Source organism: Mycobacterium paraense (assembly GCF_002101815.1).
Lineage (GTDB): Bacteria > Actinomycetota > Actinomycetes > Mycobacteriales > Mycobacteriaceae > Mycobacterium > Mycobacterium paraense.
Genome location: NZ_LQPM01000002.1, coordinates 55,659 through 112,356, shown reverse-complemented (window position 1 = coordinate 112,356; position 56,698 = coordinate 55,659). Strand labels below are relative to the sequence as shown.

Sequence of the window (56,698 nt, the reverse complement as noted above, 5' to 3'; positions counted from 1 at the left end):
CCGACGCCGGCCGCGTGGTGCTGGTGGTCACCCACTCGCTGACCTATCTCGACGTCTGCGACCAGGTGCTGCTGATGGCGCCCGGCGGCAAGACCGCCTACCTGGGCCCGCCGGACCAGATCGGCGGCGCGATGGGCACCACCAACTGGGCCCAGATCTTCGCGAAGGTGGGCGCCGACCCGGACGAGGCCAACCGCCGCTTCCTGGCCCAGAACAAGCCCCCGCCACCGGTGGAGTCGGCCCCGGCCGACCTCGGCGCCCCGGCGCACACCAGCGTGCGCCACCAGTTCTCCACGATCGCGCGGCGGCAGGTCCGGCTGGTGGTTTCCGACCGCGCCTACTTCGTGTTCCTGGCGCTGTTGCCCTTCGTCCTGGGCGCGCTGTCGCTGACCGTCCCGGGCAACACCGGGTTCGGCATCGCCTCTCCGACCAGCGGCACACCCGACGAATCCGCGCAGATCCTGACCTTGACGTCGGTCGCCGCCGTCTTCATGGGCACCGCGCTGACGATCCGCGACCTGATCGGCGAGCGGGCCATCTTCCGGCGCGAACAGGCGGTGGGCCTGTCGACGGGCGCCTACCTGGCCGCGAAGCTGGCGGTGTTCTGCGTGTTCGCGGTCGTGCAGGCCGCCATCGTGACGGTCATCGTGCTGGTGGGCAAGGGCGCGCCGACGCAGCCGGCGGTGCTGCTCGGCAACCCGAGCTTCGAGCTGTTCGTGACGATCGCCGCGATGTGTGTGGCCTCCGCGGTGCTCGGGTTGGTGCTGTCGTCGCTCGCGCGCTCCAGCGAGCAGATCATGCCGCTGCTGGTGGTGTCGCTGATGCTGCAGCTGGTGCTCGCCGGCGGCATGGTCCCGGTGACCGGCCGGATCTTTCTCGACCAGCTGTCCTGGCTGCTGCCCTCCCGCTGGGGCTACGCGGCGTCGGCGTCCACGGTCAATGTGCGGCTGCTGGTGCCCGGTTCGCTGGTGCAGCAGGACAGCCACTGGGCGCACACGCCCGCCGCGTGGCTGCTCGACATGGGGATGCTCGTCGCGCTGTCGGTGCTCTATGCCGCGATCGTGCGGTGGCGCATCCGGCTCAGGCGCTAATCCTGCGCGTCCAGGCGCAACCCGTGCGCCAGCGCGAACGCCACCGCCTGGCCGACGTCGACGCGCGCGCCCGCCAGCGACGCGCTGCGCCACACCGACGGGTCCACGGTGGCGCCCCGCAGGTCGGCGTCGTCCATCCGGGTGCCCGTCGTCCGCACGCCGGACAGGTCGGCGCCGCGCAGCACGGCCTTGCGCAGGTCGGCCTCCACCAGGCTGGTCTCCCGCAGCCGGCACCCGCTCAGGTCGAGCCCGCGCAGGTCGTTGCCGCCGAGCACCGCCAGCGTGAAATCCACCTCGTCGAAGGTCATCGGGCGCATCCGGCATCCCACGAAGACCGAGCCCAGCATGCTGCACTGCGCAAACATGCTGTGCCACAGCAAAGTTCGTTCGAAGGTGCAGTTGCGAAAGGCCGACCCGCGGTGGTGCGACTCGGCCAGGTTGACGCCGCTGAAGTCGCAGTCGCTGAACACCGTCCGCTCGGTGCGCAGCCGGCTGAGGTCGTCGTCGCGAAAGTCCGTGCCGGTGAACTCGCGGTCGACCCAGTGCTGCAACGCGGGGTCAGCTCGCGGCCAGGGTTTGCAGGGCGTACTCGCTGACGGCGATGAGCGCGTCCCTCGCCGAGCGGCGGTCGCGGGCGTCGACCGTGATCACCGGGATGTGCCGGGGCAGCGTCAGCGCCTCGCGCACCGCCTCGACGGGATAGCGTGGGGCGCCGTCGAATTCGTTGACCGCGATCAGAAACGGCAGGTTGCGGTGCTCGAAGAAGTCGACCGCGGCGAAGCTGTCCTGCAGGCGCCGGCAGTCGACCAGGACGATCGCGCCGATCGCGCCGCGCACCAGGTCGTCCCACATGAACCAGAAGCGGCGCTGACCCGGGGTCCCGAACAGGTAGAGCACCAGCTCCTCGTCCAGGGTGATGCGGCCGAAGTCCATCGCGACCGTGGTGGTCTTCTTGTCCGGGGTGGCCTCGAGCGCGTCGACGCCGGTCGACGCGTCGGTCAGCATCGCCTCGGTGCGCAACGGCATGATCTCCGAGACGGCCCCGACGAACGTGGTCTTGCCGACACCGAACCCGCCCGCGACGACGATCTTCGTCGAAGCGTGTCCGCTGGCGGGGTGCGCGTCAGAGTGCTCGAAGACCACGCAGTGTCCTTCCTATGAGTTCATGGCGCTCATCGCGGCTGGAGCGCTCGGTCAGCGTTCTATGCACCCGAAGGTAGCCGGACAGCACGAGATCGCCGACCAGGACGCGCGCGACACCGACCGGTAAATCCAGCCGGGCCGAAATTTCCGCGACAGACGGGCTTTCCACGCACAGTTGGATGATTTTGCCTCTCGCATCGTTGGGCGGCCACCGGTGGGCCAGGCCGGCCTGCAGCGTCTGCACCGGCGCTTCCAGCGGAAGGTCGACGTTGGTGTCGGTCCGGCCCGACGTCAGCGTGTACGGACGGACCAGGTTCGCCTCACGGGAGGCTGGCCAGGGTTCGCGTCTGTCCATCGCGACTCACGAGTGCGTGGCGGACCGGCGGCTGGACTGCACCACACCGCCCACCCGTTCGACGAGGATCGCCATCTCGTAGCCGATCTGGCCGATGTCGCAGGACGTCACGGCCAGCGTGGCCAGATGCGAGCCGTCGCCGACCCGCATCAGCAACAGGTAGCCGTTCTGCATCTCGACCACCGACTGCAGCACCTGGCCGCCCTCGAACAGCTGCGCGGCGCCGGTCGCCAGGCTGGCCAGCCCCGACGCGACCGCGGCCAGCTGATCGGCGCGTTCCCGCGGCAGGTGCTCGCTGGCGGCGACGGGCAGCCCGTCGACCGACACCAGCAGCGCGTGCGCCACCCCGGGGACCTCGCGGGCGAACTTCGTCACCAGCCAGTCCAGCGAGTTGCCAGCAGACGTCATTCCTGATCAGATCCTTCACTCGTCTCGCGGGCGTGCGACCGTCCCGTGCGCACGCCACCGAAATGGCTGCTGAACGAGGCCCGCACCGCCTCGGGATCCCGCGCCGCGGCGTGGGACCCGACCAGCGAGCCCTGGTCCGCGTCCTGCTCGTCGTCCTCGGTGCCGCCGGCCCCGTTGGCCGTGCCCGGCACCAGCCGGGCGCCCGGCTTGCGGACCGGCAGCCCGTGCTCGGTTTGCGCCTCGACGGGCTTGTCCTCGGCCGCGGCGGCCAGCGACCAGCCGCGGTCCCACACCGACTGCCAATCCAGGTCCGGGCTGTTCACCAGGTCGTGCGGGTCGCCCAGCATCTCCGCCAGCATCCGACGGTAGATGACATCGTCGTCGGCCGGGGCCTGGGGAGCGGTGGGGGCCTTGGGAATCGTCGGTATCGACGGGGCCGCCGGCGCGTCGCCGCCGCCCTGGTTGGTCTGGGAACGCGCGGCGAAGAACGCCGACGTGTCCGACGCCACCGCGGGTCTGGCCGGCGGCTGGTCCGGCCGCTCCGGCCGGTCCGGCCGCTCCGGCTGGTCCGGCTGCGGCTCGGCCTGTTGCCCGGCCTCCCACCACGGGGTGGGCAGCTCGCGGCGGTGTCGCCGGGGCAGCTGCGCGGCGGGCGCCTCGGGAGGTTCGGGAGGGGCCGCCGAGACGTCCGCGATGCCGCTGGAACCGGGGTTGCGCCGCGGCAGCAGCGTGACCGACGGGCCCGTCGCCTCGGCGCCGTTCTGGTTCGCCGGCTGGTGCGCGGGCTCGCCCCCGGGGTCGGTCGTGGCGATGGCATTGGCGAGTTGGGTGCTCGGCGACGCCACGGCGCCGGCCCGGCCCCGCGGCTCGGCCGGCTGGTCCGCCCCCGCGAGCACCGTCGGCGGGAGGTAGACCTCGGCGGTGGTGCCGGCGCCCGCCTCGTCGGCCGCCGGGCCGCGCAGCCCGACCCGGATGCCGTGCCGGGCGGCGATGCGGCCCACGACGAACAGGCCCATGTGGCGGGCGTTGTCGGGGGTGACGTCGCCGCCGGCGTGCAGCCGCATGTTGGCCATGCGCCGGTCGGCGTCGTTCATGCCCAGGCCGGAGTCGGAGATCCGCAGCATGACGCCGCCGTCGCCGCCGCGCGCAGCCGACACCCGGACGGTCGTGGTGGGCGGCGAATAACGCAGGGCGTTGTCGATCAGCTCGGCGAACAGGTGAATGGCGCCGCCGGCCGCCGCGCCGGCCAGCATGCAGTCGGGCAGGCCGGTCAGCTCGACCCGCCGGTAGTCCTCGACCTCGGACACTGCGGCGTTGATCACCGTCGTCAGCGGCACGGGCTCGCGCTGGTCGCGCGCCAGCTGCGCGCCCGCGAGCACCAGCAGGTTGGCGCTGTTGCGGCGCAGCCGCGCCGCCAGGTGGTCCAGCCGGAACAGGCTGTCGAGGCGCTCGGGATCCTCCTCGTTGCGCTCCAGCCGGTCGATCAGCGTGAGCTGCTGGTCGACCAGCGAGCGGTTGCGCCGCGACATCGTCTCGAACATGTCGTTGACCAGCAGCCGCAGCCGCGCCTCGTCGCCGGCCAGCAGCAGGGCCTGCGTGTGCAGCTCGTCGACCGCGTGGGCCACCTGGCCGATCTCCTCGGTGGTGTACACCGGCAGCGGCTGCGGGATGGGTTCGGCGCCGCCGGCCTTGACGCGGGCCACCTCGTCCTCGAGGTCGCGGTGGGCGACCCTGAGCGCGCCGTCGCGCAGGACGCGCAGCGGCCGCACCAGCGCGCGCGCCACCAGCAACACGACCAGCAGGGCGATCACGATGGCGGCCAGCACCAGCACGGTGTCCCGGATCGCGGAGGTGCGGCGATCGTTCGCCTCGGCCTGCACCGACTTGGTGACGGACGCCGTGGCGTCGCTGACGACCTGTTCGGCGATGCCGTCGGTGGTCTGGATCGAGCGCAGCAGCTCGGGGTTGTCGACGAGCACGCTGGCCGGGTCCGACATGATCGCCATCCGGGTGACCATTTGCTGCTGCAGCGTCTTGGCCTCGGGCGAGCCGGCGCGCAGCACCTCGCTCATGCCGAATAGCGTCGACGGCTCGGTGCCGGCCAGGGCCATCATCGAGGTCCGCAGCTGCGGCTCGGGCAGGTCGGACCCGCGGGTCACCAGGATCTCCTGCATCGTCATCTGCCCGCGGGCGCCGACGGCGCGGCTCAGGCCCTGCGCCTCGGCGCGGATCCGCTCGTTGCTCACGCGCACCGACGCGTTGATGACGTCCTCGGCGGTCAGCAGGAGCGGGGCGTAGGTGGTGACCCGGTCCCGCAAACCGATGCTGTTGTCGGCCACCTTGTCCAGCAGCCCCTGCCCGCCGTTCAGCAGGGTGCCCAACCCGGACCGGACGTCGGGGGTGACGTCGGTGTCCGCCAGCCGCTGTTGCAGCTCGTGCTTGCGCGCGTCGTAGTTTTTCCGGGCGCCGTCGACGTCGCGCCCGGTGGAGCTGGCCAGCAGCGCGACATCGAGCGCCGACATGTACTTGGTGATCGCCGGCAGCACGTCGGCGCGCGCGGCGGCGAGCTTGAGGCCGCCGGCGCTGGCCATCGCGTCCTTGATGCGCATCCCGCCGAACGCCGTCGCCAAAATCAGCGGGACCAGCACGATCGCCAGGACCTTGTAGCGGACGGGCCAGTTGCTCGGCGACCAGGCCGGCGGGCGTTTGGCCCGCGCCGCGCCGGGAGCCGGGGCGTCGTCGAACTCGGGTGTGGCCGCCTCGGCCGCGTGGGCCGGGCGGGTGAACATGGTCACGTGCGTGCGGCCGCGCGGCCGGCCGCTGCGCCGGTCGTGGGCGCTCCGTGAAACGAGAGACTCATGAGACTTCCTGCTTTTTCGCCTGCCACGCGCAGAGGGACGCGAGAAATAAACGCCTGGCAATTCGACGAGTATGACAGCCCGCCGCCGAGGTCTCCACAATTCCTACTGAGTAGGCAGAGCCCTCCAAGGTTGGCCGGTGCACGGGGATGCAAGTCTGGCAAACACATTGGCTTTGTCGGGATCCATCCGGACGGGTCGGCCCCGGCGCGTGGGACCTAAGCCGGCCGAAGCACCGCGACGAGGAAATCGGACTCATCGGTGAACGGTCGCAGATCCCAGGTGGACAACAGCAGATCTTGCGTGAACCCGGCATGGGCCGCGTCGTCGAGAAACTGGCCGAACTCGTACCCGCGGCCGGCGCCGAGGCCGATCACCGCTCGCCCGCCGTCTCCGAGGTGCGCACGCAGCCGCCTCAGCACCGGGACTCGGGTACTCGGGGCAAGGAACGCCATCACGTTGCCGGCCGACACGATGACGTCGAACGGCTCGGCGATGCCGCGCGCGGAAAGGTCGAGTTCGGCGAGGTCGCCGACGAGCCAGCGCGGCCCGGGATGGTCGTGCTCGGCTGCCTCGATGAGCACCGGGTCGACGTCGACACCGACCACCCGGTGACCGGCCGCGGCCAGATAACCGCCCAACCGGCCGGGACCGCAACCGGCGTCGAGGATGTGGGCGCCGCGCGGCACCATCGCGTCCACGAGGCGGGCCTCGCCGAGCAGGTCGTCGCCGGCGCGGGCCATGGCCCGGAAGCGCTCGACATACCAGTGCGAGTGTCCGGGATCCGCTGCCACCTTCTGCATCCAGATGCTCTGCTCGGCCATGCCAGCATTATCCAAGCGAAGACCGCGGGCAGGATGGCGTGTGTGTTCAAGGTGCTGTTCTATTCACCGCGCATCGCGCCCAACACCGGCAACGCCATTCGGACGGCGGCCGCGACCGGCGCCGAACTGCACCTGGTCGAGCCGCTGGGCTTCGACCTGTCCGAACCCAAGCTCCGGCGGGCCGGCCTGGACTATCACGACCTCGCGTCGGTCACCGTGCACCCGTCGCTGCCGGCCGCCTGGGAGGCGCTGGCGCCGGGGCGGGTTTTTGCGTTCACCGCGCACGCGACCACGCCGTTCGCCGACGTCGACTACGCGGCGGGCGACGTGTTGATGTTCGGGCCCGAACCCGACGGGCTGGACGCGGCGACCCTGGCCGACGCGCACATCACCCGCCAGGTGCGGATCCCGATGCTGGCGGGCCGGCGCTCGCTGAACCTGTCCAACGCGGCCGCGGTCGCCGTCTACGAGGCGTGGCGCCAGCACGGCTACGCCGGGGCGGTGTGACGCGATGAGTCCAGGACCGCCCACGAGTCAGCCTTGATATGGCTACCTTCATCACGATCGGTTACGGGGACGCGGCCGGGTACGACCGCGTGAGCGACGACTGCAAAGAGGCCGCCCACGCGCGCGACGACGCGTTGCGCGCGGCCGGGGCGCTCATCGGGATCGCCGGCCGCCCGGTTCAGGTGCGCAATCCGGACGGCTCCGGCGTGCGGACCGAGCCCGGGCCGTACCTGCGGTCAGGGCTGCCCGTCGCCGGGTTCGCCGTGCTGGAGGCCGAGGACCTGCCTTCGGCGATCGAGCGGGTGAGCCAGACGCCGTGTGCCGTCGCGCACGGGGTCGTCGAAGTCTGGCCGCTGAAGTGACTTACCAGGCGTTCCAGTGGGTGAGCTGCTCGGCCGGCAGCCGCTTGGCCGGGCGGAAGTCGGTGCCCTTGGTGTAGGCGATCGGGAACAGGCCGCCCTGGCTGTATTTGTCGTACGGGATGCCGAGGACCTCGGCGGCCTGCTTCTCCCCGTCGCGCAGCAGGTGCAGCGTCGTCCAGCACGAGCCCAGGCCCCGCGAGCGCAGCGCCAGGCAGAAGCTCCAGACCGCCGGGAACAGCGACGCCCAGAACGACACCCCTCCGAGCGGCGACTTGTCCTCGCGGCCTTCGATGCAGGGAATCATCAGCACGGGCGCCTCGTGCATGTGCTCGGCGAGGTAGGTGGCGGAGTCGCGCACCTTGCCCATCCGCTCGCCGCGGGTGTCGCCCTCGGCGTATTGGGCTCCGGGCGCGCTGAGGTAGCCGCGCGCGTTGGACAGGTAGATGTCGCCGAGCGCCTTCTTCTTGTCGGCGTCCTCGACGAACACCCACTGCCAGCCCTGCGAGTTGGAACCCGTCGGCGCCTGCAGGGCCAGGTCGAGGCATTCCATCAGGACGTCGCGCCCCACCGGCTTGTCGAAGTCGAGGCGCTTGCGGACCGAGCGGGTGGTGGTGAGGACTTCGTCGACGGACAAGTTGAGGGTCATGTGTGGAGACTACCTTTGGCTTCATGACAGTCGAACTGACACAAGAGGTTTCCAACAGGCTCATCGCCGACCACTACGGGTGGCTGACGACGGTGGCGAAGTCGGGGCAGCCGGTCCCGCGACTCGTCTGGTTCTACTTCGACGGGGCCACGCTGACGGTCTACTCGACGCCACAGGCCGCCAAGGTCGGCCACGTCAAGGCGCACCCCAAGGTCAGCCTGAACCTCGACTCGGACGGCAACGGCGGCGGCATCATCGTGGTGGGCGGTGTCGCCACGGTGGACGCCACCGACGTCGACTGCCGCGACGACGAGCCGTACTGGAACAAGTACCGCGACGACGCCGAGAGGTTCGGCCTGACCGAGGCGATGGGCTCTTACAGCACCCGGCTTTCCATCACGCCCACGCGGGTGTGGACCACGCCGACGGGCTAGCGAGCCGACCGCCTCGCCGAAAGTGAAGCCACTGCGAAAATTTCGCCGAAATCTCGCGGTAGTTTCACACTCGGCGAAGGCTTCCTAGCGGAAGTCGCGCGAGCGCGAGCCGACCGCCAGCGTGATGCGGCCCAGCCGCTCGGCCACGACGGTGACGGCGCCGCTGGCGTTTTGCACCTGGCCGCGCACCAGCAGCGCCGGCGCCGTGTTGGCCAGCTTGCGGTGCCGCGCCCACACCCCCGGCGTGCAGAGCACGTTGACCATGCCGGTCTCGTCCTCGAGGTTGAGAAACGTCACCCCCTGGGCCGTGCCGGGCCGCTGCCGGTGGGTCACCGCGCCGGCGATCAGCACGCGGTCGCCGTCGGGCACGTCAAGCAGCGCCTCGGCGGGCACCACACCCATCGCGTCGAGGTCCTCGCGCAGGAACTGCGTCGGGTAGCTGTCCGGGGAGATGCCGGTGGCCCACACGTCGGCGGCGGCCAGCTCCAGCTCGCTCATCCCCGGCAGCGACGGGATGTGTGACGACGAGCCCACCCCGGGCAGCCGGTCCGGGCGCTGGGTGGCGGCCGCCCCGGCCGCCCACAACCCCTCGCGCCGGGACATCCCGAAGCAGCCGAGCGCCCCGGCCGTGGCCAGCGCCTCGGTCTGCGGCACGGACAGCTGCAGCCGGGTGGTCAGGTCCAGCAGGGATGCGAAGGGGCCGTGGGTCTTTCGCTCGTCGACCAGCCGCTCGGCCAGGTCGTCGCCGATGTGGCGGACGGCACCCAGGCCGAGCCGGACCTCCGTCCCTTCGTTCTCGAGGGTGGCGTGCGCCAGGCTGGCGTTGACGTCCGGGCCGTGCACCGCCACGCCGTGCCGGCGCGCGTCGGCCACCAGCGACTGCGGCGAGTAGAAGCCCATCGGCTGCGCGCGCAGCAGCGCCGCGCAGAACGCCGCCGGGTGATGCAGCTTGAACCACGACGAGTAGAACACCAGCGACGCGAAGGACAGCGCGTGGCTTTCGGGGAAGCCGAAATTGGCGAAGGCCTCCAGCTTTTCGTAGGTCCGGTCGATCACCTCGTCGGTGGCGCCGTGCAGCGCGCGCATGCCCTCGTAGAACCGGCCGCGCAGCCGCCGCATCCGTTCGGTCGAACGCTTGGAGCCCATGGCGCGCCGCAGCTGGTCGGCCTCGGCGGCGGAAAAGCCGGCGCAGTCGACCGCGAGCTGCATCAGCTGCTCCTGAAACAGCGGCACCCCCAGCGTCTTTCGCAACGCCGGCTCCATGGACGGGTGGTCGTAGACCACCGGGTCGACGCCGTTGCGCCGCCGGATGTAGGGGTGCACCGATCCGCCCTGGATGGGCCCGGGGCGGATCAGCGCGACCTCCACCACCAGGTCGTAGAACACCCGCGGCTTCAATCTGGGCAAGGTGGCCATCTGCGCCCGCGACTCCACCTGGAACACGCCGACGGAATCGGCGCGGCACAGCATCTCGTAGACCGCCGGCTCGGAGAGGTCCAGGCGGGCCAGGTCCACCTCGATGCCCTTGTGCTCGGCCACCAGGTCGATGGCGTAGTGCAGCGCGCTGAGCATGCCCAGCCCGAGCAGGTCGAATTTCACCAAACCGATTGCGGCGCAGTCGTCCTTGTCCCATTGCAGCACGCTGCGGTTCTCCATGCGCGCCCACTCCACCGGGCAGACGTCGGCGATCGGCCGGTCGCAGATCACCATGCCGCCGGAATGGATGCCCATGTGCCGCGGCAGGTTCCGGATCTGGGTGGCCAGGTCGATCACCTGCTCCGGGATGTCCTCGATGTCCGGCGAGTCGGCCAGCCCGTTCCAGTGGCTGATCTGCTTGCTCCACGCGTCCTGCTGCCCCTGCGAAAAGCCCAGGGCGCGGGCCATGTCGCGCACCGCGATCCGGCCCCGGTAGGTGATGACGTTGGCGACCTGGGCGGCGTAGTCGCGGCCGTAGCGGTCGTAGACGTACTGGATGACCTTTTCGCGCTGGTCGGACTCGATGTCCATGTCGATGTCGGGCGGCCCGTCGCGGGCGGGCGACAGGAAGCGCTCGAACAACAGCTCGTTGGCCACCGGGTCCACCGCGGTGACGCCCAGGGCGTAGCAGACCGCGGAGTTGGCCGCCGATCCCCGGCCCTGGCACAGGATGTTGTTCTCGCGGCAGAACCGGGCGATGTCGTGCACCACCAGGAAATAGCCCGGAAACGTCAGGTGCGCAATGACTTCCAGCTCGTGCTCGATCTGGGCGTAGGCGCGCGGCGCGCTGTCGACGGGCCCGTAGCGGTCGCGCGCGCCGGCCATCGTGAGGTGCCGCAGCCAGCTGTCCTCGGTGTGCCCGTCGGGCACGTCGAACGGCGGCAGCTGCGGCGCGATGAGCGCCAGCCCGAACGCGCACTGCTCGCCGAGCTCCGCGGCGGCCGACACCGCGTCGGGCCGCTGCCCGAACAGCCGGGCCATCTCCTCCCCGGACCGCAGGTGCGCCCCGCCCAGCGGGGCCAGCCACCCGGCGGCGGCATCCAGGGACTGCCGGGCCCGGATGGCGCCCATCGCCATGGCCAGCCGGCCGCGCGACGGGTGGGCGAAATGCGCCCCGGTGGTGGCGACGACGCCGACGCCGAAGCGCGGCGCCAGCGCGGCCAGCGCCGCGTTGCGTTCGTCGTCGAGCGGGTGACCGTGCCGGGTCAGCTCGACGCTGACCCGGTCCGGCCCGAACCGGTCCACCAGGTCGGCCAGCGCCCGCTGCGCCGCGTCGGGGCCCCCGTCGACGAGCGCTTGGCGCACATGGCCTTTCCGGCACCCGGTCAGGATGTGCCAGTGCCCGCCGGCGGCCTCGGTCAGCGCGTCGAGGTCGTAGCGCGGCTTGCCCTTCTCCCCGCCGGCCAGGTGCGCGGCGGCCAGTTGCCGCGACAGCCGCCGGTAGCCCTCCGGCCCGCGGGCCAGCACCAGCAGGTGCGGGCCGGGCGGGTCCGGCGTCTCGGTGCGCGCTCCCGGCCCCAGCGACAACTCGGCGCCGAACACGGTGTTCAGCTCGAGTTCGGCGGCGGCCTCGGCGAACCGCACCGCCCCGTACAGGCCGTCGTGGTCGGTGAGCGCCAGGGCGCGCAGGCCCAGTCGGGAAGCCTCCTCCACCAACTCCTCGGGCGTGCTGGCGCCGTCGAGGAAGCTGAACGCCGAATGCGCATGCAACTCGGCATACGCGACGGACGAGCGGGCCGCCCGGGTGTCGTCGGGTGGCCGGTACGTCCCCCGCTTGCGCGACAGCGGGGCGTCCTCCGGGGGTTCCGCCGGCGCGCCGGCATGGCGCGGCTTGCCGTCGAGCACCCGCTCCATCTCCGCCCAGCTCGGCGGCCCGTTGAACCAGCCCACCTTCCCGAGTCTACTCGAATGTATGTTCGATTAAACCCCGGCTCATGACAACGGTTGTTAAACGGATCTTCAACTCCTAAACAAGGTCTTAACGCTGCGGAGCTACCGCACGGCGGGCGCCGCACAGATACTGGTACGAGGGAAGAAACGACGGCGGGACTGAGCATGGCGCAAGCGAAGGCACTGGACACGGCTTACCTCAAGGCTCAGGATCCCGAGCAGCACGCGAGCCTGGCTATCGGCGCGGTCGCCATCGTCGACGGCCCCGCTCCCGATGACACGCTGCTGAAAGAGCTTCTGGCCGAACGGTTTCGGTCGATACCTCGCTGCACGCAGGTGCTGCGGGCGCAGGACTTCGAGTGGATCGACGGTCCGGAATTCGACGTCGCCCGTCACCTGCGCCGGGTGGCGATCCCGCGCCCGGGCGACGACACCCAGCTGTCCCAGGCCATCGCCTTCGCCCTGGAGCGCCCCCTCGACCTGAACCGCCCGCCGTGGGAGTGCTGGGTCATCGAGGGCCTGACGGGCAACCGGTGGGCGATCCTGATGAAGGCCCACCACGACGTCGCCGACGGCAACTCGGCCGCCCGGCTGCTCACCAGGCTCTGCGACGACGCCGGCACCGAGGCCTTCGCCGACGACGTTGTCGCCCAACGGGTTTCGGCGGCGCCGCGACCCGGCTGGGCCGACGCCCTGGGCCGGGCCGCGGCGGTGGCCGGCACGCTGGTCGGGGCGATGTGGCCGGCGGAGCGGCTGCCGGCCCATCCGGTCATGCGGCGCTACGGCACGGTGCGAGTCCCCGCCGCCGACGTGGACCAGGTGTGCCGCAAGTTCGGCGTCACCGTCAACGACGTTGCGCTGGCGGCCATCACCGAGGGCTTCCGGCGGGTCCTGCTGCGCCGCGGCGAGGAGCCGCGCGCGGACTCGCTGCGGACCCTGGTGCCGCTGTGGGGCGAGCCCGCGCGTTCGGCCGTGCTGCCGTACCTACCGGTCGAGCACGAGGATCCGGTCCAGCAGCTGCGCACGGTGCACAGCCGGTGGAAGGTCCAGAAGCGCGAGCCCGGCCTCGTGGAAGCGGCGCTGAACTGCCTGCCGGCGCTGGTGCGCAGCAACGTGTTACAGCTGCTGGCCCGGCTGCCGCACGCCGGCCTGGTGACGCTGGGCACCCACACGCCCGGGCCGCGCCAGCAGCTGCGGCTGATGGGCCAGACGATGGAACGCCTGCTGCCCATCCCCCCGACCGCCGTGCGGCTGAGCACCGGGGTCGCGGTGCTCAGCTACGGCGACGACGTGGTGTTCGGGATCACCGCCGAATACGACGCCGCGGCCGACGTCAAGGAGCTGGCGGCCGGCATCGAGCTGGGCATGGCGCGGATGGTGGCGCTCAGCGGAGATTCGGTGTTGCTGTTCGGCAAGGACCACCGGCGCAGGCGCGCGGCCCGCAGGCATCCGAGCCAGGCGCGACCGGCGCACCCCTCGGCGCGCTATTGACCCGGGGCCGGCGGTGGCCGGCACCGTGAGAGGGTTGGTGCATGCCGGTCACCATCGACCCGCGCCGCCATGACGCGGCGCTGTTCGACCCCGCATTGCGCGACGCGCCGGGGCTGGCCGGGCGACTCCGCGACGCCGGCGTGGGCGTCTTCGAGTGGGGCGCCGACGACCCGGGCGTTCGGCCGGGCCGAGCCGCCGTCGTGACCGGCGACCCGGAAGTCGTTCGGGCGGCGCGCGACCACGGCTTCGCGTTGGTCATCGGCGTCGGCTCCCCGGACGCACTGCGGCGTTGCGGCGCCGACGCGGTGGTCGCCGACGCGAACCAGGTCGCGGTGCGGACCGGGGACCGCCGGATGTCCCAGCTGCCCGACGCGCGAGAGGCCCTGGGCCCCTTGGCCGACGGCCGCCCCGCGGTGTTCTACGACTTCGACGGCACCCTGTCGGACATCGTCGACGATCCCGACGCGGCCCGGCCCGTCGCCGGGGCGGTCGAGGCCCTGCAGAAGCTGGCCGCGCAGTGCCCGGTGGCGGTGCTGTCCGGCCGCGACCTCGCCGACGTGACGAAGCGTCTCGGCGTGCCCGGCATCTGGTACGCCGGCAGCCACGGCTTCGAGCTGACCGCGCCCGACGGCACCCACCACCAGAACGAGGACGCGGCGGCGGCCGTGCCGGTGCTGGAGCAGGCGGCCGCCGAACTACGCGATCGGCTGGGCTCGATTCCCGGTGTTGTGGTGGAGCACAAGCGTTTCGGGGTGGCGGTGCACTACCGCAACGCGGCCCGGGACCGCGTCGGCGAGGTGGCCGCCGCGGTGCGCGCGGCGGGTCGCCGCGACGCGCTCCGGGTGACCACCGGCCGCGAGGTCATCGAGCTGCGCCCGGACATGGACTGGGACAAGGGGAAGACCCTGCGCTGGGTGATCGAGCACCTGAGCGGGGCCAGCTCCGGCCCGCTGGTGCCGGTCTATGTCGGCGACGACATCACCGACGAGGACGCGTTCGACGCGATCAGCGACGACGGCGTCCCGATCCTGGTGCGGCACAACGAGGACGGTGACCGCGCCACCGCCGCGCGGTTCGCGCTGGACACCCCGGCGCAGGCGGCCGAGTTCACCGACCGGCTGGCCCGGCGGCTCGGGGAGGCCCGCGCGGATTAGTTTGGGACCGTTGGCCATTGAATCGCTGGCGTTCCCTGCCTGTGGGCTGTGAGCTCCGCGAAACCCTGCCATCCGGTACGAAGCCACGCTAAGCTGTCGCCGCCGACTTGGGAGGTCAGACATGTCTTTTGTGCTCGCGTCGCCCGACGTGGTGGCGTCAGCGGCTACGGATCTAGCCGGGATCAGGTCGGCGATCGCCGCCGCCAACGCGGCGGCGGCGGGGCCGACCGCTCAGCTCCAGGCGGCCGCCGCCGACGAGGTGTCGGCGGCGATCTCGGCGCTGTTCGGCGAGTACGGCCAGGCGTATCAGGTGCTGGGCGCGCAGGTGTCGGCCTTCCACGAGCAGTTCGTGCAGGCCCTCGGCGGCGCGGGCCTCGCGTACGCCGGCGCCGAGGCCGCCAACGCCTCGCCCCTGCAGACCGTCGAACAGGACGTGCTCAACCTGGTCAACGCGCCCACCGACCTCCTGCTTGGACGCCCGCTGATCGGCAACGGCGCCAACGGAACTGCGGCCAACCCGAACGGCGGCAACGGCGGCATCCTCTTCGGCAACGGCGGCAACGGCTACTCCCAGCCGGCCAACTCCGGCCTGGCCGGTGGTAACGGCGGCTCGGCGGGATTGTTCGGCAACGGCGGGTTCGGCGGCAACGGCGGCACGGGCGTGGCGGGCCGGCGGCGCCGGCGGCGCCGGCGCGGCGGATCGGGCGGCAACGGCGGGGCCGACGGCCAGCACGGGGACGCCGCCGGCGGCCTCGGTGGGGCCGGCGGCGCCGGCGGCAATAGCTACCTGTCCGGCGACGCCGGGCCCGGCGGCGCCGGCGGCAACGGCGGGGCGGGCAAGAACAGTTTCACCTCGTCGCTCGGCGGCGCGGGCGGCAGCGGCGGCCACGCCGGCCTGCTCGGGACCGGCGGGGCCGGCGGCACGGGCGGAATCGGCGGCGAGGACTCCGACACCGGCTCGGCCGCGAGCAACGGCGGCGCGGGCGGCGCCGGCGGGGCCGCCGGGCTGCTCCAGGGCGACGGCGGGGCCGGCGGCACCGGCGGGACGGGCGGCTTCAACAGCAGCAACGGCACCGGCGGCACCGGCGGCGCCGGCGGCAACGGCGGGGCCGCCGGGCTGGTGCACAGCGCCGGGGGCGCCGGCGGCACCGGCGGGGCCGGCGGGTCGATCAACGGCACCGGCACCGCGGGCGCCGGAGGCAGCGGAGGCGCGGGCGCGGCCGCGGCGCTGCTGTCCGGCAACGGCGGGGCCGCGGGTGCCGGCGGGGCCGGCGGGAACAACACCGGCTCCGGCAACGCCGGGGCCGGTGGCAACGCCGGGGCGAGCGGAAACGCCGGGCTGGTCGGCGGCGGCGGGGCGGGCGCGGCCGGCGGGGCCGGCGGATTTGTGCACGGCGGCAAGGGCATTGGCGGGGCCGGCGGCCAGGGCAGCGCCGGCGGGGCCGGCGGCTCCATCTACGGCGACGGCGGTGCGGGCGGCGCCGGCGGGGCCGGCGGGGCCAACACCACCGGCGGCATCTTCAACGGCGGCGTCGTCGGCGGCAACGGCGGCGACGGCGGCGCCGGCGGTGCCGCCCGCGGCATCGGCAATGCCGGGGCCGGTGGGGCCGGCGGCGCCGGCGGGGCCATCGGCACCGGCAGCAACGCGAACAACAGCACCCCGGGCAACGGCGGCAACGGCGGCGCCGGCGGCAGCGCCGCGCTGTGGGGCAACGGCGGCGCCGGCGGCCAGGGCGGGGCCGGCCCGTCGGCCCAGTCGGTGAGCAACGTGCGGGGCGTCGACGGCGGCAACGGCGGCGCCGGCGGCAACGGCGGCGCCGGCGGCAACGCCGGGCTGCTCGGCGGCACCGGCGGCAACGGCGGTAACGCCGGCGGGGGTGGCAACGCGGGCAACGGCGGCAACGGTCAACCGGGCGGCAACGGCAGCGGCGGCACCGGCGGCAACGCCGGGGCCGCGGGCTCCGGCGGTACCGGGGGCAACGGCGGTTCGGGGGGCGTCGCCGGCCATGGCGGGATGCTGATCGGCAACGGCGGCAACGGCGGCGCCAGCGGGGCCGGCGGCGCCGGCGGCAGCGGCGGCAACGGCGGCAACGGCAACGGCTTCAACCCGACCGACGGCGGCAACGCCGGAAGCGGCGGCAACGCCGGTGACGGTGGCGCCGGCGCGGCCGGCGGGGCGCTGCTCAGCCACGCCGGCACCAGTGCCGCCGGCGGCGTCGCCGGCAACGGCGGCACCGGCGGCAACGGCGGGACCGCCAGCGGCACCGCCGGCATAGGCGGCGGCAACGGCGGCACCGGCGGCGACGGCGGCAAGGCCGGTTTCGGCGGCACGGCCGGGAACGGCGGGGGCGGCGGCAAGGGCGGGGCAGGGGCCCAGGGCACCGCGGCCAACAGTCCGGCCCAGTTCGCCGGCCAGGGCGGCGACGGCGGGGCCGGCGGCCAGGGCGGCCAGGGCGGTGCCGGCAATGGCGGCGCCAACGGCTCCGGCGGCACCGGTGGCAGCGGCGGCCAGGGTGGCCAGGGCGGCAACGGCTATAACGGCAGCGCCGCCGGCGGCGCCTCCGCCGGGGGCACCGGCGGGACGGGCGGCGACGCCGGCGCCGGCGGGGCCGCGGGCACCGGCGGCACCGGTGGCAGCGCCGGCGTCTACGGCAACGGCGGTCAGGGCGGCACGGGCGGAACCGGCGGCAGCGGCGAGCACGGGGTCGCGTCCACCACCCCCGGCCAGGACGGCGGCATGGGGCTGTCGGGGGCCGCCGGCGGCCAGGGCGGCCAGGGCGGCAACTCCGGGGCCGGCGGGACGAACGGCTCCGGCGGCACGGGCGGCAACGGCGGCACCGGCGGCCAGGGCGGCGCCGGCTTCGACGACGACGGCCTCGGTGACCTCGCCACCGCCGGCGGGGTCGGCGGCACCGGCGGCAACGCCGGGCAGGGCGGCAGCGCCGGCAGCGGCGGCACCAACCCGGGCAGCACCGGCGCCTATGGCACCGGCGGGCAGGGCGGCACCGGCGGCACCGGCGGCACCGGCGCCCAGGGCGCGGCCGCCCCCGGCCCCGGCCAGGTCGGCGGCATGGGCCACGCCGGCGGCGCCGGAGGCCAGGGCGGCCAGGGCGGCAACTCCGGCACCGGGGGCACCAACGGCTCGGGCGGCACCGGCGGGAACGGTGGGACCGGCGGCCAGGGCGGCATCGGCCAGAACGGCGGTCCCGGCGGCGGCGCCACCGCGGGCGGCGTCGGCGGCACCGGCGGCGACGCCGGCCAGGGCGGCGGCACCGGCACCGGCGGCACCAACGCCGGCACGGTGGGCGCCTACGGCACCGGCGGGCAGGGCGGGACCGGCGGCACGGGTGGCGACGGCTCGCAGGGTCTGGCGTCGACCACCCCGGGCCAGGACGGCGGCATCGGCCACACCGGCGGGGCCGGCGGCCAGGGCGGCCAGGGCGGCAACTCCGGCGCCGGCGGCACCAACGGCTCCGGCGGTCAGGGCGGCAACGGCGGCACCGGCGGCCAGGGCGGCGACGGCTTCAGCGACGACGGCGTCGGTGACCTCGCCACCGCCGGCGGCGTCGGCGGCACCGGCGGTGATGCCGGACAGGGCGGCGACACCGGCACCGGCGGCACCAACCCCGGCACCACCGGCGCCTACGGCACCGGCGGGCAAGGCGGCACCGGCGGCACCGGCGGCAACGGCGCGCAGGGCCCCGCGGCCACCGGGCCCGGTGAGACCGGCGGCATGGGCGACGCCGGCGGCGCCGGCGGCCAGGGCGGCCAAGGCGGCAACTCCGGCACGGGCGGCACCAACGGTTCCGGCGGCACGGGCGGCACCGGCGGCATCGGCGGCCAGGGCGGCACCGGCTGGAACGACGACGGCAGCAACGACGCCACCACCGGCGGCGTCGGCGGCACCGGCGGTAGCGCCGGCCAGGGCGGCGGCTCCGGCAGCGGCGGTACCCACGCCGGCACCGTCGGCACCTACGGCACCGGCGGTCAGGGCGGGCAGGGCGGCGACGGCGGAAACGGTCTCCAGGGTTCCGCCGGAACCAATGGCAGCCCGGGCAACCCCGGCAGCTTCGGCGACACCGGCGGCAACGGCGCGACCGGCGGCACGGGCGGCCAGGGCGGCAACTCCGGCGCTGGCGGCATCGACGGCGCCGGCGGCACGGGCGGCACCGGCGGGACCGGCGGCCAGGGCGGCACCGGCGGCGACGGCAACGGCAACGACGGCGGCCAGGGCGGCCTGGGCGGCGATGGCGGCGGCGGCGGCATGGGTGGCTCGGCCGGCACCGGCGGGGACATCACTGCCAGCGCCGGCGGCGGCGGCCAGGGCGGCAACGCCGGCGCCGGTGGCACCGGTGGCGTCGGCGACACCGGCTTCACCGGCGGCACGGGCGGCCAGGGCGGTCACGGCGGCCTCGGCGGCGACGGCGGCGGCTCCGGGGGCGCCGGCGGGAACGGAGGCACCGGCGGCACGGGCGGCACCGGCGGCAACGGCACCGCGGGCGGCGGCGGCGGAAACGGCGGCGACGGCGGCGACGGCGGGGTCGGCGTCCTCGCGCCAAGCGGCCACGGCGGGCAGGGCGGCACCGGCGGTCAGGGCACCGCTCCCGGCGGCACCAACGGCAGCAACGGAAACAACGGCAATAACGGCTGATGCCGCGCGAGAGCCGTTGCGGCGCTTAGCCTTCCGTGTACTCCGCGGCGCCGTCGTCGAGCACCACCCGGGCGTCGGCCCCCTCGGCGCCCGACGCCTCGGTGCGGAACACGGCCTTGCCGGGCTCCGTCCGCCAGATCAGCGTGGTCAGCGTCTCGCCGGGGAACACCGGCGAGCTGAAACGCGCGTCGATCGACGTGACGTTGGCCGCCACACCCTTGCCCAGCTCGGCGACCAGCGCGCGCCCCGCCACGCCGTAGCTGCACAGCCCGTGCAGGATCGGCTTGGGGAAGCCGGCCAGCTCGCGGGCGAACCACGGGTCGCTGTGCAGCGGGTTGCGGTCGCCGGACAGCCGATAGATCAGCGCCTGGTCCTCGCGGGTGGGCAGCGGAATCCGGGCGTCCGGCTCGCGGTCCGGGATCTCCGGCGCGACGGGACGCTGACCCGGCGCTCCCCCGAACCCGCCGGCGCCCCGGACGACGAAGGTCGTCGACGTCTCGGCGACCAGCTTGCCCGAATCCGGGTCGGTGCCGCGGCCGCGCAGCATCACGACCGCGTTCTTGCCCTCACCCTTGTCCTGGATGTCGGTGACCTCGGAGACCACGGACAGCTTTCCGGCAGCGGGCAGCGGTGCATGCAACCGGACGCCCTGCGAGCCGTGTAAGAGCATGGCCCAGTTGAACGTTCCGATCTTGGCGGCCGCCCCGAAGGCCGGAGAGCAGATCACCGCGTAGGTGGGCAGCACCTGCTGGGCGATCTCGTGGCTGTTCTCGGTCGTGAAGGACAGATCGTCGATGCCGCAGCCCACGCCGAGCGCGTAGAGCATCGTGTCCTTGTCGGTCCATTCGAACAGCATCGGATCGCTCACCGCGCCGACGGCACTCGGGTCAATGGCCATACCGGTCTCCTTTCGACCGTGGAATCGCGCCTTTTCGCTACTGAAGCATTTCAGACCATCGCAAACCCTTCCCCCCGGCACCCTCGGCAGGGCAGGCTATCGACATGCGCAAGGGGAGCGTGATCGCAAAGGCCATAGCAGTGCTCGTCGCGGCGGTCGTCGTGGGTGCGTGCGGCGGCGCACCGCAGCCGCGCAGCATCACGCTGACGTTCATCCGGCACGCGCAGTCGGAGGCCAACGCCAGCGGGCTCATCGACACCTCGGTGCCGGGCCCGGGTCTCAGCCCGCAGGGCAAGGAGCAGGCCGAACAGATCGCCCACCAGCTCGCGCACAACAAGTACGACGCCGTCTACGCCTCGACGATGACGCGCGCGCAGCAGACCGCCGAGCCGCTGGCGGCCGAGTTGCACAAGCAGGTTCAGGTGCTGGAGGGCATCCAGGAGATCGGGGCCGGCTGGTTCGAGGGCAAGCCGATCTCGATGGATCCCACGACCTACCTGCTGGCGCCGGCCGACTGGCTCAACGGCGACGTGCAGAACAGCATCCCCGGGTCGATTTCCGGCAAGGAGTTCAACGACCGGTTCACCGCCGCCGTCCAGAAGGTCTACGACAGCGGCCACAACAACCCGGTGGTGTTCGCGCACCTGTACTCCATCGAGTACTGGGTGCTGATGAACGTGAAGAACGCCAAGGACAGCCTCCGCACCACCCATCCGTTGCCCAACACGGGCCGCGTGGTGATCACCGGCAACCCGATGACGGGCTGGACGCTGCAGGAATGGGACGGCATCCGCGACTTCAGCGGTTGAGGGCTAGCATGTCCGCATGCGGTATGTCGTTACCGGCGGTACCGGGTTTATCGGGCGTCGCGTCGTGTCCCGTCTGCTGGAAACGCGGCCGGACGCGCAGGTGTGGGTGGTGGTGCGGCGGGGATCGCTGGGGCGCTTCGAACGCCTCGCCGCCGACTGGGGTGACCGGGCGAAGCCCCTGGTCGGCGAGCTCCCCGAACTCGGGCTGACCGACGAGACCCTGGCCGAGCTGGGCCGGGTCGATCACCTCGTGCATTGCGCGGCGATCTACGACGTCACCGCCGGCGAGCCCGAGCAGTGGGCCGTCAACGTCGAGGGGACCGGGGCGGTCATCGGGCTGGCCCGCCGGCTCGATGCCACGCTGCACCACGTGTCGTCGATCGCGGTGGCCGGCGACTTTCCCGGCGAGTACACCGAGGACGACTTCGACGTCGGCCAGCGGCTGCCGACCCCGTATCACCAGACGAAGTTCGAGGCGGAGGCGCTGGTGCGCTCGACCCCCGGGCTGCGCTACCGCGTCTACCGGCCCGCGGTCGTGGTGGGCGATTCGGTCACCGGGGAGATGGACAAGGTCGACGGGCCGTACTACTTCTTCGGCGTGCTGGCCAAGCTGGCGGCGCTGCCGTCGCTCACGCCCATCCTGCTGCCCGACACCGGGCGCACCAACATCGTCCCGGTCGACTACGTCGTCGACGCGCTCGTCGAACTCATGCACGCCGACGGTTACGACGGGCGGACGTTCCACCTCACCTCCCCCAAAACCATCGGGCTGCGGGGCATTTACCGCGGCGTCGCCAAGGCGGCCGGCTTGCCGCCGCTGCGCGGGTCGCTGCCCCGCTCGGTGGCGGCGCCGGTGCTCAAGGTGCGCGGGCGCGCCCGGGTGGTGCGCAACATGGCGGCCACCCAGCTCGGGATTCCCGCCGAGATTTTCGAGGTCGTCGATTTCAAGCCCACGTTCATCAGCGATGAGACGCGAAAGGCGTTGCGCGGCACCGGCATCGAAGTACCTGACTTCGCGAGCTACGCGCCCGAGCTGTGGCGGTACTGGGCCGAGCACCTCGATCCCGACCGCGCGCGCCGCGACGACCCGAAGGGACCGCTACAGGGCCGGCACGTGATCATCACCGGGGCGTCCAGCGGGATCGGCCGGGCCTCGGCGATCGCCGTCGCGCAGCGGGGTGCGACGGTGTTCGCGCTGGCCCGCAACGCCGACGCGCTGGACGCGCTGGTCGCCGAGATCCGCGCGGGCGGCGGCCAGGCGCACGCGTTCACCTGCGACGTCACCGACTCGACGTCGGTGGAGCACACCGTCAAGGACATCCTGGGCCGCTTCGACCACGTCGACTACCTGGTGAACAACGCCGGCCGCTCGATCCGGCGCTCGGTGGTCAACTCGACCGACCGGCTGCACGACTACGAACGGGTGATGGCGGTCAACTACTTCGGCGCGGTCCGGATGGTGCTGGCGCTGCTGCCGCACTGGCGCGAGCGCCGGTTCGGCCACGTGGTCAACGTCTCCAGCGCCGGCGTGCAGGCCCGCAACCCAAAGTACAGCTCCTACCTGCCCACCAAGGCGGCCCTGGACGCGTTCGCCGACGTGGTCGGGTCGGAGACACTGTCGGACCACATCACGTTCACCAACATCCACATGCCGCTGGTCCGCACGCCGATGATCGCACCGTCGCACCGGCTCAACCCGGTGCCGGCCATCAGCCCCGAGCGCGCGGCGGCGATGGTGGTGCGCGGCCTCGTCGAGAAACCGGCGCGCATCGACACCCCGCTGGGCACGCTCGCCGAGGTCGGCAACTACTTCGCGCCGCGGACGTCGCGGCGCATCCTGCACCAGCTCTACCTGGGCTACCCCGATTCCGCCGCGGCGCGCGGGCTGCCCACCGAGACGACGCCGCCGCCGCAGCGCAAGCCCAAGCGCCCGGCCCCCGCCGTCGCGGGCGGAATCCGCACACCGCGACCGGTCAAGCGACTCGTCCGGCTGGTGCCCGGAGTGCACTGGTAAACCGGGTTTCGTCGGCGCCGGATTGCGGTATCCCGGCGCGATGGTCCTGCGCGAAAAGTGGACGGACGCCGACCCGGTGGCCGCCGCGGCCCGGCTCGTCACGACGACGGGGTTCGCGGTACTGCCCTCGCTCGACCTGACCCGCAGCCTCGGCGTGGGTCGCGAAGAATGGACCCGGTTCGCGCGCCATTGGCGACGCCTGGCGCCGGACCCCTATGCCGCGGAGCTGGGGGTGCAGCGGCTGCGCCGATACGGCCAGTACTCGTTTCGCGACGGGGTGCTGCGCCCGCTGCCCAGGCTGGCGTTCGTGCAACCGGAGGACTCCAACCCGCTCTACGTCGGCAAGGACCGCGACTTCGAGCCGCTCACCGACGCGTTCGCCGCGGACCCGTTGCTGCACAAGGTGATCGCGTTGCTGGCCCGCGTGGCCGTGGCCCTCGACGGCGACGTGGCCGACTGGAACGTCAAGGTGCACCCGTTCCGCATCCGATGCTGCGGGGACGACTACGGCCACCCCACGCCCGAGGGCCTGCACCGCGACGGTGTCACCCTGGTCAGCTCGCTGCTGATCGGGCGGCGCAACGCGATCGGCGGCGAGAGCACGGTGTGCGACCTGGCCGGCCGCCGACTGCTGGCGACGACGCTGGCGGAGCCGGGAACGCTGATGCTGGGCGACGACCGCCGCACCCTGCACGGGGTCTCGCCGATCCGGCCGATCGACGCGTCCGGGCCGGCGCAGCGCGACGTCCTGGTGATCACCTTCGCGTCGGCCTGGCCGTAAAATCACCGCGGTGAACCGCCTTTTCGTCGACGTCGACACCGGCATCGACGACGCGATGGCGTTGATCTACCTGCTGGCCAGCGCCGACGCCGAGGTGGTGGGCATCGCCTCGACCGGCGGGAACATCCACGTCGAGCGGGTCTGCGCCAACAACCTCGGCCTGCTCGAATTGTGCCGCGCCCCAGCCATTCCCGTGTCGAAGGGCGCCGACGAGCCGCTGTGCGGCCACTGGCCCCATCACTCGAAGTTCCACGGCCCCACGGGTATGGGCTACGCCGCGCTTCCCCGCACCGACCGCCGGCTCGCCGGCCACGACGCCACCGCGGCGTGGGTGGGCGCGGCGCGCGCCCATCCCGGCGAGCTGGTCGGGCTGGTCACCGGCCCGCTGACCAACCTGGCGCTGGCGTTGCGCGCCGAGCCCGCGCTGCCGAGGATGCTGCGGCGGCTGGTGATCATGGGCGGCGCCTTCGGCGGTGACGCGAACCCGATGGCCGAATGGAACATCCGGGTGGACCCCGAGGCCGCCGCCGAGGTCTTCGCCGGCTGGGCCGGGCAGCAACAACTTCCGATCGTCTGCGGCCTGGACCTGACCCGGCGCGTCGCGATGACACCGGACATCCTGGCCCGGCTGGCGGCGGAGGCCTCTGTGGCGGGCCCGTCGCCGCTGATCCCGGTGATCGAGGACGCGATGCGGTTCTACTTCGAGTCCCACGAGGCCCGCGGGCACGGCTACGTCGCGTTCATGCACGACCCGCTGGCCGCCGCGACGGCGCTGGACCCGCGCCTGATCACCACCCGGGCCGCGACCGTGGACATCGAGCTGGCCGACACCCCGGCCCGGGGTGTGACGACGCCCGATTGGTCGGGCGATCGAAAGGCCAACGCGCTGATCGGCGTTGACGTGAACCCCGCCGCGTTCTTCGAGGACTTCATCGCGCGGGTCGGGCCGTTCGCGCGCCGGCTCGCTTAACGACCGTTTCGCGGCCCGGCCGCCGGGTACGCGCAAGCCATGCCTTTCGCCGACTATCAGACCGAGCTGTACGACCAGGGGCAGGCCGGCCGGCAGCCGCCCTACCCCATCAAGTTCGCCGACCTGGAGGCCAAGGCCGCCGCGGCGATGCCGCCGAAGGTGTTGGGGTACGTCGCCGGCGGGGCCGGCGACGAGCACACCCAGCGGGCCAACTGCGACGCCTTCAAGCGGTGGGGCCTGTTCCCCCGCATGGGGATCGCGCCCGAGCAGCGTGACATGTCCGTCGAGCTGTTCGGGATTTCCCTTCCGTCGCCGATCTTCATGGCCCCCATCGGCGTCATCGGCGTGTGCGCCCAGGACGGCCACGGCGACCTGGCCGCGGCGCGGGCGTCCGCCCGCACGGGTGTGCCGTTCTTCGTGGGCACGCTCACGTCCGACCCGATGGAAGAGGTGGCCCCGGAGCTGGGCGACACCCCCGGCTTTTTCCAGCTGTACACGCCGCCGGACCGCGAGATGGCCGCCAGCCTGGTGCACCGCGCCGAGGCGTGCGGCTTCCGGGCCATCGCGGTCACCCTCGACACCTGGGTCACCGGCTGGCGGCCCCGCGACCTGAGCGCCGGGAACTACCCGCAGGTGCCCAGCGGATGCCTGAGCAACTACACCTCCGACCCGGTCTTCCGCGCGAGCCTGCAACCGGGCGAGGAAGCCACCGAGGCGGCGGTGCGCAAGCTGCCCATCTTCGGGGGCCCGTTCCGGTGGAGCGACCTGGAGTGGCTGCGGGCGGAGACCAGCCTGCCGCTGATGGTGAAGGGCATCTGCCACCCCGACGATGTGCGCCGCGCCAAAGACATTGGCGTGGACGCCATTTACTGTTCCAACCACGGCGGCCGGCAGGCCAACGGCGGGCTGCCCTGCCTGGACTGCCTCCCCGGGGTGCTGGAGGCCGCCGAGGGGATGCCGGTGCTGTTCGACTCCGGCATCCGCAGCGGCGCCGACATCATCAAGGCCCTGGCGATGGGCGCGACCGCGGTGGGGATCGGGCGCCCCTACGCCTACGGCCTGGCGCTCGGCGGGGTCGAGGGCATCGTGCACGTGCTGCGCTCGCTGCTGGCCGAGGCGGACCTGATCATGGCCGTCGACGGGTACCCGTCGCTCAAGGACCTGACGCCGGACGCGCTGCGGCCCACCGGATAGGGCCGTCACTCGTAGCTGCCCTCGAGGTACCAGCGCCGCTGGCGGTAGCACAGCAGGAACGCCCGCTCGTCCTCCAGCAGGACCTGCGCGCGGGCGGCGCGGCCTTTGGCTTCGGGATCCCACCACCGCTCGTCGACCGGCCAGGGCCCGGCCCACCAGCGCAGCGGCTCGTCCCGGCCGCGCACGGTCAGCCGGGCGGGGTCGGCCGAGAACATCCCCCGGCCGGTCACCCGTATCGAAACCCCCTCGGCGTCAAGCAATTCCACCGGGTCGTCGAGCAGCACGGCCGGCGACGGCTGCGGCAGCTGCCCGGGCCACGGCGGCTCCGGGTCGGCCCGCGGCACCGGCTCGTCGCCCAGCGGGATCAACGTGATGCGCTCGGCCGGCCCGCGGCCGCCGGAGAGCACCGGCACCCGCACCGCCTCCGGCCCGAGCAGGCCCTGGACCCGCACCAGCGCCCGGCGGGCCCGCAGCCTGTCCTCCTCGCCCAAGCCACCCCATAACGGCAACTGCAGCGCCTCGGCCGACACCACCTCCACCGCCTGCAGCCGCAACAGCGTCACCGCCGCCGTCGGGCGGGGGTTGCGGGCGGTGCGGCTGCTCAACCACCCGTCGAGCTGCCAGCGCACCCGGTCGGCGGTCGCGTCCTCGGTCAACGGCTCGGCGCACCGCCACACCCGTTGCAGTTCTTCGCCGTTGGCGGTGACGGCGTGGATGGCCAGCCGGGTGCAGCCGACCCCCGCGGCCATCAGCGCCTGGTGCAGCGCGCCGGCCAGCGAGCGCCCCGCGAAGGCCGCGGCATCGACCCGGTCGATCGGGGGGTCGCAGTCCAGCACGGCCTCGAGTTCCGGCGGCGGCTCGCGCCCGGACGGTGCCCGCTCGGGCTCGCCGCGGGCGAACCGGTGCGCGGTCACCCCGTCGGCGCCGAACCGGGAGGCCACGTCGGTGCGCGACAGGAGAGCGAACTGCCCGATGGTGCGAATTCCCATCCGCCACAACAGGTCCGTCAGCTCCTCCCGCCCCGGGCCGGACAGGCTCGGCTCGGTCGCCAGCTGCCGGATCGACAGCGTCGACAGGAACCTCGCGTCGCCACCCGGCTCGACGATCCGGCCCGCGCGCGCGGCAAAGACCGCGGTGGACAACTGGTCGGCGATCCCTACCTGACACTCGGCGCCGGCCGCCGCCACCGCGTCGATCAGCCGCTCGGCCGCCAGCTCCTCGGACCCGAAATAGCGGGCAGCCCCGCGCACCGGCAACACCAGCAGGCCCGGCCGCAACACCTCGGCGCGGGGCACCAGATCGTCCACCGCGGCGATCACCGGTTCGAAGAAGCGGGCGTCGCGGTCGGCGTCGGCGGTCGCGACGTGCAGCTGCGGGCACCGGGCCGCCGCCTCCCGTCGCCGCAGCCCCCGCCGCACCCCTGCCGCGCGGGCGGCCGACGAGCAGGCGATCACCCGGTTGGCCAACGTGATCGCGATCGGGGCCGTCACGGGCAGCTCCGCCGCGGCCGCCGCCGCGACCGCGGGCCAGTCCATGCACCAGATCGCCAGCGCGCGTGAGGAAGCCACCAGTTCACCCGGCTCGCGACCGGCCGATCACCCGCCTGCCCGCGCACACCCCGCCGACCCGCAGCCGCACTTTGCCGATGCGCCCGAAGCCCGGGCGGCCGTTCGCCGTGATCTCATAGCCGCAGACCCGCGCCTCCAACCGCGTCGGCGCCCCCTGCCAGTCGCCGTCGGTGACCAGCAGGGTGCAGCCCTTGTTGCGGGCCCGCGCCATCACCGCCCGCGCCCGGGTGTGCGGCACCTGGCGCCCGCCCAGGCCGAGCACCACCAGATCCATGCCGTCGACGAGCACCGCGGCCACCTCCACCGGATCGGTCCCGGCGTCCGGTATCACCGCGAGCCGGCTCAGGTCCGCCCCCATCTCCACGGCGGCCAGCAGCCCGATGTCGGGCTGGCCGACGATGGCGACGTTGCCCCCGGCCGCCGTCACCGAGGCCACCACGCCCACCACCAGCGACCGGGCCCCCGACAGCACCGCCACCGTTCCCCGCGGCAACGGCACCGGCAGCGAATCCGCGAGCCACCGCGGGAGCGCCAGCCAGGATTCCGAATCCGGCAGCAGGTCCTCGGGGGCGGCGCGCCCGGAGATCTCCGCCATCCGCCGGCGCAGTGATTTCAGCTGCTCAGCGCGGTGATCGGAGGCCAGAGCCGCGGTCATGACTGCCTCCCACCTGACGCTGTTTTCGAAAGTATGTTCGATACATTCGCGAGTAAACACCCACCCTCCGACAAGCGTCAAGAAACGTGAGAGGCTGCTTTATGCGGTCGGTGCTGGTGTGGCTGATGGTGCTTTTTTGCTGCACTTTTCCCGCCCCGGCCCGGGCCGAGCCCTGTCAGCGCGCCGAGCTGTTCGCCGCCGACACCGGTCCGCTCTTCGCGGCGCAGGCCACCGCGACGATCGCGCTCAGCGGCGCGGCGGTCACGGGCTCGACCCCGCTCGACGGGGTGTACTGGTCGAACGCGCTGCAGCGCGGCACCGGCGAGCGCTCGCTCGAAATTCACCTGTGCGGCGGTTCGTCGCACACCGCCGCCGAGGCGCTGCGCCACCAGTTCGACCAGGAAGCGGTGCTGGCCTTCGACTACCTTCCGCAGCATGCGCAGGACGAGGACGCGATGCTCGTCGCCGTGCCGGACGTCGACATCGCCCGCTTCTCCGACGCGCTGGCGGCCGACCCGGCCGCCCGCGACCGCATCCGGGGCGGGTCCGTCACCACCACCGACCACACCCTGATCCTGGTCGCCGGGGACGGCGACCAGGACGTCGCCCGCCGGCTCGTCGGCGAGGCCGGCGGGAACTGGGATGCGGCCACGATCGATTACGGCAGGCGCGAATTCGTCGAGTAACCGATCGCGAAAGTGCAACGGGCAACACGTTTCCCGAGAAGAGGCGTCGGCAGTTGCACTCTCGCGGCAAACGGCGCGAGGGGCCTACTCCCACTCGATGGTGCCGGGCGGCTTGCTGGTGACGTCCAGCACCACGCGGTTGACCTCGGGCACCTCGTTGGTGATCCGGGTCGAGATGCGCTCCAGCACCTCGTAGGGCACCCGGGTCCAGTCGGCGGTCATAGCGTCCTCGCTGGACACCGGCCGCAGCACGATCGGGTGCCCGTAGGTGCGGTTGTCGCCCTGCACCCCGACCGAGCGGACGTCGGCCAGCAGCACCACCGGACACTGCCAGATCTGGTTGTCCAGGCCGGCGGCGGTAAGCTCCTCGCGCGCGATCTCGTCGGCGCGCCGCAACGTGTCCAGCCGCTGCGCGGTGACCTCGCCGACGATCCGGATCCCCAGCCCCGGTCCCGGAAAGGGTTGGCGCGCAACGATTTCCTCTGGCAAACCCAGCTCGCGGCCGACCGCGCGCACCTCGTCCTTGAACAGCAGCCGCAGCGGCTCGACGAGCTTGAACTTCAGGTCGCCCGGCAGGCCCCCGACGTTGTGGTGGCTCTTGATGTTCGCGGTGCCGCTGCCGCCGCCGGACTCCACCACGTCCGGATACAGCGTGCCCTGCACCAAAAATTCGACCTGAGAATCCGTATCCGCCCCACCCTCTTGCAAGATGTCTCGCACCGCGCCCTCGAACGCCCGGATGAACTGGCGGCCGATGATCTTGCGCTTGCCCTCGGGGTTGGTCACCCCCGACAGCGCCTGCAGGAAGGTCTCTTCGGCGTCGACGGTGACCAGGTTGGCGCCGGTGGCGGCCACGAAGTCGCGCTGCACCTGGTCGCGCTCCCCGGCGCGCAACAGTCCATGGTCGACGAAGACACACGTCAGCCGGTCGCCGATGGCGCGCTGCACCAGCGCGGCGGCCACCGCCGAATCCACGCCGCCGGACAGCCCGCAGATCGCGTAGCCGTCGCCGATCTGGGCGCGCACCTGCTCGACGAGCGCGTCGGCGATGTTGGCGGGCGTCCACTGCGCGCCGAGCCCGGCGAAGTCGTGCAGGAACCGGCTGAGCACCTGCTGGCCGTGCGGGGTGTGCATCACCTCCGGGTGGTACTGCACGCCGGCCAGGCGCCGCTCCCGGTTCTCGAAGGCGGCCACGGCCGCTCCCGCGCTGGACGCGACCACGTCGAATCCGTCCGGTGCCGCGGTGACCGCGTCGCCGTGGCTCATCCACACCGGCTGGACGTCGGGCAGGCCCGAATGCAGCTCGCCGCCAAGCACTTTCAGCTCGGTGCGGCCGTACTCGCTGGTGCCGGTGTGGGCGACCGTGCCGCCCAGGGCCTGCGCCATGGCCTGAAACCCGTAGCAGATGCCGAACACCGGCACCTCGAGGTCGAACAGCGCCGGGTCGAGCTGGGGGGCGCCCTCGGTGTAGACGCTGGCCGGTCCGCCGGAGAGCACGACCGCCACCGGGTCACGCGCCTTGATCTCCTCGACCGTGGCGGTGTGGGGAATGACCTCGGAAAAGACCCGCGCCTCGCGGACCCGGCGGGCGATCAGCTGCGCATATTGCGCGCCGAAGTCCACCACCAGCACCGGCCGGTCGACCGGCCCGGTCGCTTCGGAGTCAGCAGGTTCCGCCACGCCGCAAGCTTAGTGGCTGGGCTCGCCATCCCCGAGCCAGCTCCGGGTGTGGTTCAGCAGCGTGCCGCCGGTCCCGGGGACTAGTAGGAACTCGACGGACATGGTGGGCCGGTGCGGTGCGTACTGCAGCCAGCACAATTGGGTGCGCGGCCGCAGCGAGGTCACCCGGCACAGCGCGGTGTCGTCGCGGCCGAGGCGGTGGCGGATCAGGCGGAACGACGTGCCCACCTGGAGCCGTTGGTCGGCGCCGGAGTGCTCGACGGCGTCCCAGGTGTCGTACCACTCCGTGATGCTGGCGACGGTGGTGATCAGGTCCCACACCTCGTCGGGCGGCGCGGCGATGCGGATCGAGTCGGACAGCGTCTGTCGGCTCATGGATGCACCCTTTCCGGGACAGGATGAGTCGAGGCGGCGTCGGACCGCCGCGCGCGGCGGTTGGTGTCCACCCGCCGGGGCCACCAGAACCAGCGCCCGAGCAGGGCGGCGATCGACGGCGTCATTAGCGACCGCACCACCAGCGTGTCGAAGAGCAGCCCGATGCCGACGGTCGTGCCGAACTGGCCGATGATCCGCAGATCGCTGAACACGAACGACGACATGGTGAACGCGAACACCAGCCCCGCCGAGGTCACCACCGCGCCGGTTCCGCCCATCGCCCGGATGATGCCGGTCTTGATGCCGGCCCCGATCTCCTCCTTGAACCGGGAGACCAGCAAGAGGTTGTAGTCCGATCCCACGGCCAGCAGGATGATGACGGCCATCGCGATCACCAACCAGTGCAACGGAATACCGAGGATGTCCTGCCACACCAGCACCGACAGCCCGAACGAGGCGCCCAGCGACAGCACCACGGTGCCGATGATGACCAGCGCGGCGATGACGCTTCCGGTGATGACCAGCATGATGACGAAGATCAGGCAGGCCGCCGCGATTCCCGCGATCAGCAGATCGTATTTGGCCGCACCACTCATGTCCTTGTACGTCGGGGCGGTGCCGCCCAGATAGATCTTGGCGGTTTCCAAGGGAGTGCCCTTGACGGCGTGGCGGGCGGCCTTCTCGATCGCGTCGACGCGCGAGATCCCTTCGGGGGTAGCGGGATCCCCGTCGTGGGTGATGATCAGGCGGGCGGCCTTGCCGTCGGGCGAGAAGAACATCGCCAAGCCGCGCTTGAAGTCGGGGTTGTCGAAGACCTCCGGGGGCAGATAGAAGGAATCGTCGTTTTTGGCCGCGTCGAACGCTTGCCCCATGGCGGACGCGTTCTGCTGCGCGGCGTCCATCTGGTCCAGCAGGCCGGCGAAGGTGCTGTACATCGTCATCGTCATCGTGCGCATGGTGATCGTGGCGTCGATGATCGGCGGCAGCAACGAGATCAATTGCGGCATCAGGCTGTCCAGCCGGTCGGTGTCCTTGACGAGGGCGCCCAGGTCGTCGGTGACCTTGTCGACGCCGTCGAGCGCGTCGAATGCGGACCGCAGCGCCCAGCAGACGCCGATGTCGAAACAGTGCCGCTCCCAGTACAGGTAGCCGCGCAGCGGCCGGAAGAAGTCGTCGAAATCGGCGATGCGGTCCCGCACTTCGGTCGTGTCGGCGACGATCTGCCTCGTCTGGCCGGCGACGTCGTGGGTGGTGCCGGCGAGCCGGCGCATCAGGACGAGCATGCGTTGCATGGTGCCGATGACGCCGGTCATCTGATCGGCGATGGCCCGCATGTCGGCCATGCGGTCGTGCAGGTACTTCATGTTCTCGGTCAGCGTGGTCCCCTGCATGCTGATCTGAAAAGCAATGGAGGTGTGCGTGATCGGGGCGCCCAGCGGCCTGGTGATGGACTGGACCCGCGCGACGCCGTCGGCACCGAACACGCCCTTGGCCACCCGCTCCAGGACGAGCATGTCGGCGGGATTGCGCATGTCGTGGTCGGTCTCGACCAACAAAATGTCGGGGTTGAGCCGCGCGGCCGAAAAGTGCCGGTCGGCCGCGGCGTAGCCGATGTTGGACGGTGTGGTCCGGGGCAGGTAATTGCGGTCGTTGTAACTCGTGGTGAACGACGGCAGCGCCAGCAGCCCCACCAGCGCGGTCGCGAAAGTCGCGGCGAGTATCGCCGCGGGCCAGCGGACAACGGCGGTTCCCACCCGCCGCCACCCGCGCGTCTTGATCTTGCGCTTGGGATCGAAGAGGCCGAAGCGGCTGCCCAGGGTGATGATGGCCGGGCCCAGCGTCAGCGCGCTCGCCACCAGCGTGAACATCCCGATCGCGCACGGCGCGCCCAGGGTTTGGAAATAGGGCAGGGTGGTGAAGCTGAGGCAGAACATCGCGCCGGCGATGGTCAGGCCCGAGCCCAGCACCACGTGCGCGCTGCCGCGAAACATGGTGTAGTAGGCGGCTTCTCGGTCCTGACCGGCCTGACGGGCCTCCTGGTACCGGCCCACGATGAAGATCGCGTAATCTGTGCCCGCGGCGATCGCGAGTATCGGGAGGATTTGCACCGCAAACGTGGATAGCCCGAGGACGCCGCGGCTGCCGAGGAAGGCGATCACGCCTTGCACCGCGGGCAGCTCGATGAAGACCATCAGCAGCGTCAGCAGCACAGTGACCACGGAGCGGTAGACGATCAACAGCATCAGGACGATGACCGCGACGGTCACGCCCATCACCTTGCGGGCGCTCTTGTCGCCGAATTCGAGCTGATCGGTGGTCACCGCCGCCGGCCCGGCGACGTAGGCCCTGATGCCGTTGGGCGCCTGGGTGTTTGACACGATGCGCCGCACGGCGCCGACGGACTCGTTGGCCAGCGTCTCGCCCTGGCGGCCGGCGAGGAAAACTTGGACGTAGGCGGCCTTGCCGTCGCCGCTCTGCGAGCCGGCGGCGGTGAGCGGATCGCCCCAGAAGTTTTGGATGTGCTCGACGTGCTTGTGGTCCTGCGCGAGCCTGCGGATCAGGTCGTCGTAAAACCGGTGCGCCGCCTCGCCCAGCGGCGCCTGGCCCTCGAGGACGACCATGACGGCGCTGTCGGAGTCGAATTCTCCGAACACCTGGCCGACGCGCTTCATGGCCTGTATGGCCGGGGCGTCGTCGGGGCTTATCGACACGGCGTGCGCCTCCCCGATCGCCTCCAGTTGCGGCACAGCGATATTGGTGACCGCCGCAAGTCCCAGCCAGAACAGCAGGATAGGCACCGAGAGCCGGCGAACCGTCCGCGCGATCACGCGGACTTCACCAGGCAGAAGGTCTGGGGGTGAATCCCCGCGACGGTTCGTTCCGCCTTGAGAGCGCCGTTCACGGTGATCCGGCAGCCGATGTCGTCATCGTCGCCCTGCGCGACGACGTTGACGCTGACCGCGGGGGCGGTCGTGGCCACGTCGTACGTCCACGGCAGCCGCGTGCCGTCGACGCGCTGCGGCACGGCGTCGACATCGAGGTAGTTGATGTCGGCGACGCTGCCCGCCGGGCCGAAGACCTCCATCGTCACGCGCTTGGGGTTGAAGGGCTTGATGTCATCGGCGCGGGCGCCGACGGCCGACGCGGCGCCCCGAGCACCGAACACCCCGTGCAGCCGGTAGACGGCGAAACCCGTGAGGGCGACCAGCACCAGCACGACCAGCGGTATCCACATGCGTTTGACGACGGTCATCCTGCCCTCGATTCGCTGGGATCCATAAGTCAGTTGTCCAACACACTAAGACACAGGCGGCAGCTACTGCAATGGCCGATTGACATGGAGATACGTCCCGCTTCGGCCCGATGCCTTGATTGCTGGCGGACGCAGTAGTAAGTTCCACAACTTAGTTGCACAACTAAGTTACGCACACGGCGGCTCCGCGCAGCGGCCACCGGAGAGGGGCAAAACGCCATGAGTATCAACGCACATCGGTTCGGTCCCTGGGCGGTCGTGACGGGGGCGTCGTCGGGCATCGGGCGCGAGTTCGCCCACCAGCTCGCCGATGCGGGCATCAACGTGGTCCTGGTCGCGCGGCGCCTGGCCGCGCTGCAGGAGCTTGGTGCCGCGCTGGCCCGGGGCTACGGAGTGGACTATCGCGCCGTCGGCGTCGACCTGTCCGACCCGGGCATGCTGACCCCAATCACCCAGGCCACCAACGACATCGACGTCGGACTGCTGGTGTCGAACGCCGGCGCGGCCCTGCCCGGGCCCTTCGTGGGCTCCGATCTGCAGGCGCAGCGGGCGATCCTGCGGCTCAACACCGCCGCGCACTTGGGCCTCACGCACCACTTCGGCGAACGGCTGGTGCGGCGCGGCCGCGGCGGCATCGTGCTGGTCTCGGCCCTGGGGGCGAAGCATGGGGTGCCATACCTGGCCCACACCGCGGCGACCAAGGCCTACGTGGCCAGCCTCGGCGCCGGCCTGCACGGCGAGCTGGCCAAGCACGGCGTGCACGTCACCGTGCTGCACCCCGGGCCCACCCGCACCCCGGCGATCGCCGAACTGGGCTTGGACCCCGACAAATTGCCGATGCCGCCCATGGCCCCGGACGATTGCGCGCGCGAGGCGCTGCGCGCGCTGGAGCGCAACCGGACCCACTGCATACCGGGCCGGCTCAACCGGGTGACCACCGCGCTCGTGCCCGCGGCCCTCACCCGCTCGATGATGTCGCGCATGTTGGCGCGCCCCCAGCTCGACACCGCCGCCAAATGACATGGACAGGCCGATTTGCCTCATCACCGGGGCCACCGACGGCATCGGCAAGGTCACCGCGACCGCGCTCGCCCGCGAGGGCTACACCGTCGTGCTGGCCGCGCGCAGCGCGGCCAAAGCGGCGGCCGTCACCTCCGAGATCGTGGCGGCCACCGGCAACCGCGACGTCGATTACCTCACCGCCGATCTCCGGTCGCTTTCCCAACTGCGCGGGCTGGCCGGCGCATTCACGGCGCGCTACCCCCGGCTGGACGTTCTGGTCAACAACGCCGGCGTCGTGATGCCGCAACGCGTGCTGACCGAGGACGGCTACGAGACGACGTTCCAAGTCAACTACCTCGCGCAGTTCTGCCTCACCCAGCTGCTGCTCGACGCCCTGGAAACCAGCCCGCAGGGCAGGGTCGTCAACCTGAGCTCGAGCGTGTACCGCGCCGGCAAGTTCGATCCGGACAACCTGCAAGGCGAGCGTCGGTTCTCCACCATCGGCTCCTATGCCGCGTCCAAACTGTGCGTGCTGTTGTTCACCATCGAGCTGGCGCAGCGGCTGGCGCCGACGGGCGTCACCGCGAACGCCGCGCATCCGGGGATCGTCAGGACGCCGATGATGCGGGGAGCGGAAGGGATCTTCCGCGCGATCTCCTATGCGGCGCTGCCGTTTTCGCGATCCGCGGACAAGGGCGCCGCGACCTCGGTGTTCCTCGCCGCCGCACCGGACGCGGCGGACATCTCCGGGCGATACTTCGCGAACGCCCGGCCGAGGAAGGTCAAGACCGCGCATAACACGCCGGAGAACCGGGACCTGCTGTGGAACCTGAGCATGGACGCGTGCCGTCTATAGTCCGTGAGTGATATGGCTGACTCAACCGGCAAGCGGGAGCGACTGATCGCCGCCGCATGCGACCTGTTCTACCGCCAGGGCATCGCGGGCACCACGCTCGCGCACATCGCCGAGGCCGCCGAGGTGCCCCTGGGCAACGTGTACTACTACTTCAAGACCAAAGACGACATCGTGGCCGCTGTCGTCGAGGCGCGCACCGAGGAAATCCGCTCCGCGACCGCGGCCCTGCAGCGCCGGCACGGCAGCCCCAAGGCGCGGCTCAAGGCGCTCGTCGGGATGCTGTCCGAGTCGCGCGACACCATCGCCGAGCACGGCTGCCCGCTGGGAACGCTGTGCACCGAGCTCGGCAACCAGCCCGGCCAATCGCCCGCCCTGACCGCCCCCATCATGCAAACCCTGCTGGAGTGGACCGAGCAGCAATTCCACGCCATGGGCCGGCGCGACGCCCGCGACCTGGCGCTGGAACTCGTCATCGCCTACGAGGGCAGTGCGGTCCTGACCAACGCCCTGGCCGAGCCGGAAGTCATGGCCCACCAGGCCCGCCGGCTCGAAAAGTGGATCAACGCAATGCAAGTGTGACGAACCGGTCCGGCCCGCCTGTGCTCGCTTACGCACACAGCGAGAACGCTTGACGCACCGCGTCGACGGCCTCCGGGTCGCCGCCGAAGTCCACGCGCCGCAGCGCCGCCCTGCGCTTGGCATCGGTTGACCCGAGGCGCGCGTTGACCAGGTCCGCCGCGGCGGCGGTGACGGTCACCGCCGGTTCGCCGCGGCCTGCGGCGAGGCGACCCTCGGTCACGGTGAATTCGAAGCGGCGGCCGTCGATCTCGACGCGACACGTCGCCTCCAGTCCGGCCGCGTTACGTGGATTGAAGCCCAGCAGGATGCCCGCCAGAAACCCGTTCAGCGGCGAGGCCGGCCCATCACCGATCGGGTCGAGGTGGTCCAGCCCGAACCACGCGAAGCTCTGCAGGATCGGCAGCACCCGCTGCCAGCCCATGTCGCTCAGGGTGTACACGGTGCGCCCGATCGGGGCCGGCAGGTCGGCGCGCTCGACGAGCCCGGCGTCCTGCAGCTCCTTGAGCCGCTCGGCCAGCAGGTTCGTTGCGATGCCAGGCAATTCGTCACGCAGGTCCCCGTAGCGGCGGGCGCCGCCGACCAGTTCGCGCAGGATCAGCAGCGTCCACCGCTCGCCGAGGACGTCGAGGCCGCGCGCGATCGGGCAGTTCTGGTTGTAGTTCCTGCGGGAAGACACAACGTCAGACTAACCGCGGAGGAATTGTTTTTCAACTCTTCACTTGATTTATTTGTCTATAGGCTTTAGCGTCGTGTCCATGCGCACCGAACCGATACTTCGAAACCGCCCGATCGCCGCACTCGCCGTCATCTGCCTCGGCGTCTTCGTCATCAGCGTCGACGCCACCATCGTCAACGTCGCCCTGCCCACCCTGTCGCGCGAACTCGGCGCCGACACGGCCCAGCTGCAATGGATCGTCGACGCCTACACCCTGGTCATGTCCGGCCTGCTGCTGTCGGCCGGCAGCCTGTCCGACCGCTACGGCAGGCGGGGGTGGCTCAACTCCGGGCTCGCGCTGTTCGCGCTGACTTCCGCCGTTGCGGCGCAAGTGAATTCGGCCGACGCGCTGATCGCGGCCCGCGCCGCGATGGGCGTCGGCGCGGCGGTGATCTTTCCGACCACGCTGGGCCTGATCACCAACATCTTCAGCGACCCGGCGGCGCGCGCCAAGGCGATCGGGCTGTGGGCGGCCATGGTGGGCGTCGGGGTGGCCGTGGGGCCGATCAGCGGCGGCTGGCTGCTCGAACACTTCTGGTGGGGCTCGATCTTCATGGTGAACATCCCCATCGCGGCCCTGGCCATCATCGGCGGCGTCCTGTTCGTCCCGACCTCGCGCGATCCGGCGGCCCCGCGCGTCGACGTCCCGGGCCTGATCCTGTCCGCGGTCGGCATCACGACACTGGTTTACACGGTCATCGAGGCGCCCACCTGGGGATGGACCAACGGCCGGACCGCCGCCGGATTCGCCCTCGCCACAGCCGTTCTCGCCGTGTTCGCGGTGTGGGAGCGCCGCAGCACCCACCCGATGCTGGACGTCTCCGTGTTCGCCAACCGGCGGTTCTCCGGCGGCAGCCTCGCGGTCACCGCCGGATTCCTCACCCTGTTCGGATTCATTTTCGTCATCACCCAGTACTTCCAATTCATCAAGGACTACACGGCGTTTCAGGCCGGCGTGCGGTTGTTGCCGGTCGCCGGGTCCATCGCGCTGGCCAGCATCGTGGGGCCGCGACTGGTGGAACGGGTCGGCACCACCGCCGTCGTCTCCGCCGGTCTGGCCGTGTTCGCCGGCGGCCTGGCCTGGGCGTCCACGGCCGACGCGGCCACGCCCTACAACCAGATCGCCCTGCAGATGCTGCTGCTCGGCGGCGGTCTTGGCCTGACCTTTTCCCCGGCCACCGAGGCCATCATGGGATCGCTGCCCGCCGACAAGGCGGGGGTCGGCTCGGCCGTCAACGACACGACGCGGGAACTCGGCGGCACCCTCGGGGTGGCCATCGCCGGCAGCATCTTCGCGTCGGTGTACTCGGGACATCTCGGCGCGAATGCGTTGACCGGCCTGCCCGCGGAGGCCATGCGGCACTCGATGGCCCTGGCACACACCGTAATCGGACGGCTGCCCGCCCCGCAGGCCGGCCACGTCCGCGCCGTCGTCGACCGCGCCTTCCTCGACGGCCTGCAGGTGAGCTCACTGGTATGCGCCGGCATCGCGCTGGGCGCCGCGATCGTCGTGGCGTGGCTGTTGCCGGCGCGCGAGCGGCAGGCTGCGCCGTCCCATGAACTGGCCAACGCCGCCTAAGGCGTCCCCCCCACAGAAAGGCACGAAACCAATGAGTACATCCGGCAGCACATACGTCCTCGGGCACGCGGACGCGGAGGTACAGCGGCTGCTCCTGCAGGCACGGCTGTATGACGGCTATACCGAGCACGCGCTGCGGCTCGCCGGGCTGCGGCCGGGCATGCGCGTACTCGACATCGGCAGCGGGCCCGGCGACGTATCGTTCGTCGCGGCCGGGCTGGTCGGCCCGACGGGAAGCGTGCTCGGCGTCGACGCCGCCCCCGCGATGGTCGAACTGGCCAGCGCCCGCGCCGCCGAAAAAGGCTTGACCACGGTCCGTTTCGTGCAATCGGCGATCGACGGCATCACCCTGGACGAACCCGTGGACGCCGTCATCGGCCGGCTGATCCTGATGCACCTCCCCGACCCGGCCGCCACCCTGCGCCACCTCGCCTCGCTGCTGCGCCCCGGCGGCGTGATGGCGTTCGCCGAGATCGACATCACCCGGGCACGCAGCGTCCCGGACCTACCGCTGTTCAGCCAGGTGACGGCGGGCATCGTCCGCGCCTTCGAGGCCATGGGGATCAGCCCGCGGTTCGGCACAACGCTGCACACCGTCTTCGCCGACGCCGGCCTGGGCGCGCCGCGGCTGACCATCGGAGCACCGATCGGCACAGCCGCCGACGGCGACATCCTCGCCTACGGCGCGGAAGTTTGGCGGCTCGTCTCGCCCGTCGCAGAACAAGGGGGCTTCGGCCTCGACGACCTCGGTGACATCGGCGAGTTCGTCCCGCGGTTCCGCGAGGAGGCGCTCGCGGCCAATGCCCTGATCACCATGCCCTCCATCATCACCGCGTCGGCCGAGGTGCAGAAATGAACGCCACAATCTCCGACCAGTACTCGACGGGCCTGTCGCGCAACAACATCGAGCGTGCCCTCGTCGCCGCCGGCAAGGACCTCGACCGCCTCGCACCCGCCGACCTCGGCCTGCTCGAGGACTTCCACACGATGGGCCGCATCGCGACCGCGCAGCTGGTCGACCTCGCGGGAATCACCGCCGAGAGCGAGGTCCTCGACGCCGGCAGCGGGGTCGGCGGCACCGCCCGCTACGTCGCCGACCGCTACCGCGCCCGGGTCACCGCGGTGGACCTCACCGACGAATACTGCGACACGAACCGCTGGCTCAACCGACTCGTCGGCCTCGACGCCCAGATCGAGGTCCGCCAGGCCGACGTCACCGAACTCCCCTTCGCCGACGCCACCTTCGACGTCGTCCTCAGCCAGCACGTCCAGATGAACGTGGCCGACAAAGCGCGGCTGTACGGCGAGGCGCACCGGGTGCTGAAGAAGGGTGGGCGGCTCGCCCTGTGGGACATCACGATCGGCGACGGCGAACTCGAGTATCCCCTCCCCTGGGCCGACGATCCCACGCGCAGCCACCTGGTCACCCCGGCCGAGTTGCGCGCCGCCGTCGAATCCGCCGGGTTCACCGTCGTGGCCTGGAACGACCTCACCGACCCGGCCGCCGCGCTCATGCAGGCCGTGCTGGCGCAGCCCGCCAACCCGCTGGGTTTGCACGCCTTCGTCACCGACTTTGCGCGCAAGGCCGACAACCTCACCCAGGCCCTGGCCGACGGACGCGTCCGCGCCATCCAGGCCGTGAGCGAAGCGTGAATGGCATGCACACCAACGAGATTCCCGACCAGCACTACACGCTGACCTGGAGCCGCGGCCGCGGCGAGGTCGGGTTCCTGCCGCGGTCCGACGGCTCCCGGCTGCGCTACTTCACGGCGGGAACCGGCCCTCCGCTCGTCCTGCTGCACACCGTTCGCACCCAGCTCGACTACTTCCAGCGGGTGATCCCCGCGCTCTGGGACGACTTCACGGTGTACGCCCTGGACCTGCCCGGCATGGGATGGTCCGACATCGCGCCCGGCGCCCGCTACGACGAGGCCGAATTGCGGGGCGCCGTCGTCGAATTCGTCACGGCGCTGGATTTGCGCGACGTGACCTTGGCCGGCGAATCGATGGGCGGCGCTCTCGCGGTGCTGGCCTCGATCGAGCTGACGGACCGGGTGAGTAACGTGATCGCGTTCAATCCCTACGACTACCCGGGCGGGCTGGAACGCGGCAACTGGTTGGCCCGCCTGATCGGGACGGGCGTCCGGCTGCCCGGATCGGGACCGATCTTCGCCGGACTGGAAAACCGCCTCATCCTCAAAGGCGTGCTGGCCGGCGGCTTCGCCGACCACCACGCGTTGCCCACGGACTTCCTCGCCGAGCTACGGCGAAGCGGCCGCCGGCGCGGCTACCCCAGGGTGAATCGGGCCATCATGCGCATCCTCCCCGGGCTCATCGACGCCAAAAGCCGCTACGCGCAGGTGACTACGCCGGTCACGCTGGTCTACAGCGAGCGGGATTGGTCGCGCCCGGCGGATCGGGAACAGGTCGCGCGCCTGCTTGGTGTCCGGGCCCTCACGGTGCCCGGCGTCGGGCATTTCTCGGCCCTGGAGCGCCCCACCGAAATGGTCCGCATCATCCGGCAGAGCACCGGCAGGCCCGCCATTCCCTAAGCTGTGCGGGTGGAACGGTGCGAGGAGTGCGGATACGCCTACGACCTGACCGCCGCGACCCGCGCCGGCGACGAGATCCGGTCCGCCGTTGCCGAATTGGCGCGTCTCCTCGTCACCACCGAACGGCGCGCCCTCGCGCGGCGGACCGCGCCGGAGCGGTGGTCCCCGCTGGAGTACGCCTGCCACGTCCGCGACGTACTGATCACCCAGCGCGAGCGGGTGCTGCTGGCCCGCCGCACCGACGTGCCCGCCGCCGTGCCGATGGGCCGCGACGGACGCGTCGCCCATGACGGATACGCCGAGAGCGACCCGGCCGAGGTCGCCGAGGAGGTGACGATCGCCGCGCGGCTGCTGGCGAACACTCTGAGCCGGCTCGGCACCCGCGATTGGGAGCTCCGCATCGTCAGCAACTGGCCGCAGCGCACCGAGCGGACGCTGCGCTGGGTGGCCGCCAATACCGTGCACGACGTGCGTCACCACCTGCTAGACATCAAGCGCCAGGTTCTCGCCTAGGCCGAACCGGTAGCGGGCCGGGTCAACGGACGGCGCGTGCTCGCCGAGCCAGACGGCCGACTCGCCGGAATGCCGCGGCCGGGCGGGTCGGGGATGCTGCTGGCGCCGGTCGAAGCGGTCGAGCCGGGGCGTCGGCACCAGTCCGGTCAGCATGAGACTGCCGATCTCGCGCAGCATCCCGCCCGCGGTGCGCCGGGTGTCCGCCGCGTTGACGTAGCGGCGGGCGATCGTGAGAAAGTCTTCCGGTTCGACGCCCGCGACGTCACGCACGTGGGTGGTGGGGCCGCCCACCTCCCAGGTGCCCAGGCCGGTCTCCGGCAGGTAATGGCGCAATCCGGACTCGAAGAACATGTCGACGCCGAGCCGCTTGGCGCTCACGCTCACCGCTCGCAGGAACATCCACGACGGAATCTCCATAAGACGGACCCGCCGGCCGAGCGCCTCACCGACCGCCTCGGCGATGTCCGCCCCGGACAACAGCTTTGGGCCCGTCGGGCGGTAGGCGCGACCGTCGTGGCGGTGCGGGTCGAGCAGCACACCCACCGCGACCCGGGCGATGTCCTCGTTGGACGGGGGCGCGTTGAGCCGGCCGCCCGTGTGCGGCATCGGTAACACCCCGAGTTGGACGGCCATCGGCAGCACCTGGAAATAGTTGTCCGCGAAGAAGCCGGGATCGACCGCGACGTGCGCGGTGTCCGGCAGCAGCGCAAACAGCTTGTCGGCCAACCACTGTTGGCGCGTCATCAGGGCCGGATGCTCGGGACTGGCCAGCCACTGGCCCAGCGCGACCACCGCCTCAACGCCCGCATCACGCGCGGCCACCGCGAAGCTGACCGCGCTGTCGAGCGCATGCGGGTGGTACGGGGGGTTGAAGAACAGCCGATCCACGCCGTCGACCGCTGCCCGAACCTGTTGAATGTCAAGCATATCCGCCACGACAACCTCGGCGCCCCGCGCCCGCAGCCGGTCACTGCGCCCGTCGTCGCGATGCACCAATGCCCTGGTGGCCACGCCCCGTTCCAGCAATTGGGTCGCCACCGCGCCGCCGACCTTTCCCGTGGCGCCGGTGACCAGCACGCGTGCGTTCGTCATTGGAGTTCCCCTTTCGACCTTCGATATGTGACCAATGGTTACATCAGCAGTATGCGACCGCGATGTGACCGTTGTCAACATCTCGGCCGGCGTGAGATCGTGATGGCATGGGTTCCGTCGGCGCCGGCCCCGCCGGCAAAAAGGGCTACCACCACGGCGCGTTGCAGTCCGCCCTGATCGAGGCGAGCATCGCGCTGGCGCGCCAGGGCGGACCCGATCGGGTGATCCTGCGCGAGGCGGCCCGGGCCGCCGGGGTGTCGCACTCGGCCGCCTACCGCCACTTCGCCGACCGCGAGGCGCTGTTGGCCGAGGTGTCGCGCTTCGCGCGCAACGAACTGGCCGAGCAGATGCGCCGTCGCGTCAATCGCAGCACCGACCCGCGCAAGAGACTGCGCGCGGTCGGCACCGCCTACATCGACTTCGCGATCTCCGAGCCGGGCCTGTTCCGCACCGCATTCACCTCGCACCCCGCGACGTCCGCGGAGCCAGCGGACGCCACCGCCGACCCCTTCGGGGTCCTCGGCCAAGTGCTCGACGAAGCCCAGGCCGCCGGCCTGCTGGACGCCGACCGCCGGCAGGGAGCCGAGGTCGCGGCCTGGTCCGCCGTGCACGGCCTGGCCGGCCTGCTCCTCGACGGACCGCTGCCCGCGAGCCCCGCCGCCGTCAGGTTTTCACGGGCCCGGGTGCTCGACCTCATCGAACGAGGGCTGCTGAACGAGTGACGCTGGCGGCACGCATGCTTCGCGTGGTGGAGTGGGTATCGCACCAAGAAGTCGCCCGCGAGCTGAGAGTGAGGTCCGCAGTGAGCCCAGGGCTGGGTCTGCCGGAGAAGGTGCGTGCCTGTCTGTTCGACCTCGACGGTGTGCTCACCGACACCGCGAGCGTCCACACCAAGGCCTGGAAGGCCATGTTCGACGCCTACCTGTCCGAACGGGCCGAGCGAACCGGAGAGAAGTTCGTCCCGTTCGACCCGGCCGCCGACTACCGCAAATACGTCGACGGCAAGAAGCGCGAAGACGGCGTGCGCTCGTTCTTGGACAGCCGCGGCATCGAGCTGCCCGACGGCGACCCGGACGACCCCGGCGACAAGGAGACGATCTACGGCCTGGGCAACCGCAAGAACGACATGTTCCAAAAGGTCCTGCACGACGACGGCGTCGAGGTCTTCGACGGCTCCCGGCGCTACCTCGAAGCGGTCTCGGCCGCCGGCCTCGGGATCGCCGTGGTGTCGTCGAGCGCCAACACCCGCGACGTCCTCGAGATCACCGGCCTGGACCGCTACGTCCAGAAGCGGGTGGACGGCGTCACGCTGCGCGAGGAGCACATCGCCGGTAAGCCGGCCCCGGACTCCTACCTGCGCGGGGCCGAGCTGCTCGACGTCGGCCCCGACGAGGCGGCCGTGTTCGAGGACGCGTTGTCGGGCGTGCAGGCCGGCCGGGCCGGTAATTTCGGCTACGTGGTGGGCGTCGACCGGGTGGGCCAGGCCGACGACTTGCGCCGCAACGGCGCCGACGTCGTGGTCACCGATCTCGCCGACCTGCTGTCATGATCACCGAGGAGTGCTACCCCGTCGAACCGTGGCAGGTTCGCGAGACCAAGCTCGACCTGAACCTGCTGGCGCAGTCGGAATCGCTGTTCGCGCTGGCCAATGGCCATATCGGGCTACGCGGCAACCTCGACGAGGGCGAGCCGCATGGCCTGCCGGGCACCTACCTGAACTCCTTCTACGAGATCCGGCCGCTGCCCTACGCCGAGGCCGGCTTCGGCTACCCGGAGGCGGGCCAGACGATCGTCGACGTCACCAACGGCAAGATCATCCGGCTGCTGGTCGAGGACGAGCCCTTCGACGTCCGCTACGGCGAGCTGATGTCGCACGAGCGGGTGCTCGATTTGCGCGCCGGGACACTGACGCGCCGCGCGCACTGGCGCTCGCCGGCCGGCAAGGAGGTCCGGGTCGTGTCCACCCGGCTGGTCTCGCTGGCCCAGCGCGGCGTCGCCGCCATCGAGTACGTGGTGGAGGCGGTCGACGAATTCGTCCGCGTGACCGTGCAGTCCGAGCTGGTCACCAACGAGGACCAGCCCGAGACCTCCGACGACCCCCGGGTGTCGGCGATCCTGGAGAACCCGCTCGAGGCCGTCGACCACGAAAAGACCGAGACCGGAGCGCTTCTCATGCACCGGACCCGGGCCAGCGCCCTGATGATGTCGGCCGCGATGGATCACGAAATCGACGTCCCCGGCCGCGTCGAATTCAGTACCGACGCCCGCCCGGACCTGGCCCGGACCACGGTCATCTGCGGGCTGCGCGCGGGCCAGAAGCTGCGCATCGTCAAGTATCTGGCGTACGGCTGGTCGAGCATGCGCTCGCGCCCCGCGCTGCGCGACCAGGCCGCCGCCGCGATCCACAGCGCCCGCTACACCGGGTGGCAGGGGCTGCTGGACGCGCAGCGGGCCTACCTCGACGACTTCTGGGAGAACGCGGACGTCGAGGTCGAGGGCGACCCCGAATCCCAGCAGGCCGTCCGCTTCGGGATGTTCCACCTGCTGCAGGCCAGCGCCCGCGCCGAACGCCGCGCCATCGCCGCCAAGGGGCTCACCGGAACCGGCTACGACGGCCACGCCTTCTGGGACACCGAGGGGTACGTGTTGCCGGTGCTGACGTACACCGCGCCGCACACCGTCGCCGACGCGCTGCGCTGGCGGGCGTCGACGCTGGAACTGGCCAAGGAGCGCGCGGCCGAACTCGGGCTGGAGGGCGCCAGCTTCCCGTGGCGCACCATCCGCGGGCAGGAGTGCTCGGCGTACTGGCCGGCCGGCACGGCGGCCTGGCACATCAACGCCGACATCGCGATGGCCTTCGAGCGGTACCGCACCGTCACCGGCGACGACGAGCTGGAGCGCGACTGCGGCCTCAAGGTGCTCGTCGAGACCGCGCGGCTGTGGATGTCGCTCGGGCACCACGACCGGCACGGCGTCTGGCACCTCGACGGGGTCACGGGGCCCGACGAGTACACGGCGATCGTGCGCGACAACGTCTTCACGAACCTGATGGCCGCGCACAACCTGGTGACCGCCGCCGACGCCTGCAACCGCCACCCGGAGGAGGCGACGGCGCTCGAAGTCACCACCGAGGAAGCCGCCTCCTGGCGCGACGCGGCCGATGCCGTCAACATCCCCTACGACGCCGAACTGGGCGTGCATCAGCAGTGCGACGGGTTCACCACCTTCGCCGAATGGGACTTCGAAAAGAACACCACCTATCCCCTGCTGCTGAACGAGGCCTACGTTCGGCTTTACCCCGCTCAGGTGATCAAGCAGGCCGACCTCGTGCTGGCGATGCAGTGGCAGAGCCACGCGTTCACCCCCGAACAGAAGGCGCGCAACGTCGACTACTACGAGCGGCGCATGGTGCGCGACTCGTCCCTGTCGGCCTGCACCCAGGCGGTGATGTGCGCCGAGGTGGGGCACCTGGAGCTGGCCCACGACTACGCCTACGAGGCCGCGCTGATCGACCTGCGCGACCTGCACCACAACACCCGCGACGGACTGCACATGGCCTCGCTCGCCGGGGCCTGGATGACGCTGGTGGTGGGTTTCGGCGGCCTGCGCGACGACGAGGGCATCCTGTCGCTGGATCCCCAACTGCCGGACGGCATTTCGCGGCTCAGGTTCCGGCTGCGCTGGCGCGACTTCCGGCTCACCGTCGACGTCAACCACGCCGACGTCACCTACGCGGTGCAGGACGGGCCCGAGCACGAGCTGACCATCCGGCACGCCGGCGGGCAGCTCACGCTGAGCACCGACGCGCCGACGACCGTCCCCGTGCGCGTCCGCAAACCTCTGTTGCCGACGCCGCAGCAGCCGCCGGGCCGCGAACCGCTGCACCGGCGCGCCCTGGCCCGCACTCAGTGAGGTTGCAGGACCCGGGAAATTTCGGTGGCGATCGCCTGACGCAGTTCGGTATCCGGCAGGTCATCGATGCCGACCGCCGAGCGTAAAAAAGGGGCAAACAGCCGCCAACCGAACTGCAGCGCAAAGGCGTTCGCCACGGCGAGCCGCGCGCTGAGGTCCCCGTCGGGGCCGGGGCCGTGCATGGGGCGGATGTCGTCGTACATCTGCGAGGCGCCGGGGAACCGCGACTGCAACTTGCCCGCCGGGTAGCCGTCGAGCAGCGTGCGCGCCATGACCCGCAGGTGGCGGTCCAGCGCCCGCTCCGCCTCCTCGGGGGTCGGGTCACTCTGCAGCAACGCGGTCGTGCCCGCGCCCAGGTGGTCGAGCACGGCGCCGACGAGCTGGTCCTTGGTGCCAAAGTGTCGGAAAACCAAGCCGTGGTTGACCTTTGACCGGGCGGCGATGTCGCGGATCGACGTCGCCGCCGGGCCCCGCTCGGCGAACAGCTCGGTGGCGGCCTCCAGGATCGCGGCGCCCACCTCTTCTCGCCCGGTGGGATTTTTCCGGCCGGCCCTTGCCGAAGTTGTAGTCATATGACTACACTAACTCATGTAGTCAGTTGACTACACCCGATCGCGGCAAAAGGACGAAAGAAATGACCCACTCCCTCACCGTCACCAAGCTGGGCAGCCGGATCGGCGCCCGACTCGACGGCGTGCGCCTGGGCGGCGACCTCGACCCGGCCAGCGTCGACGAGATCCGCGCGGCCCTGCTGGCCCACAAAGTGATCTTCTTCCGCGGGCAGGACCACCTCGACGACGAGGCGCAGCTGGCGTTCGCGCGGCTGCTGGGCACCCCGATCGGGCACCCCGCCGCGAAGTTCCTCGCCGCGGAGAACGCGCCGATCATCACGCCGATCAACTCCGAGTACGGCAAGGCGACGCGGTGGCACACCGACGTCACGTTCGCCGCGAACTACCCCGCGGCCTCGATCCTGCGCGCCGTCACGCTGCCCAGCTACGGGGGTTCGACGCTGTGGGCGTCCACCGCGGCGGCCTACGACCACCTGCCCGAGCCGCTGAAGTGGCTCGTCGACAACCTGTGGGCGTTGCACAGCAACCGCCACGACTACATCACCGAAGCGGCCTTCACCGAGACCTTGACCGACGCGCAGCGGGCATTCCGGCAGGCGTTCGAGAAAAAGGAGTTCCAAACCGAGCACCCCGTGGTCCGCGTGCACCCGGAGACCGGTGAGCGGACGCTGGTGCTCGGCGACTTCGTGCGCGGGTTCGTCGGGATGGACAGCTACGAATCGAGCGTGCTGTTCGAGCTCCTGCAACGACGAATCACCATGCCCGAGAACACCATTCGCTGGAGCTGGAGTTACGGTGACGTCGCCATCTGGGACAACCGGGCGACGCAGCACCGGGCGATCGACGACTACGACGGCCAGCACCGGCTGATGCACCGCGTCACGCTGATGGGCGACGTGCCCGTCAACGTGCACGGCCAACGCAGCCGGGTCGTCAGCGGCGTCCCGCTCGACGTGAGCACCCCGGAGGAGATCGCGAGCTGACGCGAGGGGTCAGCCCGCGGTACTCACCGGGTCGATAGGAAGCCAGCGCAGCGCGCCCGGAGCATGCGCCGGCACCACCGGGTGCTCGGGCGGAATCGGCGACAGCCGGCGATAGGTATCGCCCTGCAGCGGCCGCAGGTCCTGTTCGCCCCTGTTCGGCCACATCGAGGCGGCCCGCTCGGCCTGCGCGGTGATGGACAGCGACGGGTTGACGCCCAGGTTCGCCGAGATCGCCGCGCCGTCCACCACGTACAGCGTCGGATAGCCGTAGACCCGGTGATACGGGTCGATGACGCCGCGTTCGGGGCTGTCGCCGATCACCGCGCCGCCCAGGAAGTGGGCCGTCAGCGGGATGTTGAACAGCTCGCCCCAGGTGCCGCCGGCCACGCCGTCGATCTTGGCGGCGATGCGGCGGGTGACCTCGTTGCCGACCGGGATCCACGACGGGTTCGGCTCGCCGTGCCCCTGCTTGGACGAATACCAACGGATTCCGAGCTTGCCGCGCTTGGTGAAGGTGGTGATCGAGTTGTCCAGGTGCTGCATCACCAGCGCGATCACCGTGCGCTCGCTCCACTGGCGGACGTTGATCATGCGCACGATTCCGCGCGGGTCCTCGCGGGCCTGGTCCAGCAACTGCTTCCACCGCGGCACGTCGGTGCCCTCGGGACCCTCGCCGTCGGTCATCAGCGTCTGCAGCAGCCCCATCGCGTTGGAGCCCTTGCCGTAGCGGACCGGCTCGACGTGGGTGTCGGACGTCGGGTGGATCGACGACGTGATCGCCACGCCGTGCGTCAGGTCCAGATCGGGCAGCACCTCGAGCGTCGCGGCACCGACGATCGACTCGGAGTTGGTCCGGGTCAGCACGCCCAGGCGCTTCGACAGGCGGGGCAGCTTGCCCTTGTCGCGCATGTTGAACAGCAGGTGCTGGGTGCCCCAGGTGCCCGCGGCCAGGATCAGGTTTTCGGCGGTGTAGGTGCGCCGGTCGCGGCGCAGCCAGCTTCCGGTGCGCACTGTGTGGACCTCCCACAGCCCGTCGGGGCGCTGCTCGAAGCTCTTCACCGTGGTCATCGGAATGACCTGCGCGCCATGCGATTCCGCCAGGCCGAGGTAGTTCTTCACCAGCGTGTTCTTGGCGCCGTAGCGGCATCCGGTCATGCAGCAGCCGCATTCCAGGCAGCCGGTGCGGTCGGGCCCGGCGCCGCCGAAGTACGGGTCGGGCACGGTCTTGCCCGGCGCCTTGGTGCCGTCCGGGCCGAAGAACACCCCCACCGGCGTCGGCACCCAGGTGTCGCCGCAGCCCATGTCGTCGGCGACCTCCTTGACGAGGCGGTCGGCGTCGGTGAACGTCGGGTTCTCGACCACGCCCAGCATCCGCTGCGCCTGCTCGTAGTGCGGCATCAGCTCGTCACGCCAGTCGGTGATGTGCGCCCACTGCTGGTCGGAGAAGAACGGCTCCGGCGGCACGTACAACGTGTTGGCGTAGTTGAGCGAGCCGCCGCCCACGCCCGCGCCGGCCAGGATCATCACGTTGCGCAGCGGGTGGATGCGCTGGATGCCGTAGCAACCGAGCTTGGGAGCCCACAGAAACTTCCGGAGGTCCCACGAGGTCTCGGCGAACTCCTGGTCGGAGAAGCGGCGGCCGGCCTCCAGGACGCCCACCCGGTAGCCCTTTTCCGTCAGCCGCAGCGCGCTGACGCTGCCCCCGAATCCCGAACCGATGATCAGGACGTCGTAATCCGGCTTCATGGCACCAGTATGGCCGTACCCGTCGGTAATAAACCAGCGAGCCCCCGGGCTCAGCTACCGACCGCCAGGCCCAGTGTGCGGCTGGCCGCACACTCGAAGGCGAGGGTGCGGCTGGCCGCACATTCGGCGGCCGTAGGGCTCAGCTACCGACCGTCAGGCCGACCTTCTGGAACTCCTTGAGGTCGCAATAACCGGCCTTGGCCATCGAGCGGCGCAGGCCGCCGACCAGATTCAGGCTGCCGAACGGGTCGTCGGACGGACCACTCAGGACCTGCCGCAGCGGCGGGCGTTCGCCGACCGCGATCTGCAGCAACGCCCCGCGCGGCAGCGACGGGTGCGCCGCCGCGGCCGGCCAGAACCATCCGCCGCCGAGCGCCTCGGCGGATTCGGCCAGCGGCGTGCCCAGCACGACGGCGTCGGCGCCGCACGCGATGGCCTTGGCCAGCTCGCCCGAGGTGTGGATGTCGCCGTCGGCCAGCACATGCACGTAGCGGCCGCCGGTCTCGTCGAGGTATTCGCGGCGCGCGGCCGCGGCGTCGGCGATGGCGGTGGCCATCGGCACGCTGATGCCCAACACCTCGTCGCTGGTGGTCACCCCGCGGGTGGAGCCGTAGCCGACGATTACGCCCGCGGCGCCGGTCCGCATCAGGTGCAACGCGGTGCGGTGATCCAGCACGCCGCCGGCGACGACGGGGACGTCGAGCTCGGAGATGAAGGTCTTCAGGTTCAGCGGCTCACCGTCGCTGGCGACCCGTTCGGCCGAGACGATGGTGCCCTGGATGACCAGCAGGTCGATCCCGGCCTGCAGCAGCGCAGGGGTCAGCGCCTGCGCGTTCTGCGGGCTGACCCGCACCGCGGTGGTCACGCCGGCCTCGCGGATGCGCGCGACCGCCGAGCCCAGCAGTTCGGGGTCCAGCGGCGCGGCGTGCAGCTCCTGCAGCAGCCGGATCGCCGCCGACGGTTCCGGCTCCTTCTCGGCGGCCTCGAGCAGCTGCGCGATCTTGGCCTCGACGTCGGCGTGCCGGCCGATCAACCCCTCGCCGTTGAGCACGCCCAGGCCGCCGAGGCGGCCCAGCTCGATGGCGAACTCCGGCGACACCAGCGCGTCGGTCGGATGCGCGATGACCGGGATCTCGAACCGGTAGGCGTCCAGCTGCCACGCCGTGGAGACGTCCTGCGAGGAGCGGGTGCGCCGCGACGGCACGATGCTGATCTCGCTGAGTTCGTAGGTGCGACGGGCGACGCGGCCCATCCCGATCTCGACCATGGCCAGTTCGCTGCTCACCGCGCGAAGTAGTTGGGCGCTTCGACGGTCATGGCCACGTCGTGCGGATGGCTCTCCCGCAGGCCGGCCGCCGTGATCCGGACGAACTGCGCCTGTTGCAGCGCCTCGATGGTGGGCGAGCCGGTGTATCCCATCGCGGCGCGCAGGCCGCCGGTCAGCTGGTGGATGACCGACGACAGCGGCCCGCGGAACGGCACCCGGCCCTCGATGCCCTCGGGCACCAGCTTGTCCTCGGAGAGGGCGTCGTCGGCGAAATAGCGGTCCTTGGAGTAGGACTTGCCCGATCCGGAGCCCCGCCCCGCCATCGCGCCCAGCGACCCCATGCCGCGGTAGCTCTTGAATTGTTTGCCGTTGACGAAGATCAGCTCGCCGGGCGCCTCGGCGGTGCCGGCCAGCAGCGAGCCGAGCATGGTCGTCGACGCACCGGCGGCCAGCGCCTTGGCGATGTCGCCGGAGTACTGCAACCCGCCGTCGGCGATCACCGGCACGCCCGCCGGCCGGCACACCGCGACGGCCTCCAGAATCGCCGTGATCTGTGGCGCGCCGACGCCGGCGACCACCCGCGTCGTGCAGATGGATCCGGGGCCCACACCGACCTTGACCGCGTCGGCGCCGGCGTCGATGAGCGCCGCGGCCGCCGCCCGGGTGGCGACGTTGCCGCCGATCACCTCGACGCGGTCGCCGACCTCGGCCTTGAGCTTGCCGACCATGTCGAGCACCAGCCGGTTGTGCGCGTGCGCGGTGTCGACGATCAGCACGTCGACGCCGGCGTCGACCAGCATCATCGCGCGCACCCAGGCGTCCCCGCCGACGCCGACGGCGGCGCCGACCAGCAGCCGCCCGTCGCTGTCCTTGGTGGCCAGCGGGTGCTGCTCGGTCTTGACGAAGTCCTTGACGGTGATGAGGCCGGTCAGCCTGCCGTGGCCGTCGACCACGGGCAGCTTCTCGATCTTGTTGCGCCGCAACAGGCCCAGCGCCGCGTCGGCGCTGACGCCCTCCTGCGCGGTGATCAGCGGGGCCTTGGTCATGACCTCGGCGACGGGCCGGGTCTGGTCGACCTCGAAGCGCATGTCGCGGTTGGTGATGATGCCGACCAGGGCGCCGGACTCGTCAACCACCGGCAGCCCGGAGATCCGGAACTTCGCGCACATGGCGTCGACCTGGGCCAGCGTGTTGTCCGGGCGGCAGGTGACCGGGTCGGTGACCATGCCGGCCTCGGAGCGCTTCACCATCTCGACCTGCGCGGCCTGTTCGGCGACCGGCAGGTTGCGGTGCAGCACGCCCATGCCGCCGGCGCGGGCCATCGCGATGGCCATCCGCGACTCGGTGACGGTGTCCATCGCCGAGCTGACCAGCGGCACCTTGAGCCGGATCTTCCTGGTGAGCTGGCTGGAGGTGTCCGCGGTGGCCGGGACCACGTCGGAGGCCGCGGGCAACAGCAGGACGTCGTCGAAGGTCAGGCCGAGCATCGCGATCTTGTACGGGTTGTCGCCCCCCGTCGGCACGGGGTCGTCGGCCAGCCCCTGTAGATGGGGGTCGCGCACGTACGCGCCGACAACCAGGTCGGAGCTGTCTTCTAAGTGGGACATGCCACGGGTCATCGGGAGGCCCTCCATACGCGCGCGGAGTGAGAAGCCCATCCTATCGGCTCCCGGGGCCCCCGGAGCCGCTTGCCCGGGCGTGCCGCGGACGCCGGACGACGGGCATGTCCCTGCTGGCGCTATGACGGCCCCCCTGCGTAGGCTAGGGGCGTGCGTGACCACCTCCCGCCGGGTTTGCCACCCGACCCGTTCGCCGACGACCCCTGCGATCCGTCGGCGGCGCTCGAAGCCGTCGAGCCGGGGCAACCGCTGGATCAGCAGGAGCGGATGGCGGTCGAGGCCGACCTGGCGGATCTGGCAGTGTACGAGGCCCTGTTGGCGCACAAGGGCATTCGCGGGCTGGTGGTGTGCTGCGACGAATGCCAGCAGGACCACTACCACGACTGGGACATGTTGCGGGCCAACCTGCTGCAGCTGCTCATCGACGGCACCGTCCGTCCGCATGAGCCCGCCTACGACCCCGAACCGGACTCCTACGTCACGTGGGATTACTGCCGGGGATATGCCGACGCGTCGCTCAACGAGGCGACCTCGTCAGACGCGGACGGCTTCCACCGCCGCTAACCGCGGCGCTAATCGCCGCTAGGGCGTTTCGTCCGGTGCCACCGAGGACGGCGTGGACGAGTGGCCGTGATGCCGGTGCCGACCCGAGGACGGACTCGTAGTCGGAGTGACCGCGGGGCTTGTCGGGCTCGTCGATGCGCTCGGCGCCGGAGCCGTCGTGCTGGCCACCGACGGCGGTGTGGTCGTCGGACCGGGCGCGACTGACGTCGTCGACGACGCCGCCGGCGGCTTGGGCTTTGGCGCCGCGGGCGGCATGGTCGCGTTGGGGTTGCGCGACTCCACGCGGGTGTTGAGCAAGTTCACCTCGTCCAGCAGATCGTTCCGGCTGGCCCCGTCGTTCATGGATTGGACGGTGCTGCTGACCTGGGCCAGCTGATCCTGCGCCTGCGTCCACTGACCCTGGTCGATCATTTGCTGAACCTTCGCCAGTTCGGCCTTGGCGGACAGCTCGATCTGGCTGTCGTTGACCCGCGGCTGGTCGAAGAACATCGCGTGCAGCCCGTACAGCGCGTCGCCGGGACGGGCCTCGACCACCATGGCGCCAAAGCCGCTGAGCGCCAACAGGGTTGCGGCCACCGAACCGATCGTCGCCAGGCCGCGGCGCGCGCGCTTGCGCTCGGCGAGCCCGGTGTGCAGCGCTTCGATCGCCTCCTCCGGCGCCACCAGCGCGCTGGCCGGCGGCCACCGCAGGTCGTCGCGCCAGTCCTCCAGCAGAACCGCCAGCGCTTCGAAATTGGGGTCGTTGGCGTCGTCCAGGTCGACCGGCCGGCGCTCGGCGATCGCGTCGAGGAGCAAGTCGGTTTGGGCGAATTCGTCGAGGGATTCAGGCATAGTCACCCGCCGCGATGATTTCGGACTTGAGCCGGTTCAGCGCCCGGTGCTGGGCCACCCGGACCGCGCCGGTGGTGCTGCCGACGGCGGCGGCGGTCTCCTCGGCGGACAGGCCGACGACCACGCGCAGGATCAGGATCTCGCGTTGCTTGGCGGGCAGGATCTCCAGCAACTCGTTCATGCGGCTGACCGAATCGGCCTCGATGGCCCGCTGTTCCGGCCCCGCCTCGGGAGACCAGCGCTCGGGAACGGTCTCCGCGGGGTAGGCGCGGTCACGGCCGGCGGCCCGGTGCGCGTCGGCGATCTTGTGGGCCGCGATGCCGTACAGGAAAGCCAGGAACGGTCGCCCGCGCTCTCGGTACCGCGGCAGCGCCGTGATGGTGGCCAAACACACCTCCTGAGCCACGTCGTCTGCTGAGAGGCCGCCCCGTTCGACTGTGCCGACGCGCGCCCGGCAATATCGCACGACGATCGGACGGATGGTCTCCAGCACCTCCCGTAGGGCGTTCCGGTCTCCCGCCACGGCCTCCGCAACCACAGCGTCGAGACGTTCCCCTTGAATTGTCATCGACGGCGGTATCTCCAACGTTACGAACGGGACACATCGCGGGCTAACTGTCGAAATGACAATAACGGGCGCAAGGCCGATTTAAGCGGAACGCCACGCGCCCCCGGCGCGCCGCACCTGGCCTGCACAGATATCGCGAATTTCCTGCAAATTTTGTGCTGAAAACGTGACACTTTCGATGTCAATCAGCAAGCAGGCCAACGCCCAACGAAGCGGCGTCAGGTTGAGCCGGCCGGTGGCGTCCAGCGCCGACTCCGCGACCGCCCGGGCGCGCTCGATCTCGCCGGCGCTGCACAGCGCGGCGGCCAACACCACCTCGCTCTTCACCCGGTGCCGCGCCGACGGTTGGCCCGTCGCGCCGGCCAGCTCCACCGCCTCCTCGGCGTGCCGCACGGCCGACCAGCCGTCGCCGGAGGCCATCGCCAGCTCCGCGGCCACCCACCCTCGGCGCACCGGCAGTCGCTCGGGGACCGTGCCGGGCGTCAGGTCCACGCGACGCAACAACGTTGCGGCGGCGGCGAACCGGCCGATGCCCAGCGCGTCGGCCGCCAGCCCGATCAGCGCGTCGGCGCGGGCCTCGGGATCCCCGCCTGCCAGCGCCAGCGCGCGCCCGTCCCAGCCCCGCGCCAACGTGTGCCAGCCGAGCTGACGCAGGAACGACCCGTGGGTGCTGTGCGCCAGCGACGCCCACCGGCCGTCGGAGGCGCTGCGCCGCAGCACCGCGAGGTCGCGGTAGGCGCTGCCGTAGCGGCCCTGCCCGCCCGCCGCGACGGCGCGCAACCACAGTTGCTCCGGGCCGCTCGCCGCCGGCAGCGGCCAGCCGCCGGGCCGGTCCCCGAACGCGGCCGCGGCCAGTGTGTGCTGAATCACCGAAGTGTGACGAGTTTCAATCACGGTGATAGTAGTAAACACTTCGTGCTGATCGTGTTACCGAACTGTTAATCGCCATGCGCCGCGTACTAATTGGTCTCGCTCCCCCTTCGCCCGCTGAGCTGGGAAATCTCGGTTCGGCCAAGTGCCTGGTAGCACGGTTTTCGGTCGTCAAATGGGTGGCAGATGAACGGCGAGTTAAATTTGCTACAACGCTTACATATTTTGCCGACCTAAGTGGCTATTGACGGAAATTCGCCCGCCCCCCTAAGTTCTAGGTTTGTCGGGTAGTCATCGGTGACGCCACTCCAAAATCAGTTGCACAACCGCTTTTCGGGCGCTTCGCGACCCGTCCTTCTGGGCGTGCCGTGCAGAGAGGGAACGATCCTATGCCACAGCCTGAGCAGCTACCTGGCCCCAACGCCGACATCTGGAACTGGCAACTGCAAGGCCTGTGCCGCGGGGTCGACTCGTCGATGTTCTTCCACCCCGACGGCGAGCGCGGCCGCGCCCGCATGCAGCGCGAACAGCGCGCCAAGGAGATGTGCCGGCAGTGCCCGGTGATTCAGGAGTGCCGTTCGCACGCGCTGGAAGTCGGTGAGCCCTACGGCGTTTGGGGCGGCCTGTCGGAATCCGAGCGCGACATGCTCCTCAAGGGCGACATCGGCCGCAGCCGCGGCATCCGCCGTTCGGCCTGATTGAACA

General features: G+C 71.4%; 51 protein-coding genes (1 of these 51 running past the window's edge). 27 read left to right on the top strand and 24 right to left on the bottom strand.

Annotated elements, in window-relative coordinates; genetic code table 11:
- Positions 1–1,091, top strand: the end of a protein-coding gene (locus AWB89_RS01095) for an ATP-binding cassette domain-containing protein (RefSeq protein WP_085171193.1). The gene continues 1,408 nt to the left of window position 1, outside the view; 1,091 of the gene's 2,499 nt are visible here — the last part of the coding sequence; its start codon lies beyond the left edge, outside the window; the stop codon is at positions 1,089–1,091.
- On the opposite strand, the gene AWB89_RS01090 is transcribed toward AWB89_RS01095, so the two are convergent.
- The 6 genes from AWB89_RS01090 to AWB89_RS01065 all read right to left on the bottom strand — a co-directional run bounded on the left by AWB89_RS01090 (position 1,088) and on the right by AWB89_RS01065 (position 6,679).
- Positions 1,088–1,642: a pentapeptide repeat-containing protein gene (locus AWB89_RS01090; RefSeq protein WP_085171192.1), complete on the bottom strand. Its 555-nt coding sequence runs from the start codon at positions 1,640–1,642 to the stop codon at positions 1,088–1,090. The genes AWB89_RS01095 and AWB89_RS01090 overlap by 4 nt on opposite strands.
- Positions 1,643–1,649: 7 nt before the next feature.
- A complete protein-coding gene (locus tag AWB89_RS01085) occupies positions 1,650–2,234 on the bottom strand; it encodes a GTP-binding protein (protein WP_085171191.1) in 585 nt (194 codons plus the stop codon).
- On the bottom strand, positions 2,215–2,589 hold the full coding sequence (locus AWB89_RS01080) for a DUF742 domain-containing protein (RefSeq protein ID WP_085096282.1): 375 nt from the start codon (positions 2,587–2,589) through the stop codon (positions 2,215–2,217). The genes AWB89_RS01085 and AWB89_RS01080 overlap by 20 nt, the downstream gene beginning before the upstream one ends.
- A gap of 6 nt (positions 2,590–2,595) precedes the next feature.
- Positions 2,596–2,997, bottom strand: coding sequence for a serine protease inhibitor (locus AWB89_RS01075; RefSeq protein ID WP_085096284.1), 402 nt, complete (start codon positions 2,995–2,997; stop codon positions 2,596–2,598).
- A complete protein-coding gene (locus tag AWB89_RS01070; protein WP_085171209.1) occupies positions 2,994–5,786 on the bottom strand; it encodes a sensor histidine kinase in 2,793 nt (930 codons plus the stop codon). Before AWB89_RS01070 ends, AWB89_RS01075 begins: the two co-directional genes overlap by 4 nt.
- Positions 5,787–6,073: 287 nt before the next feature.
- Positions 6,074–6,679, bottom strand: a complete 606-nt coding sequence (locus AWB89_RS01065) for a class I SAM-dependent methyltransferase (protein WP_085171190.1) — start codon at positions 6,677–6,679, stop codon at positions 6,074–6,076.
- Between the two features lie 42 nt (positions 6,680–6,721).
- On the opposite strand from AWB89_RS01065, the gene AWB89_RS01060 reads away from it, so the two are divergent.
- A complete protein-coding gene (locus tag AWB89_RS01060; RefSeq protein WP_085171208.1) occupies positions 6,722–7,186 on the top strand; it encodes a tRNA (cytidine(34)-2'-O)-methyltransferase in 465 nt (154 codons plus the stop codon).
- Between the two features lie 38 nt (positions 7,187–7,224).
- Positions 7,225–7,548, top strand: coding sequence for a YciI family protein (locus AWB89_RS01055; protein ID WP_085171189.1), 324 nt, complete (start codon positions 7,225–7,227; stop codon positions 7,546–7,548).
- A 1-nt stretch (position 7,549) separates the two neighbouring features.
- Here the strand turns inward: AWB89_RS01055 and AWB89_RS01050 are convergent, their stop codons facing one another.
- Positions 7,550–8,194: a nitroreductase family protein gene (locus AWB89_RS01050; RefSeq protein WP_085096289.1), complete on the bottom strand. Its 645-nt coding sequence runs from the start codon at positions 8,192–8,194 to the stop codon at positions 7,550–7,552.
- A 23-nt stretch (positions 8,195–8,217) separates the two neighbouring features.
- Between AWB89_RS01050 and AWB89_RS01045 the strand changes: the two genes are divergently transcribed.
- A complete protein-coding gene (locus tag AWB89_RS01045; RefSeq protein WP_085171207.1) occupies positions 8,218–8,628 on the top strand; it encodes a TIGR03667 family PPOX class F420-dependent oxidoreductase in 411 nt (136 codons plus the stop codon).
- A gap of 84 nt (positions 8,629–8,712) precedes the next feature.
- Here AWB89_RS01045 and AWB89_RS01040 read toward each other — a convergent pair whose 3' ends face one another.
- Positions 8,713–11,994 carry an error-prone DNA polymerase gene (locus AWB89_RS01040; RefSeq protein WP_085171188.1) on the bottom strand — a complete coding sequence of 1,094 codons (3,282 nt, stop codon included), beginning with the start codon at positions 11,992–11,994 and terminating at the stop codon, positions 8,713–8,715.
- Positions 11,995–12,159: 165 nt separating this feature from the next.
- Here AWB89_RS01040 and AWB89_RS01035 point away from each other — a divergent pair, with 165 nt between their 5' ends.
- From AWB89_RS01035 to AWB89_RS01025, 3 genes are all read left to right on the top strand, one after another.
- Positions 12,160–13,485: a wax ester/triacylglycerol synthase domain-containing protein gene (locus AWB89_RS01035; protein ID WP_085171187.1), complete on the top strand. Its 1,326-nt coding sequence runs from the start codon at positions 12,160–12,162 to the stop codon at positions 13,483–13,485.
- A 41-nt stretch (positions 13,486–13,526) separates the two neighbouring features.
- Positions 13,527–14,639 carry a trehalose-phosphatase gene (otsB, locus tag AWB89_RS01030; protein WP_085171186.1) on the top strand — a complete coding sequence of 371 codons (1,113 nt, stop codon included), beginning with the start codon at positions 13,527–13,529 and terminating at the stop codon, positions 14,637–14,639.
- Between the two features lie 121 nt (positions 14,640–14,760).
- Positions 14,761–19,290, top strand: a complete 4,530-nt coding sequence (locus AWB89_RS01025) for a PE family protein (RefSeq protein ID WP_085171185.1) — start codon at positions 14,761–14,763, stop codon at positions 19,288–19,290.
- A gap of 25 nt (positions 19,291–19,315) precedes the next feature.
- Here the strand turns inward: AWB89_RS01025 and AWB89_RS01020 are convergent, their stop codons facing one another.
- A complete protein-coding gene (locus tag AWB89_RS01020) occupies positions 19,316–20,188 on the bottom strand; it encodes a MaoC family dehydratase (protein WP_085171184.1) in 873 nt (290 codons plus the stop codon).
- Positions 20,189–20,292: 104 nt separating this feature from the next.
- Between AWB89_RS01020 and AWB89_RS01015 the strand changes: the two genes are divergently transcribed.
- Genes AWB89_RS01015 through AWB89_RS00995 form a run of 5 tightly spaced genes read left to right on the top strand, consistent with a single transcriptional unit; the run spans position 20,293 to position 25,956 of the window.
- A complete protein-coding gene (locus AWB89_RS01015; protein WP_085171183.1) occupies positions 20,293–20,997 on the top strand; it encodes a histidine phosphatase family protein in 705 nt (234 codons plus the stop codon).
- Between the two features lie 16 nt (positions 20,998–21,013).
- Positions 21,014–23,011 (top strand): SDR family oxidoreductase, encoded by a 1,998-nt coding sequence (locus AWB89_RS01010; RefSeq protein WP_085171182.1) that lies wholly within the window; start codon positions 21,014–21,016, stop codon positions 23,009–23,011.
- 40 nt (positions 23,012–23,051) lie between these two features.
- Positions 23,052–23,792, top strand: a complete 741-nt coding sequence (locus AWB89_RS01005) for a 2OG-Fe dioxygenase family protein (RefSeq protein ID WP_085171181.1) — start codon at positions 23,052–23,054, stop codon at positions 23,790–23,792.
- Between the two features lies 1 nt (position 23,793).
- Positions 23,794–24,762: a nucleoside hydrolase gene (locus AWB89_RS01000; RefSeq protein ID WP_142282391.1), complete on the top strand. Its 969-nt coding sequence runs from the start codon at positions 23,794–23,796 to the stop codon at positions 24,760–24,762.
- Between the two features lie 39 nt (positions 24,763–24,801).
- Entirely contained in the window at positions 24,802–25,956 is a 1,155-nt protein-coding gene (locus AWB89_RS00995; RefSeq protein ID WP_085171179.1) for an alpha-hydroxy-acid oxidizing protein, read from the top strand.
- Between the two features lie 5 nt (positions 25,957–25,961).
- On the opposite strand, the gene AWB89_RS00990 is transcribed toward AWB89_RS00995, so the two are convergent.
- Positions 25,962–27,527 carry a DNA polymerase Y family protein gene (locus AWB89_RS00990; RefSeq protein WP_162293287.1) on the bottom strand — a complete coding sequence of 522 codons (1,566 nt, stop codon included), beginning with the start codon at positions 27,525–27,527 and terminating at the stop codon, positions 25,962–25,964.
- A 1-nt stretch (position 27,528) separates the two neighbouring features.
- Complete coding sequence (locus AWB89_RS00985) at positions 27,529–28,179, bottom strand: hypothetical protein (RefSeq protein WP_085171178.1); 651 nt, start codon at positions 28,177–28,179, stop codon at positions 27,529–27,531.
- A gap of 101 nt (positions 28,180–28,280) precedes the next feature.
- Between AWB89_RS00985 and AWB89_RS00980 the strand changes: the two genes are divergently transcribed.
- Positions 28,281–28,865, top strand: a complete 585-nt coding sequence (locus tag AWB89_RS00980) for a hypothetical protein (RefSeq protein WP_241520395.1) — start codon at positions 28,281–28,283, stop codon at positions 28,863–28,865.
- A gap of 84 nt (positions 28,866–28,949) precedes the next feature.
- Here AWB89_RS00980 and guaA read toward each other — a convergent pair whose 3' ends face one another.
- Genes guaA through AWB89_RS00960 form a run of 4 tightly spaced genes read right to left on the bottom strand, consistent with a single transcriptional unit; the run spans position 28,950 to position 34,173 of the window.
- Positions 28,950–30,545: a glutamine-hydrolyzing GMP synthase gene (gene guaA, locus AWB89_RS00975; RefSeq protein WP_085171177.1), complete on the bottom strand. Its 1,596-nt coding sequence runs from the start codon at positions 30,543–30,545 to the stop codon at positions 28,950–28,952.
- Between the two features lie 9 nt (positions 30,546–30,554).
- Positions 30,555–30,920, bottom strand: coding sequence for an SRPBCC domain-containing protein (locus AWB89_RS00970; RefSeq protein WP_085171176.1), 366 nt, complete (start codon positions 30,918–30,920; stop codon positions 30,555–30,557).
- Positions 30,917–33,766, bottom strand: a complete 2,850-nt coding sequence (locus tag AWB89_RS00965; protein WP_174627796.1) for an MMPL/RND family transporter — start codon at positions 33,764–33,766, stop codon at positions 30,917–30,919. The genes AWB89_RS00970 and AWB89_RS00965 overlap by 4 nt, the downstream gene beginning before the upstream one ends.
- Entirely contained in the window at positions 33,745–34,173 is a 429-nt protein-coding gene (locus tag AWB89_RS00960) for an MmpS family transport accessory protein (RefSeq protein WP_085171175.1), read from the bottom strand. Before AWB89_RS00960 ends, AWB89_RS00965 begins: the two co-directional genes overlap by 22 nt.
- A 219-nt stretch (positions 34,174–34,392) precedes the next feature.
- Here AWB89_RS00960 and AWB89_RS00955 point away from each other — a divergent pair, with 219 nt between their 5' ends.
- The 3 genes from AWB89_RS00955 to AWB89_RS00945 are packed head-to-tail and all read left to right on the top strand — an operon-like array spanning position 34,393 to position 36,610.
- Positions 34,393–35,193, top strand: a complete 801-nt coding sequence (locus AWB89_RS00955) for an SDR family NAD(P)-dependent oxidoreductase (protein ID WP_085171174.1) — start codon at positions 34,393–34,395, stop codon at positions 35,191–35,193.
- Between the two features lies 1 nt (position 35,194).
- Entirely contained in the window at positions 35,195–36,031 is an 837-nt protein-coding gene (locus tag AWB89_RS00950; protein WP_085171173.1) for an SDR family oxidoreductase, read from the top strand.
- 12 nt (positions 36,032–36,043) lie between these two features.
- Positions 36,044–36,610 (top strand): TetR/AcrR family transcriptional regulator, encoded by a 567-nt coding sequence (locus AWB89_RS00945; RefSeq protein ID WP_139830610.1) that lies wholly within the window; start codon positions 36,044–36,046, stop codon positions 36,608–36,610.
- Between the two features lie 28 nt (positions 36,611–36,638).
- On the opposite strand, the gene AWB89_RS00940 is transcribed toward AWB89_RS00945, so the two are convergent.
- On the bottom strand, positions 36,639–37,286 hold the full coding sequence (locus AWB89_RS00940; RefSeq protein WP_085096321.1) for a winged helix-turn-helix transcriptional regulator: 648 nt from the start codon (positions 37,284–37,286) through the stop codon (positions 36,639–36,641).
- A gap of 79 nt (positions 37,287–37,365) precedes the next feature.
- Between AWB89_RS00940 and AWB89_RS00935 the strand changes: the two genes are divergently transcribed.
- From AWB89_RS00935 to AWB89_RS00915, 5 genes are read left to right on the top strand one after another with little or no spacing between them, the layout of a single operon-like run.
- Positions 37,366–38,904, top strand: a complete 1,539-nt coding sequence (locus tag AWB89_RS00935; protein WP_085171172.1) for an MFS transporter — start codon at positions 37,366–37,368, stop codon at positions 38,902–38,904.
- Between the two features lie 31 nt (positions 38,905–38,935).
- On the top strand, positions 38,936–39,760 hold the full coding sequence (locus AWB89_RS00930) for a class I SAM-dependent methyltransferase (protein WP_085171171.1): 825 nt from the start codon (positions 38,936–38,938) through the stop codon (positions 39,758–39,760).
- A complete protein-coding gene (locus tag AWB89_RS00925; RefSeq protein ID WP_085171170.1) occupies positions 39,757–40,557 on the top strand; it encodes a class I SAM-dependent methyltransferase in 801 nt (266 codons plus the stop codon). Before AWB89_RS00930 ends, AWB89_RS00925 begins: the two co-directional genes overlap by 4 nt.
- Positions 40,558–40,562: 5 nt before the next feature.
- Complete coding sequence (locus tag AWB89_RS00920; protein WP_085171169.1) at positions 40,563–41,456, top strand: alpha/beta fold hydrolase; 894 nt, start codon at positions 40,563–40,565, stop codon at positions 41,454–41,456.
- Positions 41,457–41,465: 9 nt separating this feature from the next.
- On the top strand, positions 41,466–41,969 hold the full coding sequence (locus AWB89_RS00915; RefSeq protein WP_085171204.1) for a DinB family protein: 504 nt from the start codon (positions 41,466–41,468) through the stop codon (positions 41,967–41,969).
- On the opposite strand, the gene AWB89_RS00910 is transcribed toward AWB89_RS00915, so the two are convergent.
- The gene (locus AWB89_RS00910; RefSeq protein WP_158089794.1) at positions 41,940–43,061 is read right to left on the bottom strand and encodes an NmrA family NAD(P)-binding protein; all 1,122 of its coding nucleotides are present in this window, start codon (positions 43,059–43,061) and stop codon (positions 41,940–41,942) included. The genes AWB89_RS00915 and AWB89_RS00910 overlap by 30 nt on opposite strands.
- 107 nt (positions 43,062–43,168) lie before the next feature.
- On the opposite strand from AWB89_RS00910, the gene AWB89_RS00905 reads away from it, so the two are divergent.
- From AWB89_RS00905 to AWB89_RS00895, 3 genes are read left to right on the top strand one after another with little or no spacing between them, the layout of a single operon-like run.
- Complete coding sequence (locus AWB89_RS00905) at positions 43,169–43,783, top strand: TetR/AcrR family transcriptional regulator (protein ID WP_085171167.1); 615 nt, start codon at positions 43,169–43,171, stop codon at positions 43,781–43,783.
- Between the two features lie 14 nt (positions 43,784–43,797).
- The gene (locus AWB89_RS00900; protein WP_142282389.1) at positions 43,798–44,610 is read left to right on the top strand and encodes a beta-phosphoglucomutase family hydrolase; all 813 of its coding nucleotides are present in this window, start codon (positions 43,798–43,800) and stop codon (positions 44,608–44,610) included.
- Positions 44,607–46,973 carry a glycoside hydrolase family 65 protein gene (locus AWB89_RS00895; RefSeq protein WP_085171166.1) on the top strand — a complete coding sequence of 789 codons (2,367 nt, stop codon included), beginning with the start codon at positions 44,607–44,609 and terminating at the stop codon, positions 46,971–46,973. The genes AWB89_RS00900 and AWB89_RS00895 overlap by 4 nt, the downstream gene beginning before the upstream one ends.
- Here the strand turns inward: AWB89_RS00895 and AWB89_RS00890 are convergent.
- Positions 46,967–47,545, bottom strand: coding sequence for a TetR/AcrR family transcriptional regulator (locus tag AWB89_RS00890; protein ID WP_085171165.1), 579 nt, complete (start codon positions 47,543–47,545; stop codon positions 46,967–46,969). The two genes, AWB89_RS00895 and AWB89_RS00890, sit on opposite strands and share 7 nt — an antisense overlap.
- A 62-nt stretch (positions 47,546–47,607) precedes the next feature.
- Here AWB89_RS00890 and AWB89_RS00885 point away from each other — a divergent pair, with 62 nt between their 5' ends.
- Positions 47,608–48,528: a TauD/TfdA dioxygenase family protein gene (locus AWB89_RS00885; protein ID WP_085171164.1), complete on the top strand. Its 921-nt coding sequence runs from the start codon at positions 47,608–47,610 to the stop codon at positions 48,526–48,528.
- Positions 48,529–48,537: 9 nt separating this feature from the next.
- Here the strand turns inward: AWB89_RS00885 and AWB89_RS00880 are convergent, their stop codons facing one another.
- The 3 genes from AWB89_RS00880 to guaB all read right to left on the bottom strand — a co-directional run bounded on the left by AWB89_RS00880 (position 48,538) and on the right by guaB (position 53,160).
- Positions 48,538–50,274 carry a GMC oxidoreductase gene (locus tag AWB89_RS00880; protein WP_085096343.1) on the bottom strand — a complete coding sequence of 579 codons (1,737 nt, stop codon included), beginning with the start codon at positions 50,272–50,274 and terminating at the stop codon, positions 48,538–48,540.
- A 139-nt stretch (positions 50,275–50,413) separates the two neighbouring features.
- Positions 50,414–51,541 (bottom strand): GuaB3 family IMP dehydrogenase-related protein, encoded by a 1,128-nt coding sequence (locus AWB89_RS00875; protein ID WP_085096492.1) that lies wholly within the window; start codon positions 51,539–51,541, stop codon positions 50,414–50,416.
- A 14-nt stretch (positions 51,542–51,555) separates the two neighbouring features.
- Complete coding sequence (gene guaB, locus AWB89_RS00870; RefSeq protein WP_085096494.1) at positions 51,556–53,160, bottom strand: IMP dehydrogenase; 1,605 nt, start codon at positions 53,158–53,160, stop codon at positions 51,556–51,558.
- Between the two features lie 150 nt (positions 53,161–53,310).
- On the opposite strand from guaB, the gene AWB89_RS00865 reads away from it, so the two are divergent.
- Entirely contained in the window at positions 53,311–53,724 is a 414-nt protein-coding gene (locus AWB89_RS00865; protein WP_066907738.1) for a DUF5319 domain-containing protein, read from the top strand.
- 18 nt (positions 53,725–53,742) lie between these two features.
- Here AWB89_RS00865 and AWB89_RS00860 read toward each other — a convergent pair whose 3' ends face one another.
- The 3 genes from AWB89_RS00860 to AWB89_RS00850 form a co-directional block, all read right to left on the bottom strand.
- On the bottom strand, positions 53,743–54,555 hold the full coding sequence (locus tag AWB89_RS00860; RefSeq protein WP_085171163.1) for an anti-sigma-D factor RsdA: 813 nt from the start codon (positions 54,553–54,555) through the stop codon (positions 53,743–53,745).
- The gene (locus AWB89_RS00855; protein ID WP_068235861.1) at positions 54,548–55,123 is read right to left on the bottom strand and encodes a sigma-70 family RNA polymerase sigma factor; all 576 of its coding nucleotides are present in this window, start codon (positions 55,121–55,123) and stop codon (positions 54,548–54,550) included. Before AWB89_RS00855 ends, AWB89_RS00860 begins: the two co-directional genes overlap by 8 nt.
- An 81-nt stretch (positions 55,124–55,204) precedes the next feature.
- Positions 55,205–56,017 (bottom strand): tetratricopeptide repeat protein, encoded by an 813-nt coding sequence (locus tag AWB89_RS00850; RefSeq protein WP_085171162.1) that lies wholly within the window; start codon positions 56,015–56,017, stop codon positions 55,205–55,207.
- 365 nt (positions 56,018–56,382) lie between these two features.
- Between AWB89_RS00850 and AWB89_RS00845 the strand changes: the two genes are divergently transcribed.
- Positions 56,383–56,691 carry a WhiB family transcriptional regulator gene (locus AWB89_RS00845; protein ID WP_068235825.1) on the top strand — a complete coding sequence of 103 codons (309 nt, stop codon included), beginning with the start codon at positions 56,383–56,385 and terminating at the stop codon, positions 56,689–56,691.
- Positions 56,692–56,698 lie beyond the last annotated feature (7 nt).

What these genes read in the sequence shown, in the direction of transcription:
- AWB89_RS00890 (WP_085171165.1), bottom strand. Translation starts at nt 47,545, where the DNA reads ATGACTACAACTTCGGCAAGGGCCGGCCGGAAAAATCCCACCGGGCGA.
- AWB89_RS00910 (WP_158089794.1), bottom strand. Translation starts at nt 43,061, where the DNA reads ATGACGAACGCACGCGTGCTGGTCACCGGCGCCACGGGAAAGGTCGGC.
- AWB89_RS00920 (WP_085171169.1), top strand. Translation starts at nt 40,563, where the DNA reads ATGCACACCAACGAGATTCCCGACCAGCACTACACGCTGACCTGGAGC.
- AWB89_RS00970 (WP_085171176.1), bottom strand. Translation starts at nt 30,920, where the DNA reads ATGAGCCGACAGACGCTGTCCGACTCGATCCGCATCGCCGCGCCGCCC.
- AWB89_RS01020 (WP_085171184.1), bottom strand. Translation starts at nt 20,188, where the DNA reads ATGGCCATTGACCCGAGTGCCGTCGGCGCGGTGAGCGATCCGATGCTG.
- otsB (WP_085171186.1), top strand. Translation starts at nt 13,527, where the DNA reads ATGCCGGTCACCATCGACCCGCGCCGCCATGACGCGGCGCTGTTCGAC.
- AWB89_RS00945 (WP_139830610.1), top strand. Translation starts at nt 36,044, where the DNA reads ATGGCTGACTCAACCGGCAAGCGGGAGCGACTGATCGCCGCCGCATGC.
- AWB89_RS01015 (WP_085171183.1), top strand. Translation starts at nt 20,293, where the DNA reads ATGCGCAAGGGGAGCGTGATCGCAAAGGCCATAGCAGTGCTCGTCGCG.
- AWB89_RS00860 (WP_085171163.1), bottom strand. Translation starts at nt 54,555, where the DNA reads ATGCCTGAATCCCTCGACGAATTCGCCCAAACCGACTTGCTCCTCGAC.
- AWB89_RS01080 (WP_085096282.1), bottom strand. Translation starts at nt 2,589, where the DNA reads ATGGACAGACGCGAACCCTGGCCAGCCTCCCGTGAGGCGAACCTGGTC.
- AWB89_RS00950 (WP_085171173.1), top strand. Translation starts at nt 35,195, where the DNA reads ATGGACAGGCCGATTTGCCTCATCACCGGGGCCACCGACGGCATCGGC.
- guaB (WP_085096494.1), bottom strand. Translation starts at nt 53,160, where the DNA reads ATGACCCGTGGCATGTCCCACTTAGAAGACAGCTCCGACCTGGTTGTC.
- AWB89_RS01010 (WP_085171182.1), top strand. Translation starts at nt 21,014, where the DNA reads ATGCGGTATGTCGTTACCGGCGGTACCGGGTTTATCGGGCGTCGCGTC.
- AWB89_RS00935 (WP_085171172.1), top strand. Translation starts at nt 37,366, where the DNA reads ATGCGCACCGAACCGATACTTCGAAACCGCCCGATCGCCGCACTCGCC.
- AWB89_RS00880 (WP_085096343.1), bottom strand. Translation starts at nt 50,274, where the DNA reads ATGAAGCCGGATTACGACGTCCTGATCATCGGTTCGGGATTCGGGGGC.
- AWB89_RS00895 (WP_085171166.1), top strand. Translation starts at nt 44,607, where the DNA reads ATGATCACCGAGGAGTGCTACCCCGTCGAACCGTGGCAGGTTCGCGAG.
- AWB89_RS00955 (WP_085171174.1), top strand. Translation starts at nt 34,393, where the DNA reads ATGAGTATCAACGCACATCGGTTCGGTCCCTGGGCGGTCGTGACGGGG.
- AWB89_RS00985 (WP_085171178.1), bottom strand. Translation starts at nt 28,179, where the DNA reads ATGACCGCGGCTCTGGCCTCCGATCACCGCGCTGAGCAGCTGAAATCA.
- AWB89_RS01075 (WP_085096284.1), bottom strand. Translation starts at nt 2,997, where the DNA reads ATGACGTCTGCTGGCAACTCGCTGGACTGGCTGGTGACGAAGTTCGCC.
- AWB89_RS01035 (WP_085171187.1), top strand. Translation starts at nt 12,160, where the DNA reads ATGGCGCAAGCGAAGGCACTGGACACGGCTTACCTCAAGGCTCAGGAT.
- AWB89_RS01045 (WP_085171207.1), top strand. Translation starts at nt 8,218, where the DNA reads ATGACAGTCGAACTGACACAAGAGGTTTCCAACAGGCTCATCGCCGAC.
- AWB89_RS00855 (WP_068235861.1), bottom strand. Translation starts at nt 55,123, where the DNA reads ATGACAATTCAAGGGGAACGTCTCGACGCTGTGGTTGCGGAGGCCGTG.
- AWB89_RS01005 (WP_085171181.1), top strand. Translation starts at nt 23,052, where the DNA reads ATGGTCCTGCGCGAAAAGTGGACGGACGCCGACCCGGTGGCCGCCGCG.
- AWB89_RS00845 (WP_068235825.1), top strand. Translation starts at nt 56,383, where the DNA reads ATGCCACAGCCTGAGCAGCTACCTGGCCCCAACGCCGACATCTGGAAC.
- AWB89_RS00905 (WP_085171167.1), top strand. Translation starts at nt 43,169, where the DNA reads ATGGGTTCCGTCGGCGCCGGCCCCGCCGGCAAAAAGGGCTACCACCAC.
- AWB89_RS00875 (WP_085096492.1), bottom strand. Translation starts at nt 51,541, where the DNA reads ATGGTCGAGATCGGGATGGGCCGCGTCGCCCGTCGCACCTACGAACTC.
- AWB89_RS00930 (WP_085171171.1), top strand. Translation starts at nt 38,936, where the DNA reads ATGAGTACATCCGGCAGCACATACGTCCTCGGGCACGCGGACGCGGAG.
- AWB89_RS01050 (WP_085096289.1), bottom strand. Translation starts at nt 8,194, where the DNA reads ATGACCCTCAACTTGTCCGTCGACGAAGTCCTCACCACCACCCGCTCG.
- AWB89_RS00960 (WP_085171175.1), bottom strand. Translation starts at nt 34,173, where the DNA reads ATGACCGTCGTCAAACGCATGTGGATACCGCTGGTCGTGCTGGTGCTG.
- AWB89_RS01065 (WP_085171190.1), bottom strand. Translation starts at nt 6,679, where the DNA reads ATGGCCGAGCAGAGCATCTGGATGCAGAAGGTGGCAGCGGATCCCGGA.
- AWB89_RS00900 (WP_142282389.1), top strand. Translation starts at nt 43,798, where the DNA reads ATGCTTCGCGTGGTGGAGTGGGTATCGCACCAAGAAGTCGCCCGCGAG.
- AWB89_RS01025 (WP_085171185.1), top strand. Translation starts at nt 14,761, where the DNA reads ATGTCTTTTGTGCTCGCGTCGCCCGACGTGGTGGCGTCAGCGGCTACG.
- AWB89_RS00995 (WP_085171179.1), top strand. Translation starts at nt 24,802, where the DNA reads ATGCCTTTCGCCGACTATCAGACCGAGCTGTACGACCAGGGGCAGGCC.
- AWB89_RS00885 (WP_085171164.1), top strand. Translation starts at nt 47,608, where the DNA reads ATGACCCACTCCCTCACCGTCACCAAGCTGGGCAGCCGGATCGGCGCC.
- AWB89_RS00925 (WP_085171170.1), top strand. Translation starts at nt 39,757, where the DNA reads ATGAACGCCACAATCTCCGACCAGTACTCGACGGGCCTGTCGCGCAAC.
- AWB89_RS01055 (WP_085171189.1), top strand. Translation starts at nt 7,225, where the DNA reads ATGGCTACCTTCATCACGATCGGTTACGGGGACGCGGCCGGGTACGAC.
- AWB89_RS01070 (WP_085171209.1), bottom strand. Translation starts at nt 5,786, where the DNA reads ATGTTCACCCGCCCGGCCCACGCGGCCGAGGCGGCCACACCCGAGTTC.
- AWB89_RS00980 (WP_241520395.1), top strand. Translation starts at nt 28,281, where the DNA reads ATGCGGTCGGTGCTGGTGTGGCTGATGGTGCTTTTTTGCTGCACTTTT.